51 protein-coding genes, 2 tRNA genes and 1 pseudogene are annotated in these 40400 nt (G+C 32.8%); 5 read left to right on the forward strand and 49 right to left on the reverse strand.

Features of this window, described 5'->3' with window-relative positions; translation table 11 throughout:
• The first annotated feature begins 17 nt into the window (after window positions 1–17).
• A pseudogene (locus tag KFW21_02975) lies at window positions 18–116 on the forward strand (PT domain-containing protein).
• A gap of 25 nt (window positions 117–141) precedes the next feature.
• Window positions 142–1593, forward strand: a complete 1452-nt coding sequence (locus KFW21_02980; GenBank protein MDK2818397.1) for a restriction endonuclease — start codon at window positions 142–144, stop codon at window positions 1591–1593.
• A gap of 60 nt (window positions 1594–1653) precedes the next feature.
• On the opposite strand, the gene rplQ is transcribed toward KFW21_02980, so the two are convergent.
• The 44 genes from rplQ to KFW21_03200 all read right to left on the reverse strand — a co-directional run bounded on the left by rplQ (window position 1654) and on the right by KFW21_03200 (window position 32573).
• A complete protein-coding gene (gene rplQ / locus KFW21_02985; protein ID MDK2818398.1) occupies window positions 1654–2013 on the reverse strand; it encodes a 50S ribosomal protein L17 in 360 nt (119 codons plus the stop codon).
• Between the two features lie 39 nt (window positions 2014–2052).
• The gene (locus tag KFW21_02990; GenBank protein ID MDK2818399.1) at window positions 2053–3018 is read right to left on the reverse strand and encodes a DNA-directed RNA polymerase subunit alpha; all 966 of its coding nucleotides are present in this window, start codon (window positions 3016–3018) and stop codon (window positions 2053–2055) included.
• A gap of 30 nt (window positions 3019–3048) precedes the next feature.
• Window positions 3049–3444, reverse strand: a complete 396-nt coding sequence (gene rpsK, locus KFW21_02995; protein ID MDK2818400.1) for a 30S ribosomal protein S11 — start codon at window positions 3442–3444, stop codon at window positions 3049–3051.
• A 13-nt stretch (window positions 3445–3457) separates the two neighbouring features.
• Window positions 3458–3823, reverse strand: a complete 366-nt coding sequence (gene rpsM, locus KFW21_03000; GenBank protein MDK2818401.1) for a 30S ribosomal protein S13 — start codon at window positions 3821–3823, stop codon at window positions 3458–3460.
• Between the two features lie 12 nt (window positions 3824–3835).
• Window positions 3836–3964: a 50S ribosomal protein L36 gene (gene rpmJ / locus KFW21_03005; GenBank protein MDK2818402.1), complete on the reverse strand. Its 129-nt coding sequence runs from the start codon at window positions 3962–3964 to the stop codon at window positions 3836–3838.
• 12 nt (window positions 3965–3976) lie between these two features.
• Window positions 3977–4195, reverse strand: coding sequence for a translation initiation factor IF-1 (gene infA / locus KFW21_03010; protein ID MDK2818403.1), 219 nt, complete (start codon window positions 4193–4195; stop codon window positions 3977–3979).
• A 2-nt stretch (window positions 4196–4197) separates the two neighbouring features.
• The gene (locus KFW21_03015) at window positions 4198–4830 is read right to left on the reverse strand and encodes a nucleoside monophosphate kinase (GenBank protein ID MDK2818404.1); all 633 of its coding nucleotides are present in this window, start codon (window positions 4828–4830) and stop codon (window positions 4198–4200) included.
• Between the two features lies 1 nt (window position 4831).
• The gene (secY, locus tag KFW21_03020; GenBank protein ID MDK2818405.1) at window positions 4832–6121 is read right to left on the reverse strand and encodes a preprotein translocase subunit SecY; all 1290 of its coding nucleotides are present in this window, start codon (window positions 6119–6121) and stop codon (window positions 4832–4834) included.
• Between the two features lie 19 nt (window positions 6122–6140).
• A complete protein-coding gene (rplO, locus tag KFW21_03025) occupies window positions 6141–6602 on the reverse strand; it encodes a 50S ribosomal protein L15 (protein ID MDK2818406.1) in 462 nt (153 codons plus the stop codon).
• A gap of 17 nt (window positions 6603–6619) precedes the next feature.
• Window positions 6620–7243 (reverse strand): 30S ribosomal protein S5, encoded by a 624-nt coding sequence (rpsE, locus tag KFW21_03030; GenBank protein ID MDK2818407.1) that lies wholly within the window; start codon window positions 7241–7243, stop codon window positions 6620–6622.
• 15 nt (window positions 7244–7258) lie between these two features.
• On the reverse strand, window positions 7259–7624 hold the full coding sequence (gene rplR, locus KFW21_03035) for a 50S ribosomal protein L18 (protein MDK2818408.1): 366 nt from the start codon (window positions 7622–7624) through the stop codon (window positions 7259–7261).
• Window positions 7625–7753: 129 nt separating this feature from the next.
• Complete coding sequence (gene rplF, locus KFW21_03040) at window positions 7754–8299, reverse strand: 50S ribosomal protein L6 (protein ID MDK2818409.1); 546 nt, start codon at window positions 8297–8299, stop codon at window positions 7754–7756.
• A gap of 9 nt (window positions 8300–8308) precedes the next feature.
• On the reverse strand, window positions 8309–8689 hold the full coding sequence (gene rpsH / locus KFW21_03045; GenBank protein ID MDK2818410.1) for a 30S ribosomal protein S8: 381 nt from the start codon (window positions 8687–8689) through the stop codon (window positions 8309–8311).
• 55 nt (window positions 8690–8744) lie between these two features.
• A complete protein-coding gene (locus KFW21_03050) occupies window positions 8745–8930 on the reverse strand; it encodes a type Z 30S ribosomal protein S14 (protein ID MDK2818411.1) in 186 nt (61 codons plus the stop codon).
• A gap of 14 nt (window positions 8931–8944) precedes the next feature.
• Window positions 8945–9769 (reverse strand): 50S ribosomal protein L5, encoded by an 825-nt coding sequence (gene rplE, locus KFW21_03055; GenBank protein MDK2818412.1) that lies wholly within the window; start codon window positions 9767–9769, stop codon window positions 8945–8947.
• A gap of 11 nt (window positions 9770–9780) precedes the next feature.
• A complete protein-coding gene (gene rplX, locus KFW21_03060; GenBank protein ID MDK2818413.1) occupies window positions 9781–10095 on the reverse strand; it encodes a 50S ribosomal protein L24 in 315 nt (104 codons plus the stop codon).
• Window positions 10096–10106: 11 nt separating this feature from the next.
• Entirely contained in the window at window positions 10107–10475 is a 369-nt protein-coding gene (rplN, locus tag KFW21_03065) for a 50S ribosomal protein L14 (GenBank protein MDK2818414.1), read from the reverse strand.
• A gap of 19 nt (window positions 10476–10494) precedes the next feature.
• Window positions 10495–10746, reverse strand: coding sequence for a 30S ribosomal protein S17 (gene rpsQ / locus KFW21_03070; GenBank protein ID MDK2818415.1), 252 nt, complete (start codon window positions 10744–10746; stop codon window positions 10495–10497).
• A gap of 11 nt (window positions 10747–10757) precedes the next feature.
• Window positions 10758–10961 (reverse strand): 50S ribosomal protein L29, encoded by a 204-nt coding sequence (gene rpmC, locus KFW21_03075; GenBank protein ID MDK2818416.1) that lies wholly within the window; start codon window positions 10959–10961, stop codon window positions 10758–10760.
• Window position 10962: 1 nt separating this feature from the next.
• Window positions 10963–11379 (reverse strand): 50S ribosomal protein L16, encoded by a 417-nt coding sequence (gene rplP, locus KFW21_03080; protein MDK2818417.1) that lies wholly within the window; start codon window positions 11377–11379, stop codon window positions 10963–10965.
• Between the two features lie 46 nt (window positions 11380–11425).
• A complete protein-coding gene (gene rpsC / locus KFW21_03085) occupies window positions 11426–12040 on the reverse strand; it encodes a 30S ribosomal protein S3 (GenBank protein MDK2818418.1) in 615 nt (204 codons plus the stop codon).
• A 3-nt stretch (window positions 12041–12043) separates the two neighbouring features.
• Window positions 12044–12391, reverse strand: coding sequence for a 50S ribosomal protein L22 (gene rplV, locus KFW21_03090; protein MDK2818419.1), 348 nt, complete (start codon window positions 12389–12391; stop codon window positions 12044–12046).
• A 14-nt stretch (window positions 12392–12405) separates the two neighbouring features.
• Entirely contained in the window at window positions 12406–12693 is a 288-nt protein-coding gene (gene rpsS, locus KFW21_03095; protein MDK2818420.1) for a 30S ribosomal protein S19, read from the reverse strand.
• Window positions 12694–12705: 12 nt separating this feature from the next.
• Window positions 12706–13539 (reverse strand): 50S ribosomal protein L2, encoded by an 834-nt coding sequence (gene rplB / locus KFW21_03100; protein ID MDK2818421.1) that lies wholly within the window; start codon window positions 13537–13539, stop codon window positions 12706–12708.
• Window positions 13540–13548: 9 nt separating this feature from the next.
• Complete coding sequence (gene rplW / locus KFW21_03105; GenBank protein MDK2818422.1) at window positions 13549–13836, reverse strand: 50S ribosomal protein L23; 288 nt, start codon at window positions 13834–13836, stop codon at window positions 13549–13551.
• 2 nt (window positions 13837–13838) lie between these two features.
• Window positions 13839–14480 carry a 50S ribosomal protein L4 gene (rplD, locus tag KFW21_03110; GenBank protein ID MDK2818423.1) on the reverse strand — a complete coding sequence of 214 codons (642 nt, stop codon included), beginning with the start codon at window positions 14478–14480 and terminating at the stop codon, window positions 13839–13841.
• A 2-nt stretch (window positions 14481–14482) separates the two neighbouring features.
• Window positions 14483–15088, reverse strand: coding sequence for a 50S ribosomal protein L3 (gene rplC, locus KFW21_03115; GenBank protein ID MDK2818424.1), 606 nt, complete (start codon window positions 15086–15088; stop codon window positions 14483–14485).
• Between the two features lie 19 nt (window positions 15089–15107).
• On the reverse strand, window positions 15108–15410 hold the full coding sequence (gene rpsJ / locus KFW21_03120; GenBank protein MDK2818425.1) for a 30S ribosomal protein S10: 303 nt from the start codon (window positions 15408–15410) through the stop codon (window positions 15108–15110).
• A 20-nt stretch (window positions 15411–15430) separates the two neighbouring features.
• Window positions 15431–16609 (reverse strand): elongation factor Tu, encoded by a 1179-nt coding sequence (gene tuf / locus KFW21_03125; GenBank protein MDK2818426.1) that lies wholly within the window; start codon window positions 16607–16609, stop codon window positions 15431–15433.
• A gap of 96 nt (window positions 16610–16705) precedes the next feature.
• Window positions 16706–18772 carry an elongation factor G gene (gene fusA / locus KFW21_03130; protein ID MDK2818427.1) on the reverse strand — a complete coding sequence of 689 codons (2067 nt, stop codon included), beginning with the start codon at window positions 18770–18772 and terminating at the stop codon, window positions 16706–16708.
• A gap of 15 nt (window positions 18773–18787) precedes the next feature.
• Window positions 18788–19261 carry a 30S ribosomal protein S7 gene (gene rpsG, locus KFW21_03135; protein MDK2818428.1) on the reverse strand — a complete coding sequence of 158 codons (474 nt, stop codon included), beginning with the start codon at window positions 19259–19261 and terminating at the stop codon, window positions 18788–18790.
• 161 nt (window positions 19262–19422) lie between these two features.
• Window positions 19423–19797 (reverse strand): 30S ribosomal protein S12, encoded by a 375-nt coding sequence (rpsL, locus tag KFW21_03140; GenBank protein ID MDK2818429.1) that lies wholly within the window; start codon window positions 19795–19797, stop codon window positions 19423–19425.
• Window positions 19798–20249: 452 nt separating this feature from the next.
• Complete coding sequence (locus KFW21_03145; protein MDK2818430.1) at window positions 20250–21143, reverse strand: acyltransferase; 894 nt, start codon at window positions 21141–21143, stop codon at window positions 20250–20252.
• Between the two features lie 212 nt (window positions 21144–21355).
• Window positions 21356–25471 carry a DNA-directed RNA polymerase subunit beta' gene (gene rpoC / locus KFW21_03150; protein MDK2818431.1) on the reverse strand — a complete coding sequence of 1372 codons (4116 nt, stop codon included), beginning with the start codon at window positions 25469–25471 and terminating at the stop codon, window positions 21356–21358.
• 66 nt (window positions 25472–25537) lie between these two features.
• On the reverse strand, window positions 25538–29071 hold the full coding sequence (gene rpoB, locus KFW21_03155) for a DNA-directed RNA polymerase subunit beta (protein ID MDK2818432.1): 3534 nt from the start codon (window positions 29069–29071) through the stop codon (window positions 25538–25540).
• Window positions 29072–29246: 175 nt separating this feature from the next.
• Window positions 29247–29618, reverse strand: a complete 372-nt coding sequence (gene rplL, locus KFW21_03160) for a 50S ribosomal protein L7/L12 (GenBank protein MDK2818433.1) — start codon at window positions 29616–29618, stop codon at window positions 29247–29249.
• Between the two features lie 89 nt (window positions 29619–29707).
• The gene (locus tag KFW21_03165; protein MDK2818434.1) at window positions 29708–30199 is read right to left on the reverse strand and encodes a 50S ribosomal protein L10; all 492 of its coding nucleotides are present in this window, start codon (window positions 30197–30199) and stop codon (window positions 29708–29710) included.
• Between the two features lie 10 nt (window positions 30200–30209).
• Complete coding sequence (gene rplA, locus KFW21_03170; GenBank protein MDK2818435.1) at window positions 30210–30923, reverse strand: 50S ribosomal protein L1; 714 nt, start codon at window positions 30921–30923, stop codon at window positions 30210–30212.
• Window position 30924: 1 nt separating this feature from the next.
• Complete coding sequence (gene rplK, locus KFW21_03175; GenBank protein ID MDK2818436.1) at window positions 30925–31359, reverse strand: 50S ribosomal protein L11; 435 nt, start codon at window positions 31357–31359, stop codon at window positions 30925–30927.
• 77 nt (window positions 31360–31436) lie between these two features.
• Window positions 31437–32006: a transcription termination/antitermination factor NusG gene (gene nusG / locus KFW21_03180; GenBank protein ID MDK2818437.1), complete on the reverse strand. Its 570-nt coding sequence runs from the start codon at window positions 32004–32006 to the stop codon at window positions 31437–31439.
• Entirely contained in the window at window positions 32006–32188 is a 183-nt protein-coding gene (secE, locus tag KFW21_03185; protein ID MDK2818438.1) for a preprotein translocase subunit SecE, read from the reverse strand. The genes nusG and secE overlap by 1 nt, the downstream gene beginning before the upstream one ends.
• A 48-nt stretch (window positions 32189–32236) precedes the next feature.
• Window positions 32237–32309 (reverse strand) — tRNA-Trp (locus KFW21_03190).
• A 12-nt stretch (window positions 32310–32321) separates the two neighbouring features.
• Window positions 32322–32477 carry a 50S ribosomal protein L33 gene (gene rpmG, locus KFW21_03195; protein MDK2818439.1) on the reverse strand — a complete coding sequence of 52 codons (156 nt, stop codon included), beginning with the start codon at window positions 32475–32477 and terminating at the stop codon, window positions 32322–32324.
• A gap of 23 nt (window positions 32478–32500) precedes the next feature.
• A tRNA-Thr gene (locus KFW21_03200) sits at window positions 32501–32573 on the reverse strand.
• Between the two features lie 190 nt (window positions 32574–32763).
• Between KFW21_03200 and KFW21_03205 the strand changes: the two genes are divergently transcribed.
• Window positions 32764–33369: a hypothetical protein gene (locus KFW21_03205; protein ID MDK2818440.1), complete on the forward strand. Its 606-nt coding sequence runs from the start codon at window positions 32764–32766 to the stop codon at window positions 33367–33369.
• Here KFW21_03205 and KFW21_03210 read toward each other — a convergent pair.
• The 5 genes from KFW21_03210 to KFW21_03230 form a co-directional block, all read right to left on the reverse strand.
• Window positions 33354–33899, reverse strand: a complete 546-nt coding sequence (locus KFW21_03210; GenBank protein ID MDK2818441.1) for a 5-formyltetrahydrofolate cyclo-ligase — start codon at window positions 33897–33899, stop codon at window positions 33354–33356. The two genes, KFW21_03205 and KFW21_03210, sit on opposite strands and share 16 nt — an antisense overlap.
• Complete coding sequence (locus KFW21_03215) at window positions 33850–34425, reverse strand: hypothetical protein (GenBank protein ID MDK2818442.1); 576 nt, start codon at window positions 34423–34425, stop codon at window positions 33850–33852. Before KFW21_03215 ends, KFW21_03210 begins: the two co-directional genes overlap by 50 nt.
• Before the next feature lie 115 nt (window positions 34426–34540).
• Window positions 34541–36244: a hypothetical protein gene (locus tag KFW21_03220; GenBank protein ID MDK2818443.1), complete on the reverse strand. Its 1704-nt coding sequence runs from the start codon at window positions 36242–36244 to the stop codon at window positions 34541–34543.
• A 42-nt stretch (window positions 36245–36286) separates the two neighbouring features.
• Window positions 36287–37627 carry a TldD/PmbA family protein gene (locus KFW21_03225; GenBank protein ID MDK2818444.1) on the reverse strand — a complete coding sequence of 447 codons (1341 nt, stop codon included), beginning with the start codon at window positions 37625–37627 and terminating at the stop codon, window positions 36287–36289.
• A gap of 44 nt (window positions 37628–37671) precedes the next feature.
• A complete protein-coding gene (locus tag KFW21_03230; GenBank protein ID MDK2818445.1) occupies window positions 37672–39006 on the reverse strand; it encodes a hypothetical protein in 1335 nt (444 codons plus the stop codon).
• A gap of 118 nt (window positions 39007–39124) precedes the next feature.
• Between KFW21_03230 and KFW21_03235 the strand changes: the two genes are divergently transcribed.
• On the forward strand, window positions 39125–39814 hold the full coding sequence (locus tag KFW21_03235) for a ComF family protein (GenBank protein MDK2818446.1): 690 nt from the start codon (window positions 39125–39127) through the stop codon (window positions 39812–39814).
• Between the two features lie 85 nt (window positions 39815–39899).
• Window positions 39900–40400 (forward strand): hypothetical protein (locus tag KFW21_03240; GenBank protein MDK2818447.1); only part of this gene is annotated, 501 nt, incomplete at its 3' end.

A 40400-nucleotide genomic window follows, 5' to 3' on the forward strand; every position in this document is an offset into this window, starting at 1 on the left:
AAAAAAAATAAAACAAAACAACAAACAAACCAACAAACCAACCAACAAACCAACCAACCAACCAACAAACCAACCAACCAACCAACCAACCAACCAACCAACCAACCATTAAATAAATTATTTTATGGTGATAATAAAGAAATTTTAGTTTCATCACACTTAATCACTAATGAATCGATAGATTTATGTTATATAGATCCTCCCTTCAACTCTAATAGAAATTATAATCAAATTTATAATAATGAAGGAATTGACAAGGCTCAAGCTCAAGCATTCTCTGATACATGGGAATGGAATGACACCACTATTACAGAATTTACAGAAATACTTAACAATGCTCATGGATACACCTCTCAAACCATAGAACTTATTTCAGGATTAAAAAAAGTCTTAGGAGATTCTTCCTTAATGGCTTATCTTGTAAGTATGACGGTGAGAATTAATTTGATTTGGCACAAACTAAAAAAAACAGGTAGTTTTTATCTCCATTGTGATCCAACTGCTAGTCATTATTTGAAAATAATTTGTGATTCTATTTTTTGTGGTAAAGAAAGAAATGGTAATTTTCTCAATGAGATTATTTGGCAATATTTTATGGGTGGAAAGCCTAAGAACGCGTTTGCTAGAAAACATGATGTTATTATGTTATTTACAAAATCAAATAGATATACTTTTAATTATTTTAAAATAAAAAGATACCTTGACTTTGTACCTAGTCTCAAAGATAATTCTAAAAATGCTAGTAGCGGAAAAGATGAAATAGGATATTGGAGTATGGTAGGATGTCCTGATGTTTGGCCAATAAAGAGTGTTTTTAATATGTCCAAAGAACGCTTAGGCTATCCTACACAAAAGCCAGAGGCATTATTAGAAAGGATTATACAGTCTTCAACTAATGAAGGTGATGTAGTTTTAGACGCCTTCTGTGGCTGTGGAACAACAGTATCCGTCGCTCAAAAACTTAATAGACAATGGATGGGGATAGATATTACCTACCAATCTATTTCATTAATATTAAAACGATTAGAAGATACCTATGGTAAGACAATAAGTGAAAATGTTATTCTTCATGGTGTTCCTAAAGATATGGATTCGGCAAGAGCCTTAGCCAATAAAAAAGATGACAGAGTAAGAAAACAATTTGAAATGTGGGCCATACTAAGCTACACCAATAATGCTGGGATCATCAATGACAAAAAAGGAGCTGACGGTGGTGTAGACGGGATTATATCTTTTGGGTTACCCAATGATAGAAAAAAAGCAATTATTTCTGTTAAATCGGGTAAAAATGTTGGTGATGATATGATTAATAGTTTAATCGGCGTTGTTCAAAAAAATAATGCTGAATGTGGTATTCTAATTTTATTAGAAGAACCAACAAAAGTTATGACAAAAACAGCTAATGTAATGGGGACATTTTCATTAGGCGAAGAGTTTCCTCAAAAATTTTCAAAAATTAAAATTGTAACCATAAAAGAAATTCTTGAAGGAAATGTGAGAGTAGATTTACCTCTTATAAGACTACCTCTAAAAGACGCTAAAAAAAATGCTGATACTACAAAAGATCTTTTTAATCCTGAAATTATAGATTAAAAATAAGTAAATAAATCTAAAAAACCTCTCGTTATGAGAGGTTTTTTAGTTATTTATTGTTTATTGAGCATCTACAAAATCGATGATAGCCATTTCAGCACCGTCAGTTTGACGCTGCCCTAATTTGGTGATTCTTAAATAACCACCATTACGAGTAGCAAAGCGAGGAGCAATATCATCAAATAATTTTACTACAACACTTTTTTCATACATCTTTGCTAAAAGTTGTCTTCTATTATGAAGATCATTAGTTTTAGCTTTTGTGATAATTTTTTCAGCATAAGGTCTGATTGCTTTCGCCTTAGTTAATGTTGTTTTTACACTTTCATATTTAAATAAGGATTGAGCAAGATTACGAAAAAGAGCCTTACGAGCACTTTTTGTACGACTAAGTTTTACAACTTTTTTTCCATGACGCATCATAAACTCCTTTAATTTTCTTTAAGATAAAAAAAACGATTAGTCTTCTTTAATTTTAAGATCATACATTGTTAATTTTTCACCAATTTCAACTAATGATTTTCTTCCAAAATTTTTAATTTTCATAAGATCATCTCTAGAATAGGATAATAATTGACCAATTGTAGCGATCTCTTCACTTTGCAAACAATTAAGAGATCTTACAGAAAGATCTAAACTTTCAACTGTTTTTAGAAAAACTTCTTCTTCTGGTGAAACAGCTTCTGCTAATCTTGGTATTTCTACTTCTGTAATAGCTTCAAAATTCATAAACATTGAGAAATAACTTTTTAAAATAAAAGAAGCATCTGCAATAGCATCAACAGGATCAATTGTACCACCTGTCCAAACTTCAAGAACAATTTTCTCACAGTCAGTTTTTTCACCAACACGATACTCTTCAATTAAAAAATTAACTCTATCTACTGGCGAAAATATAGCATCTATAGGAATGACAGAAATTTCATCAACTTGGGCAAGAGCATCTTCTGCAGAACGATACCCTCTACCAAATTCAATATCCAACTCCATTACTATTTTGGCTTTATCATCTAATGTAGCAATTATCAAATCTGGATTTGCAATTTCAATAGTTGGATCAACTATAAAATCTGCTGCAGTTAAAAATCCTGGACCTTTTTTTTCTATACGAATTCTCTTTTTATTTACTTGATCATTTAAAAAAAGAGAAACTTTTTTAAGAGCTAGCACAATATCCGTAATATCTTCTTTTACACCTTCAATAGCGTCAAACTCATGATTTACACCCTCGATTTTAACCGCTGTAAAAGCATAACCTAAAATTGCACTAAGAAGTGTTCTTCTTAGTGAATTAGCTATAGTTACGCCTACACCTTTATCAAAAGGATAAATATAAAACTTCCCATAAGTATTATTATACGTATTTTGTTCGTATTTTAATTCATAAGGAAGAATTAAATCTTTTAATAAATCTCTATGCGCCATAATCTACCTTCCTATAATAACAATGTATGATTAGACGCGTCGCTTTTTACGAGGACGACATCCATTATGTGGAATTGGTGTAACGTCACGAAGACTTTTCACACTAACTCCAGCTAAATCTACAGCTCTAATTGCAGATTCTCGTCCTGGACCAGGTCCTTTAACACGAATATGTGCACTTTGTAAACCATGGAAAACAGCGCCTTCCATAGCTTTTTCAGAAGCCAATTGCGCAGCAAACGGGGTACCTTTTTTAGTACCTTTAAATCCACCAACTCCAGAGCTAGCCCATGAAATAGTGTTACCATTCATATCTGTAACTGTAACAAGAGTATTATTAAAAGTTGCTTGAATATGAACTATACCTTCAACAATATTTTTTTTCTCTTTTTTTCTTTTATTAGAACTTTTTGCTTTGGCTGCCATTTAAATCACCCTCTTACTTCTTTTTGATCGCGTTAGCACGAGCACCTTTCCAAGAACGTGCATTTGTTCGAGTTCTTTGGCCTCGAACAGGTAGTCTCTTTTTATGACGCAATCCTCTGTAAGAACCAATATCAATAAGTCTTTTAATATTCATCGAGCGTTCTGTACGAAGATCACCTTCAACTTTAAAATTAGTATCAATTTCTTCACGAATACGGTTTAATTCTTCTTCAGACAATTCACCTATTTTTTTTGATTTTTCAATATTTACAGCACTTATTATTTTTAATGCGGAATGTCTTCCGATGCCATAAACATATGTTAAACCAATCCAAGATGCTTTGTTGTTTGGTACTTCTCTTCCAGCAATACGCGCCATGGATTACCTCCGTTAGGTTCTTTTTTTACCTTTTTGTCTTTGTTTGTGTTTTGGATTCTCACAAATAACTCTGAGAATACCGTGTCTTAAAATTGTTTGACACTTTTCACACATAGGTTTTACTGATGCTCTTACCTTCATGAAATAGCCTCTCTATTTATAACGATATACTATTCTCCCCTTAGTAAGATCATAAGGGGAAAGTTCTAAGCTGACTTTATCACCAGCAAGAATTTTGATATGATTAATCCGCATCTTACCAGAGATATGTGCTAGTATTTGTTGTTTGTTTTCTAATTCAACTTTGAAAACAGCTCCTGGCATTTGCTCTAAAACAATTCCATCGATTTTTATAACATCTTCTTTATCCATCATTAGAAACCTAAAACCTCCCGCAAATTACTATAAACTTCGTTGATAGATGAATTCCCAGCTATTTTCTTAAGAATCCCTTTATCTTGATAGAACTTGATAAGTGGCTCCGTTTCCATTCTATAAACAGTAAGACGTTTTTGAACTACTTCAGGCATATCATCATCTCTTTGAATGAGTTCTTCACCTGATTCATCACAAACTCCTTCCATTTTAGAGGGATTTAGAAACACATTATACATCTTTCCAGAACTTTTTGCAAGCCTTCTTCCAGTTAATCTTTGAAAAATAATTTTTTCATCAATATCAACAAGGATAACATCAGTCGGTGGAGAAAATTCATTAAGAATTTTAGCCTGATTTAAGTTACGCGGAAACCCATCAAGAATCCAAGATTTATCAATTGAAGGAAGATTTTTTTTTACAACTTCAAATGTTAATTCATCTGAAACTAATCTTCCTTCATTAATACAACTTTTAACTCGATCTGCAACTTCACCCTTGCCTTCTTGTATCATTTGACGAAAAGCATCTCCTGTAGAAAGTGAATAAATATTAAATTCTTTACTTAGCAAAGAGCTTTGTGTACCCTTTCCAGATCCAGGATAGCCTAAAAAAATTATTTTTTTATTCATATTAATATGTTCTCTTTTTAGGATTTAAAAATCCTTCTTTATGATTCATATTTAAAAATGCTTCTATTTGTCTTAATGTATTTAGAGAAACTCCTACCAAAATAATAAGAGATGTTCCTCCCATTAAATAAGCAATATCAGCCTGTACTTTTAATTTACTAACAACAAAAGTTGGCAATAAGGCTATAATACCCATAAAACCAGCTCCAGGTAGTGCAAGATTATACAATGTTTTTGAAATATATGCTTCTGTTTCGCTTCCAGGTCTTATTCCAGGAATAAATGCATTTTGTCTTCTTAAATTTTCTGAAATATCATGAGGATTTAATTCAATCTCAATATAGAAAAAAGCAAAAAATAAAATAAGTGTGAAATAAACAATGGAATACCATAGTTCTCCAGGTTGTAAAGCATTGGATATAGAATGTAACCAAGGTGCTCTAGGTCCAAACCATTGAGCTAATTGTACAGGAAATACTAAAACAGCTGATGCAAAAATAATAGGAATAACATTAGTTGGATTTACTTTAAATGGTAAAAATGAAGGTCCTGATGCGACTCCTCCACGAGAGTATTGCACAGGTATACGGCGTAATCCCATTTCTTCAAATACAACAGCCATAATAATACCTAAAAACATAACAACTAATAATAGAGTTAAAATAGGATCATTTGGTTTGTTGATAAAAGTATAGAAAGCTTGTGGAAAACGAGCTACTATACCACTTAAAATAATCATAGAAATACCATTACCCAATCCTCTTTCTGTGATTTGTTCTCCAAGCCACATCAATATATAAGTACCAGTAGCAACTGATAATGTGAACAATAAAACAAATTGAGTAGAAGATAGTATAATGAACGGTTGTGATGTTTGATTATTAAATTGAACTAAATAATTTCCGTAAATAACGCCTTGAATACCAGCGATAATCAAAGTACCAATACGTGAATACTGGTGAATTTTTTGACGACCTTCTGGACCTTCTTTTGCTATTTTTTCTAAAGTTGGAATAATAACTGTTAATAATTGCATAACAATACTTGCAGTAATATAAGGCATTACACCAAGAGCAAAAATAGATGCTCTTTCAAGAGCTCCACCACTAAGTAAATTAACAAAAGCAATAAAATTATTATTTTCTGTACCTATAGCAGATAAAAGATTATTTAATTGTACGCCAGGCACAGGAATCTGTGCACCAACGCGAACAATTACCATTATACACAGGGTGAAAAAAATACGTTTTCTCAATTCCGTAATACGAAACATGTTTATTAAAACAGACATAATGACCCTCTAAATTATTTTACTTTGTAAGAGGAACAATTGTTGAGCTAGATTTCTCTATGAGATCTTTAGCAGCAACGGATACTTTATGTGCATGAATCTTGATATTCTTTGCAGTAAATACAATCTCACCAAAACCTTTTGCAAGAATTTTAATAGGATTTCCGTTGTTTTTAATCAATCCAGCTTGACATAATAATTCAGGAGTTATTTCCGAACCGTCAGGAAAAACATTTAAATCCTCTAGGTTAATAATATTATTAAAAATTTTAAAGATGTTTTTAAAACCACGTTTAGGAGCTCGACGATAGAGTGGCATTTGACCACCTTCAAAATATAAAGGTACTCCTCCACCAGATCTAGCATTTTGTCCTTTATGTCCTCTTCCGCAGGTTTTACCAGTTCCATTACCAGTACCACGACCTACTCGCTTACGCTTTTTTGTAGCGCCTATATTTGGTTTGAGTTCAATATGACCCATATTGTGCGCTCCTTTAATTATTTAGAAAATAATTCAGATACTGTTTTTCCACGTTTTGCAGCAATATCTTCAATATTATACAATCTTGTTAATCCATTAAATGTCGCTTTAATAAGATTGATTGGATTAGGAGATCTCAAAGATTTTGTTAAAATATCATGAACACCTAATAATTCGAGAACTGGACGTACTGCACCACCGGCAATAACTCCTGTTCCTTTTGTAGCAGGTTTCATAAGAATACGACAAGCTTTATATTCTCCTAAAATTTCATGAGGAATAGTTGTTCCCTTTAAACGGATAAGCATTGCATTTGAAATAGCTTTATCTTTTGCTTTTTTAATAGCATCCGCAAGCTCATTTGCTTTACCATATCCGAGACCAACTTTTCCTTTTTTATTTCCAACAACAACCATAGCGTTAAAACGAAAACGACGTCCACCAGCAATAACTTTTGTTGCTCGTCTAAGACTTACTACTTTTTCTTCCCATTCAGATGGGATAGCTTCAGGTCTATCACGACGATCTCGTCTGTTATTGTTACTTTTATTGTTGTTATTTCTTCTATTATCTCCACGTGGAGCTCTTTCTTGAGGAGTGTTTTCCTGTTGCCCTGTTTGTGGTGCTTGATTCTCAGCCATAGTATATCCTCAGCTTTAGAATTCGATTCCTGCAGCACGACAAGCTTCAGCAAGAGCTTTTACTTTTCCGTGATACAAGTAACCGTTACGGTCGAATGCGACCTTTGTTATTTTAAGTACTTTAAGCTTTTCACCAATTTTAGTACCAATGATAGTAGCAGCTTCTATATTATTAGTAAGTTTACTTTTACCTAATTCATTTGATACTGATGAAAAAGATGCTAATACTACATTAGTAGTATCGATCACTTGAGCATACAAATATTTATTTGATCTGAAAACAGTCAATCTAGGACGGTCAGCAGAAATACGAAGATGTTTTTTACTTCGTAATTTACGTTTTTTATGACGTTTAACTTTATTAGTTATGATATCAATCATATGTTACCCCTTTGCTTAATACTAGAAGTGATAAATTTTCACTATCCCTCTATCCACAAAAAAAATATAATAAGTTAGAACAAGATATAGGAAGTAATAGTCACTTCCTACAAAATGTCTTAATTATTGCTATTTTTTACCAGCGCTTTTACCCTCTTTGAGACGAATTACTTCACCAGCATAGCGAATACCTTTACCTTTATAAGGTTCTGGTTTTTTAATAAAACGAATATTAGCAGCCACTTGACCAACTAATTGTCTATCTATACCTTTAACAGAAACCGAATTTGGTGCAAGTTGCTCTAGTTTTGCTCCTTCTGGAGCTACAAAAGTAACAGGATGAGAGAAACCAACAGTACAATTAAGAGTTTGCCCCTTAACTTCCCAACGATAACCAACCCCTTGAATCTCAAGTTTTTTCTCAAAGCCTGTAGAAACACCAGTTAGATGATTTCTAAACAATGCCCAATAAAGACCTTGTTTTGCTTTAGCTTCTTTAGTATCATTTAAACGATTTACTAAGATACTACTAGTATCAACAACTGGACTGATTAATACAGTATCAAATTCTTGAGTAATAGTACCAAGAGTACCTTTAAAGATTAAATTCCCATTTTCTACCGTAATGGTTACACCATTAGGAATGAGCAGGGGTTTTTTTGCCAAACGTGACATATTTTGCTCCTACCAAATATAACAAAGAACTTCGCCACCAATTCCTAGTGAACGAGCTGCCTTGTCTGTTATCACACCTTTCGATGTAGTAAGTATCGCTATTCCATAATTATTATAAACTCTAGGAATAGAATCCTTACCAACATACACACGACGTGAAAGTTTACTGATCCGTTTAAGATCATCAATTACTGATTTACCATTAATATATTTTAAAGTAACATCTATCATGTAAGGTTGAGCACTATCTTTGTAGTTTTCAATATACCCTTCATGTTTCATTATTTTTAGAAGTTCTTCCATAAGCTTTGTCTTCTTGACACTCGTTCTAGGAAGACTACGCATAGTAGCATTTCTTATTTTTGTTAAGCTATCTGCGATAATATCCATAGGATTCCTCGCCTTATTTTTTTTTGATGAGAAAAAATTCTCTATAAATCAAATCTTACCAAGAAGATTTGACAACACCCGGAATATGTCCTTGTAAAGCCAGTTTACGGAAACACAAACGACAGACACCAAAATCTCTCATGTAAGAACGTGGACGACCGCAAATATTACAGCGGTTGTAAGCTCTTGCACTAAATTTAGGTTTCTTTTTCCAGCGTTGGATCAATGATTGTTTTGCCATGATATAGCCCTCGCTTACTTGTTACGGAAAGGAAAACCAAAATGAGTTAATAAACTTTTTGCTTCCTGATCCGTTTTAGCTGTAGTAACAATAGTAATATCCATTCCACGAACTTTATCAATTTTATCATAATTGATTTCAGGGAAGATAATTTGCTCAGATACTCCGAAAGAGAAATTTCCTCTTCCATCAAAACCTGTAGCTTTAACACCACGGAAATCTCTTACACGTGGAATCGCAACAGAAATCAACTTATCAAGAAAATCAAACATACGATTTTTACGTAATGTTACCTTTGCACCGATAGCCATTCCTTCACGCAACTTAAAATTAGATACAGATTTACGCGCAATGGTTTTCATTGCTTTTTGAGCAGCTAATAAAGTAAGATCATTTGTTGCAGCATCTGCCACTTTTTTATCAGATACAGCAGCACCTACACCCATATTGATAACAATTTTTTCAATACGAGGAATAGCCATAACTGATTTATAGTTAAACTCTTTATGTAAATTTGATTTAATCTCATTTTCAAAAAGTATTTTAAAACGAGGTTGATAACCAGATTTAACAAGAGCTTTCCCTTTAGTTTTTAGAGCTATTTTTTTAGTAGGAGATTTTATTTCACTTTTTGGAGTAACTTCTACACCTTCAGTTTTTGAAGCAACTTTTTTAGTAGGAGCTTTCGCTTCAACTTTTGAAACAACTTCTACCCCTTCAGTTTTTGGAGTAATTACTTCTTTTTCAGTTTTTTCTACTTTTTTAACAGTAGTTTTTTTAGCAGTTACTTTTTTTTCTACAGTTTCTGCCGCAGCAGTTGTTTCTTTTTTCTCAGCCATTATGAAGCCTCTTAATTGTCGAAAAAGTGATCAACACCTTTCGCCTTACGTCTTTTATTTCCCTTATCATCGATAACATATTCTATACGAACACCTTTATCATTTTTAGGACAATATAACATCACGTTAGACACATGAATAGGTGCTTCTTTTTCAAGAATCGTTCCGTTAGGATGTTCTTTATTTTTCTTTACTGTCTTTTTTACGAAGTTGACTCCGCGGACAAGAAGAGTTTTATCGGAAGGGGATACATAGAAAACTTCTCCTCTACGCCCCTTTTCTCTACCGGAAACTACGATAATTTCATCATTTTTCTTAATTTTCACGGTATATCCTCCTAAAACACTTCAGGAGCAAGTGATACGATTTTCATAAAATCTTTTTCTCTTAACTCCCGTCCTACGGGTCCAAAAATACGAGTCCCGCTGGGTTCGTTTTTTTTATTCACAATGACTGCAGAGTTGCGGTCAAAACGAATAGCTGAACCATCAGTACGGTTAATTTCTTTTTTGGTTCGAACTACAACGGCTCTCACCACATCACCCTTTTTAATAGGGGCATTTGGTGAGACACTTTTTACAGCTGCCACTATAATATCACCAACAGATGCATACCGACGGCGTGTACTACCGACGACATGAATACATTCAATTACTTTTGCGCCACTATTATCAGCAACATCCAAGCGTGTTCCAAGCATTATCATATAATAATTCCTCCCGTCTTTAGTCCTGGTGCTTATCTAGGACTTCAAGAAGAACCCAACTTTTACGCTTACTAATAGGTTTTGTTTCTCCGATTAGCACTTTATCACCAAGAGCAGAAGCATTTTGTTCATCATGAACCATCAATTTTTTACGTTTTGGAACATACTTTTTATATAAAGGATGTTTTTCATGTGTTATGATGACAATAGTTCTAGATTTATCCATCTTATCACTAGCAACCACTCCGGTAAAGGTCTTTTGCTTTGTCATTCTGCTGTCCTTTACTTTTGTTCTTTGAGTTCCGTTTGACGGATCAAAGTATTAATTCTTGCAATAGTTCTTTTCATATGACGAATTTCCATAATATTTGTGGAAGGTTCGAATTTTGAACGAAAACGAATATGCATGATTTTATTTTGCAACTCTATTTTCATTGAAAGAAGTTCTGCTTCTGACAAGGAACGGAGCTCTTGAATTTTAGTCATATTATCCCTCGATTCTCTTGACAAACTTTACCTTAATAGGTAACTTATGTCCAGCTAGTCTAAAGGCTTCCTTCGCTTTAATTTCGTCAATACCTGTTATTTCAAACATGACTTTACCTGGGCGAATCGGAGCAATCCAACCATCTGGAGCTCCTTTACCTTTACCCATACGAACCCCTTCACCTTTTCTGGTGTAAGGATGATCTGGGAAAATTCTGATCCAAACTTTCGCTCCTCTTTTGAGGTAACGATTTATGGCAATACGAGCAGATTCTATTTGTCTATTCGTAAGCCATGCTGCTTCTAAAGCAATCAGTCCATAGTCACCAAAAGAGACCATTTCACCATCATGTACAGGTGAGTGATTAATTTTAGCTCTATGTTGTTTTCTATATTTAACCTTAGATGGCATCAACATGGAGATTTCTCCTCAGCTTATTTTTGATAATACAATTATCTAAGACTTATTTCGCTAACCACACTTTAATACCTATGATTCCCATTTGAGTTAATGCTTCTGTTAAACGGTAATCAATATCGGCATTTAATGTGTTAAGAGACATACGTCCTTCTTTAAATTCTTCACTACGAGCGATCTCAGCATTATTGAGACGACCAGAAATACGAATTTTAATCCCTTGTGCTCCTGCACGAATTGCATTACGGATAGCTTGTTTAATAGCTCTTTTGTAAGCAACACGACGCTCTATCTGGGAAGCAATATCTGCTCCAACAATAGCTGCATCAAGTTCTATTTGTTTTACTTCTTTAACTGAAAGGGAAACTTTTTTAGCTCCAATTAGTTTTGAAAGTTTGTTAGCAATTACATCGATTTCAGAACCTTTACGACCAATCAAAATACCTGGTTTACCAGAATGAACAGTCACGTTAACAAGTCCTGGAAAACGTGCGATTTCTATTTTTGATAAAAATGCTCTTTTATATTCTTTATTAAGAAGTGTACGAATTTTGTAATCTTCTAATACAAATAAAGCAACATTTTTTTCAGTAAACCAAGTTGATTCCCAAGATTTACTTACACCAACACGATATCCTACAGGATGTACTTTTTGTCCCATGAATTACTCCTTATTGCCCAAATATAAAGTTAAGTGAGCAGTTCCACGATACATACGATCAGCTCTACCTCTAGCTCGAGGCTTGAAACGAGCAAACGCAGTACCTTCATTCACAAAAATTGTTGATACACTCAAAGGAGTGGTATCACCATTTGGATTTTTATGAAGGAAATTAGCTTTAGCAGCAAACAATACTTTATAAACCATTTTAGCACCCTTTTGAGGCATATGGTTTAACATTGCAAGAGCATTCTCAACTTTCATATCTTTGATAAGACGTGCTATACGTCGAAGTTTCATGGAAGAAATTCTTAAGGATTTTGCTTTAGCAACAGCAACAGCATCATTCATGAATTACTCCTTACTTATTTCTTGCCAGCTTTTTTAGAACCTGCATGTCCGCGAAATACGCGAGTTGGTGAAAATTCACCTAATTTATGTCCAACCATGTTTTCATTTACATAAACTGGTATAAACATTTTACCATTATGTACTTGAAATGTCAAGCCTATCATTTCAGGAAGAACAGTTGATCGACGTGACCAAGTTTTAATTGGTTTAGAATTGCCTGAAGCAATAGTATCTTGAACCGCAGACACTTTCTTATATAAAGAAGCATCAATATACGGCCCTTTTTTAATTGAACGTGCCATATTTCCTCCGGCCTATCTCTTTCTCTTAGAAACAATATAACGATTAGACGTTTTAGTTTTCTGACGAGTACGATACCCTTTAGAAGGAACACCAGTAGGAGAAGTTGGTCTTTTATAACCTTTCTGTTTACCACGTCCACCACCATGAGGGTGATCATGTGCGTTCATGGCTACACCACGAACTGTTGGACGCCAACCTAGATGACGTTTTGCTCCAGCACTACCGTAAACAATATTCAATCTTTCTGCATTTCCAACTTCACCAATTGTCGCCATACAGCGAAGAAGAACCATTCTTATTTCTCCTGATGGAAGACTTAAGAACGCATAGCCATTTTCTTTACCGTCTAGTTTCGCACTAGTTCCAGCTGAACGAGCTAATTGTCCACCTTTACCAGGTTTCATTTCGATGTTATGAAGGACTGTACCTACAGGAATGTTCTCAAGAAGCATTGCGTTTCCGACTTTGACTTCTGTTTGAGCGCCTGCTATAATCCGTTCCCCAACTTTCAAACCATTAGGTGCTATGATATAAGCTTTCTCTCCATCTTGATAATGAAGAAGAGCAATACGAGAACTACGATTTGGATCGTATTCTATAGAAAACACTTTTGCTTCTATATCCCATTTTTTACGCTTAAAATCAATAGCGCGGTACAATTGCTTACTACCACCACCACGATGACGAACAGTGATACGACCTTGACTATTACGTCCATTACCTTTACCACGAAGGGTCATTGTAATAAGGCTTTTCTCAGGTTCTGTTTTCGTGATTTCTGAATAATCAAAAGACACTCTATGGCGAAGTCCTGGGGTAGTTGGTTTAAATCGTTTGATACCCATTATTTGCCTCTATTTTAAAAAATCAATCGTACCTTTTTTAACACTTACAACAGCTTTTTTATAGCGTTTTGTAAATCCGGGACGTGATATTTTTTTTGTACGGAAATTTTTGTGACGTGGTTTAACAATTAATGTGTTAACCTTATCGACTTCAACTCCATAATAACTTTCTATAGCTTTTTTAATTTCAATTTTATTTGTACTCATTGAAACTTCAAATACATATTTATTGAGATTAGAAAGCTTTGAACTTTTTTCTGTTAGGATGGGTCTGATCAAGATTTCACTTACTATCATTATTAACCTCTCTCTAGTTTGATCATACCAGTGTATCTTTCGTCAAACTTACGAAGTGCAGCTTCTGTCATAATCACTTGTTTTGCATAAAACAGTGGTAGAATGTCAATAAAATCAACACCATAATACGCTGTTTTTGGCAAATTAGCACAAGCTTTTAACATTTCTGCATTGTAATTAACATCAACTACAACAGTACGACCTTCTACAGATTCAAGATTGTATTCTAACAAAGCTTTAAAGCTTTTAGTTTTTGAATCTTTTAAATCTAAAGAATCCACAATTTTCAATCCACCTTTACGATAGAGTTCTGCGATAACATAAACATAAGCATTAGCTTTTTGTTTTTTGTTAATATGCTGTGTATAGTCTCTAGGTTTTGGACCAAAAGTAACACCACCACCTCTTATAAGAGGAGAGTAGTAAGAACCACGACGAGCTCTACCAAGTCCTTTTTGACGGAAAGGTTTTGCACCTGTTCCTTTGACTTCAGCACGTGTTTTTGTAGATGCTGTACCCTGTCTTTCATTTGCAAGACGAGCTACAATAACTTGGTGAACACATTTACTAGAAGCACTTTCCCACATATTTGATAATTCTATTTCTCTAACTTTTTTCTGCGCGTTATATACATCAAACTTCATAATTACCCCTTTATTGCGTCTCGAACAGTAACATAACTTTGTTTACTGCCGGGCACAGATCCTTCGATAAATAGAAGCTTTCTTTCTGTATCAATACGTAGAAGTCTTTGACTTAAAACAGTGACTCTCTCATCTCCCATATGTCCAGGCATTTTTTTACCTTTAATAACACGAGCTGGAAAAGTACATTGTCCAATAGAACCAACACGACGGTGAGTTTTGGAACCATGACTGGCAGGTCCTCCACCGAAATTCCAACGCTTCATAGCTCCTTGAAATCCTTTACCTTTTGAAATAGAACTAACATCAACTTTTCCTAAAGATCCTAGAACTTCTTCATAAGCTTTACCTTGATAAGGAGTTACATCTTCAACACGAATTTCAGAAACAAATTTAGGTTTACCTAAAATATCACTCCCTTTTTTCGATGTTTTAAAATCACATCCTAAGATAACTGCATTATAACCATCTTTTTCGACAGTACGAAATCCTAAAACATCTGTATCAGAAAAATCAACAACAGTTGCACCACAAAGAGCTCCTTTGTCATCATATAACTGAGTCATACCGAGTTTTTTCCCGATAATTCCGACGGTCTTAGCCTTCATTGTATATCCTCTAAATTACTTATTGCTTTATTTCTACTTCAACACCTGCTGGTAATTGAAGTTCAGATAAAGCATTTATGAGATCCGTAGTAGGTTCAAAAATATCAATCAATCTTTTGTGCGTACGCACTTCAAATTGCTCTCTAGCATTTTTGTCTACATGAGGAGAACTCAATACAGTATATTTTTTAATGTGAGTTGGAAGATGGATAGGACCAGCGATCCTACCACCTTTACTTTTCACAGATTCAACTATAGAAGCAGCAGATTGTTCAATCAACGCTGTTTCGTAAGCTTTTAATCTCACTCTGATTCTGTTCACGATGTGAAACCTCTTTTTTATTATTCCACGATCTCAGTTACAACACCAGCTCCAACAGTACGCCCACCTTCACGAATAGCAAAACGCATTCCGTTTTCAACAGCTATTGGAACGATAAGTTCTATTGTCATCTGAATATTATCACCAGGCATAACCATGTCAGCACCTTTGATGTCTACAATATTACCTGTAACATCAGCAGTTCTAATATAAAATTGTGGTCTATATCCTTTATGGAAAGGAGTTTTTCTCCCACCCTCTTCTGCTTTAAGCACATAGACTTCAGCATTAAAAGTTTTATGAGGTGTAATTGATTTAGGTTTAGCAAGAACCATTCCACGACGAACAGCTTCTTTGTCAACACCACGTAATAATATACCTGCGTTATCTCCAGCTTCTCCTCTATCGAGTTGTTTACGAAACATCTCTACACCAGTACATACTGATTTTTTTGTATCTTCGTAACCAATAATTTCAATTTCGTCTTGCACTTTAACTATACCACGTTCGATACGCCCAGTTACAACAGTACCGCGACCAGAAATTGAGAATACATCTTCAACAGGCATCAAGAAAGGTTTGTCCAATTCACGAACAGGATCTTCAAAGAATGTATCCATTGCATTTACTAGTTCTTCAATACATTCTGTTTTTCCACTTTCTAAAGCTCCACGAGCAGATCCACGAATAACAGGAACATCATCTCCAGGAAATTTGTAAGCACTTAATAACTCACGAACATCCATTTCAACAAGATCAATAAGTTCTGCATCTTCAGCATCGATCATATCAACTTTATTGATAAAAACCATAATTGCAGGAACATTAACCTGGCGAGCCAAAAGTACATGTTCACGAGTCTGAGCCATCACACCATCTGTAGCTGCAATAACTAAAACCGCTCCGTCCATTTGAGCAGCACCTGTGATCATATTTTTAATATAATCCGCGTGTCCAGGACAGTCAACGTGAGCATAGTGACGTTTTGTAGAAGAATACTCAACATGAGCTGTATTAATCGTGATACCACGAGCTTTCTCTTCTGGAGCTCCATCGATATCTTCATATTTTTTTGCGTCAGCTTGACCTTTTGATGCAAGGTAAGTTGTGATAGCAGAGGTAAGAGTTGTCTTACCATGGTCAACGTGACCAAGTGTCCCCACATTTAAATGTGGTAAAGAACGATCAAATGTAGCCATTCAAATCCTCCAGCCTATTGGCGTGTATTTTATTTTTATGCTATTTATTAATAATATTTTTAAGAAAATAGCTTTAATTATTCATTTGTTTAGGTATTATTTTTTAATATCGTCCCAAAATCCTTTAGGAAGTGGTTCATAATGAGCAAATTCCATTGAATATGTTCCACGACCTTGAGTCATAGAACGAATATCTGTTGCATAACCAAACATTTCTCCAAGAGGAACAAAACATTCTATTTCTTTTGCTCCATGTTTTGATTCAGTACCTGTTATCTTAGCACGACGACCTGAAAGGTCTCCCATCACAGATCCTTCATATCCATCTGGAGCAACAGCAATAACTTTCATCATTGGTTCAAGAATAATAGGTTTAGCTTTATTCATTGCTGCTTTTATAGCCATAGACCCAGCAAGTTTAAATGCTAGTTCTGAAGAGTCAACATCATGATATGAACCCTCATACAAACGAACTTTGATATCCACTACTGGAAAACCAGCCAATACACCACTTGCTAATGCTTCACGACAACCTTTTTCAACAGCAGGAATATACTCTTTTGGAATTTTTCCACCTTTGATATCATCAACGAATACAAAACCAGCTCCAAGTTCAGAAGGTTCAACCTCAATCACAACGTGACCATATTGTCCCTTACCACCAGATTGTTTTGCATATTTAAAATCTTCAATAGCACTACCTGTGATTGTTTCTCTGTAAGCAACTTGAGGTTTACCAATATTAACTTCAACCTTATGTTCTCTTTTAAGTCTATCACAAACAATTTCTAAATGAAGCTCTCCCATACCAGAGATAATAGTTTGACCCGTCTCTTCATTAGAAGAAACTCGGAATGTTGGATCTTCGTCTTGTAATTTACGAAGACTTTCACCAAGTTTGTCCATATCCTCTTTAGTTTTTGGTTCTACAGCAACAGCAATAACTGGTTCTGGAAAATCAATCGCTTCTAAAAATAATGGAGCATCCAATGCTGTGATACTATCACCTGTACTAGTATCTTTCATACCAGCAATACCAATAATATCTCCAGCACTTGCAAAATCCACTTCTTCTCTTTTATTAGCATGCATACGCATGATACGAGAGATTCTTTCTTTGTTATCTTTGTTTACATTATAAACATAAGAACCCTTTTCAAGAACTCCAGAATAAATACGAGCAAAAACTAATTTTCCAATATAAGGATCAACCATAACTTTAAAGGCAAGCATTGATAAAGGTTCTTTATCTTCAGGTTTTCTGATTTGTTCAGTACCTTCAGGGGTAATTCCAATCATAGGAGGGATATCAGTTGGTGCAGGAAGATAGTCACGAACACCATCTAATAAAGGTTGGATTCCTTTATTTTTAAGTGCCGCTCCACAAAATATTGGATACATCTTCCCATCGATAGTCATAGATCTAATACCAGCTTTAATTTCTTCTGCAGAAAAATCCTCACCTTCGAGAAATTTATTCATTGTATTATCATTTGAATCAGCAATAACTTCCACAAGATTATGATGCCAAATTTCAGCATCTTCTTTCATGTTTTCAGGAATCTCAGCGATTGTATACTCAAGATTATCTTCCTTATCTTCCCAAAGTAAAGCCCTCATTTCTACAAGATCTACAACACCTTGGAAATTGTCCTCAGACCCAATAGGTAATTGAACAGGAGTCCCCTTGACACCTAATTTTTGTTGCATTGAATCAATCGACATCATAAAATCTGCACCCATTTTGTCCATTTTATTCATGAACGCCACACGTGGAACATTATATTTATTCGCCTGTCTCCAAACTGTTTCTGATTGAGGCTCAACTCCAGCAGATACATCAAATACAGCTACAGCTCCATCTAACACACGCAAAGAACGCTCAACTTCAGCAGTAAAATCAACGTGACCTGGTGTATCAATGATATTTATCTTAATATCATCCCAATAACAAGTTGTTGCAGCAGAGGTTATTGTAATTCCCCTCTCTTTTTCCTGCTCCATCCAATCCATCTCAGAAGCACCCTCATGAGTTTCCCCAATCTTATGTGTTTTACCTGTAAAAAATAAAATTCTTTCTGTAATAGTTGTTTTACCAGCATCAATATGAGCTGCAATACCTATGTTTCTTAATTTGTCTTTGGCAAACTTTTTCTCAGCCATTTTTATAACCTCTTACTACCACTTATAATGAGCAAAAGCACGGTTAGCTTCAGCCATTTTAAGTGTATCAGTACGTTTTTTAATAGTAGAACCACTATTATTAAACGCGTCCACTAATTCTTTACCCAATTTTTCACTCATAGAGTGTTCCCGCCGTTTTCTTGCATAATCTACAAGCCATCTAAGCGCTAACGCTAATTGACGCTCAGCACGAACATCTATAGGTACTTGATAAGTAGCCCCACCAACACGCCTTGATTTAACCTCTACTGGGGGTTTAATATTATTTAATACCGTTTCAAAAGCTTCTAATGCTGGAACTTCTGTTTTTTCAGCTAAAAAATCCATTGCAGAATATACAATAGCAGTAGCCAAACTTTTTTTACCATCTAACATGACACGATTGACAAGTTTGGTAACCAAAACACTATTGTGTTTTGCATCTGGAGACAAAGGACGAAAATGACCCTTAGCTTTTTTTCTTGGCATATAAAGACCCCTTCTGTTATTCGCTAACTAGCAAACTGCTTCAACAGCGTTCATTATTTTAAGTAACACAAACACCATTTACTCAGAGTTATAATTAACATAGTTATGTTCTAGCTTTTCACTAGACTGTTAGACCTAAATCTAATATTGAATTAAAAATCCTAATTCTTAGGACGCTTAGATCCATATTTTGAACGACCTTGCTTACGATTATCAACACCCATTGAATCAAGTGTACCACGAATGATATGATAACGCACACCCGGTAAGTCTTTTACACGACCACCACGGATAAGAACAACTGAGTGTTCTTGCAAGTTGTGTCCAATACCTGGAATATAAGCAGTTACCTCAACACCTGTTGTAAGACGCACACGAGCAATCTTACGAAGAGCGGAGTTAGGCTTTTTTGGTGTCATCGTTGTTACACGAGTACAAACACCTCTTCTCTGAGGATTGGACTTAAGAGCAGGAGATTTTGTTTTTTTCTCAACTGTCTTACGACCAAATCTTACTAACTGGTTAATAGTAGGCATCGAGCAAACCTCTTTCTTAAATTAAGCTATTACACTTTTTATATAAATTAACAATGATCTATTCAATAGATCCTAATATTGTAGCATAAAAAAATACTTTTGTCAAGCTATCTCCAAGAAATAACACGCCAAAAAATATCTTATTGCAATAATCTCTCTAACAAGTAAGTCACACTTTTCTGGTATTTAGTTTTTATTTTCAAGAATTAAATCTTAAAATTACTTTCAATAGACAGTGCCAGAATATATCTTTGAAAGATTTTCATAAGGTCTTCCCACCATTATGAAAATTATATTGATCTATCAAAATAGATTGATTCACTACTTAAAAAAGCAGCTCATGTTATTATAGATTAAATCTAATGAGATTGTCAATCCTTTAATAAAGTTTTAAATTGATGAAAATGAAATTACTTGAAATAAAAAAGATTTTATAGGAATCTAAGCAATTTTTATTTGTTTTGATCTTTCGCTAATTTTTGTCGTATTATTTCAATAGGACTAGTAATAATATTCAAAACAGATGCAGCCATCATTGAAACCACAACTACTAATCCAAAATAAGATCCACTTGATAAATTCAAAAAAGATAATTTCGATATTATCAGTGGGTGAATTAAATAGATACCATAGGATAAATCTCCTATTTTTCTATCTATAACATTATTTTTGAAAAGTTTGAATAAAAAAGGAATAGCTATGGTTAATGAAATGAAATATATTAATTTTAAAACACGAAAATCAATAGGGATTTTTCTTATAAAGAATGCTAATATAATAACATTTGTTAATGCAATCCAACCAAATTTTAAAAATTGTTCAGCATAATAATAGGAAAACATACCCAAAATAAAGAAAACTAATTCTGTTGGAAAAAATCGATAGGTATAGGGATCATAAATAAATCCTAATGGGTATAAAAACAAAAATCGTAAAGATAATGATAATATTATTAATAATACTAATATTTTTTTAGGATATTTGATTAAAAATGGTGCTATAGTATAAAAATAAATTTCTAGGCTTATAGTCCAAGCTACCATCAGTAACGAATGCTTCAGATATATAGAATGTAACGAATCTCGAAAATTCATAACAAAATCCAAAGTTTTTTCAGGAGTGATTTCTAACCATAAACTCCAATCTGAACCTATCATAAATATATTATATATAAATACATATAAGCGAGTTAACACACTATAACTACTATCTAAAAAAATTTTTCCAAAATTGTTTGGATCTATTAATAATATTAAACATATTATTAATAGATAAATAGGATATAAGCGTAATATTCTATTTATCCAAAAAGATCTCATACTACTATACTTCGTTTTTAAAATCATTGATGTATAAAACCCTGAAACTATAAAAAAGATTGTACTGACATTATTGAATTCATCATACCATCCATAAAACTAAAAGAAGCCATATGAGATCGAACCACTACTAAACTTAAAAACAATCTAAATATTCCCATATGATTATCCTGTATTTATATTTATCTCTATAAAAACACCCTCAGATTTCTCTAAGGGTGTTTTTTTATATCATTGATTTATTTAGCAGATTCATCTACTTGTAATACTGGTTTTCTCTTACCTATGATTTTTAAGGAATCATAATGTTTGATACCAGTACCAGCAGGGATCAATTGTCCAATAACAAGATTTTCTTTTAATCCTTGCAAGGTATCTACAGCACCTCTTAAAGCAGCTCCAGAAAGAACTTTTGGTGTTTCTTGGAATGAAGCAGCTGATAAGAAACTTTCTGTAACAAGAGCAGCTTTTGTTAGTCCCATTAGGATAGGTCTAGCTTTTGAAGCCTGTCCACCTTGAGCACACACATTATTGTTTTCTTTTTCAAAAAGATGTCTATCTACAATTTGACCTGTAATAAACTCTGTATCACCAGGATCAGTAATTTCAACTTTACGAAGCATTTGACGAATAATAATAGAAATATGCTTTTCGTTGATTTCCACCCCTTGTAATCCATAAACATCTTGTATTTCTTCAAGAAGGAATTGCTCAACAGCATTTTGCCCTAATACTCTTAAAATATCATGCGGACTTACAATACCATCACACAATGGCTCTCCAGCTTCTACTCTATCTCCAATACGAACATAAATATTTTTACCAGCAACTACAAAATGACTAAATATTCTTCCATTAAAAGCCTGAACATTAATAGTATATTTACCTTTTTTCTGAACAATACTTTCAACGATACCTTCACAAAGAGCAATAACAGCAACATTTTTAGGTTGACGAGATTCAAATAGTTCAGTAACCCTTGGAAGCCCACCAATAATATCCTTTGTTCTACGCTTTGCCATAGGACGACGAGCAACAGTAGCACCAGGTTTTACACGACTACCTTCTTCAACAGCTAATGAAACTCCAGAAATAATCATAAATCTTTCTAATTCATTATCTTCATCATCAACAACTAATAGAATAGATTTGTCTTTTTCTATAACACCATCTGTTTCTTTTTCAAAATATTTAATAATACCTTCAAATTCACAAATATAAAGTTCGTTATAAGGATCAAATTCTACAATAGAAGTTCCTCTAGCTATCATAATACCAGCTTTTACTAATAAAGTAGAACCAACACGAATTGGATAAGCATATCGTTGTGATTCAAGAGCTAATAATGAATCATTAACCTTTTTAATAACAACACGCCGTCCAAAACGAATTTCTTCACCAGTTTTACGAATAGCTACCGTATGTTCTGCTGCAATTTCTTTGTTGTTCAATTTGTCAACATCTGCTGGATTTTGTAATTCATCAATAGAGATTTGTAAAAGTACTTTTTGAACTTCTACGACACCTTTACGAGAAATAATGTTTTCAATTCCATTTTCTGTTTGTTTTTGAACAACACTTTCAGGAACAGATAGTAAAAAAGCATCATAAGAAAGTGCTAGTTTATTATCTTCTGATGTAGCTTGTGCTGTACCACCAATATGGAAAGTACGCATTGTTAATTGTGTTCCAGGTTGTCCAATAGATTCTGCTGCAATAATACCAACAGCTTCTCCGATATTAACACTTTTTAATTGAGAAAGATCCCAACCATAACATTTTCCACAAACACCTTGAGGAGCTTCACAAGTAAGTACAGAACGAATACGAAGTTTGTCAATATCAGCTTCATCGATCATTCTTACTGCGTCTTCATCAATAATTTCATTTGCTTCAACAATCAAATTACCATTACGAGGATCAAATACATCAACAGCAGATACACGACCTAAACAACGATCTGCTAAAGTTTTTTTAATTTCTTCTCCGTTTCTAACTGTTTCCAATTCCATATAACGAAGTGTTTCACAATCATGTGTTGTAATAACAACATCTTGAGAAATATCAACTAGTTTCCGAGTCAAATAACCTGCATCGGCTGTTTTAAGTGCTGTATCAGCAAGACCCTTACGAGCACCATGACTTGAGATAAAATATTCAAGTACAGAAAGCCCTTCTTTAAAGTTGGAACGAATAGCCATTTCTAGAATTTCTCCAGAAGGTTTAGCCATCAATCCACGCATACCTGAAAGTTGACGGATTTGTTCTCTACTACCACGAGCACCAGAGTCCATCATAACATAAAGAGCATTGAATCCATCTTCATCTTCATGCAAACGAGATTCCACAAGCTTTTTAATTCTATCGTTGGCTTGTGCCCAAATATCTAATACTTGGTTATATTTCTCAGCATAAGTAATCAAACCACGACGCGCGTTGTCTTCAATTTTTTGCACTTCTTTTTCAGCTTTTTCAACAATACCATATTTTTCTTGTGGTATTTTAATATCAGTAAGAGAAATAGTTACCCCTAATTTGGTAGCATGTCCATACCCTAAAGTTTTCAAATCATCTGCTAAATAAGCAGTTTCTTTAATACCATAGATACGATAACAAGCTGCAAGTAATTTTTCTACACGCTTAGAAGTAAGTGTTTCATTGATAAATCCTAATTTTTTAGGAATAACTTCATTAAATATTACACGACCAGGAGTAGTTTCTACCCATTCACCTTCAATTTTGAATTGTATCCAATCTTCATAAGCAAATATTTTCGAATCTACAGCAAATAACAATTCTGAGTAAGAATCAAATTTTTTGATTCTTTCAGGTTTGTGTAGTTTTGGTTTTGTTAAATGATAAATTCCTAATACCATATCCTGTGTTGGATATACTACAGGGTGACCATTCGCAGGGTTGAGTAAATTTCTACTAGAGAGCATTAACAACCATGCTTCAATTTGAGCTTCTGGAGAAATCGGTACATGTACCGCCATTTGGTCTCCATCAAAGTCAGCATTATAAGCATGACACACAAGAGGATGTAATTGTATTGCTTTTTCTTCAACAAGAATAGGTTCAAATGCTTGAATTCCTAGACGATGGAGTGTAGGTGCACGATTAAGAAGAACAGGATGATGACTAGCTACATTTTCAAGAATTTCCCAAACTTTTTCATGTTCAATTTCTATTAAATGTTTAGCTGCTTTAATATTTGACACAAATTCTTTTTCGACAAGCTCTCTCATCACAAATGGTTTAAATAATTCAAGAGCCATTTGTTTTGGAAGTCCACATTGATGTAATTTCAAACTAGGTCCAACAATAATTACAGAACGCCCAGAATAGTCAACACGCTTTCCTAGTAAATTTTGTCTAAAACGACCTTGCTTACCTTTGAGAATATCAGATAGAGATTTTAATGGTCTATCACCACCACCTGTAACAGGATGTGCACGGCGTGAATTATCAAATAAAGAGTCTGCTGCATCTTGTACCATTCTCATTTCATTTTTGATAATAATATCTGGTGCATTAACTGATTTTAGTTTTTTAAGTCTATTATTTCTATTAATCAAACGACGATAAAGATCATTAATATCAGAAGTTGCAAAACGACCACCATCTAGTGGAACCATAGGACGCAAATCCGGTGGTAACACAGGAATAGCATCTAAAATAATCCATTCAGGTTTGTTTTTTGATTTTCTAAGATCTTCAATAAGTTCCAATCTTTTAATAATTTTTTTGTCACTTTTATTTTGATATTCATTAGTAGAACGAAGTTCATCAGCTAATCCATCCAAATCAATATTTCTAAGGATTTGACGAACTGAACCTGCTCCTGAACCTGCAGTGAAAGCTTCTTTATAACGATCACGATATTCATCATATTCTTCATCGGTCAACACTTGGTTAGGTTTTAGATCTGTTTCACCGGGATCAATCACAATATATTTTTCAAAATATAAAATGCTTTGAATATGACTAGGCGCAACATCTAATAGAATAGCAATTTTTGAAGGAATAATTCTATAATACCAAATATGAGCGATAGGAGCAACAAGTTCTATATGACCTGTTCTATAACGACGAACTTTAGCCTCTGTAACTTCTACACCACAACGATCACACACGATTCCTTTGTAACGAATAGATCTGAATTTGCCACAAGAACATTCATAATCTTTTGTTGGCCCAAAAATACGCTCACAAAAGAGTCCATCTTTTTCAGCTCTTAATGTTCTATAATTTATTGTTTCTGGTTTTAATACTTCACCATGAGATAAAGATCTCACTAGTTCAGAACTTGCTAGATTAACGGAAATAGCACCGAAGCCTTGCTTTTCTTTCATACTTCGTATCCTCTCTAAGAGTTTGAAACTCTTTATATTTAATAGTCTTGTCGTTTCATAACAACACTAAATGAGATGTACTCTCATATCGAGCATTTCTTTTTCTTTTTCGTTTAATGGAACACATTTACCCGATTTATCATACACTTGAATATCAAGCGCAAGTCCTCTAAGTTCTTGTATAAGAACATTAAAAGATTCTGGAATACTTGGTGAAGAAACTCTTTTACCTTTGATAATTCCTTCATAAACACGAATCCGTCCATCAGTATCATCTGATTTCACTGTCATCATCTCTTGAAGTAAATTAGCAACACCATAAGCTTCTAATGCCCAAACTTCCATTTCTCCTAAACGCTGACCACCAAAGTTAGCTTTACCACGAAGTGGTTGCTGGGTAACAAGTGAGTATGGGCCAACAGAACGAGCATGTAATTTATCATCAACCATGTGATTGAGTTTGAGAACATACATAACACCAACAAACACTTGTTTTTGGAAGTATTCCCCAGTGCGTCCATCACGAAGTTTGTATTTTCCAGTTTTGGTCAGTTTTACTTCTTCCCAATATTTTTCAATTTCTTCTTTTGTTTCTCCGTATTTGGTACGCTCTTCAATCAGATCTTCTAATATTTTATTATTAGCAAAATCTGTTTGTTCATCAATTTGATCTAAAGAAGCACCTTGAAAAGCAGCACATTGATATTTGACACCAAGTTTCAATCCAGCCATACCAAGATATGTTTCGAACAATTGTCCAAGGTTCATACGAGATGGAACACCTAGAGGATTTAAAACAACATCTACTGGAGTACCATCTGGAAGAAATGGCATATCTTCTTCACGCATAACTCTAGAGACAACCCCTTTGTTTCCATGACGACCTGCAATTTTATCACCAGGTTTGATTTTTCGTTTTTTAGCAAGATAAACTTTGATAAGCTTCAAGACACCAGGAGATAATTCATCTCCGTTTTTGATAGTAAATATTTTAACATCAACTACTACACCGTCTTCACCATGAGGTACACGCTGAGATGTATCACGAACATCTTTAGCTTTTTCACCAAAGATCGCATGTAACAATCTAAATTCAGGAGTTTCTGTAGGCTCTCCTTTTGGAGTTACTTTACCAACAAGAATATCCCCAGGTTTGACATAAGCACCAACACGGATAATACCATCTTCATCTAAATTACGAAGTGCTTCTTCACCGATATTTGGGATTTCTCTAGTAATTTCTTCTGGACCTTGTTTTGTTTCAAGAGCAGGGCATTCGAATACGGTAGTGTAAATAGAAGTGAAATCATCCTCTTTGATGAGTCTTTCAGACATCAGAACCGCATCTTCATAGTTATATCCATTCCAAGGCATAAAAGCAACAACAGCATTTTTACCTAACGCTAATTCACCTTGGTCTGTACCAAATCCATCTGCAATAACTTGCCCTTTAATAACTTTTTCCCCAACATTAACAATAGGTTTTTGGTTAAAACTTGTATCTTGATTGGTTCTTCTAAATTTAGAAAGTTTATAAGCCTTAGTACCTGATTTGGTTTTAAGTTCTATATTTTTAGAATCAACTTTTATGATTTCCCCATCTTCTTTAGCAAGGATAGCGGCACGAGAATCTCTCGCTACCAAATATTCCATACCAGTTCCAACAATAGGAGAATTCCCTCTAAGAAGAGGCATCGCTTGGCGTTGCATATTCGATCCCATAAGAGCACGGTTGGCATCATCATTTTCAACAAATGGAATTAAAGCAGCAGATACAGATAATAATTGTAATGCAGATACATCCATCAATTGAATTTTACTAGCAGGAACTAACTCATATTCACCTTTGTAACGCACCCGAGGAAATTCCTCAGTGATTTTGAAAGTTTTACTCATTTCCACATTCACAGGAGCAATATACATATTTTCTTCTTCATTAGCAGAAAGATATACAATTTCTTTGGTAACTTGACTATCTTTTACAACTAAATAAGGTGTTTCAAGAAATCCATAATGATTTACTTTTGCAAAAATAGAAAGTGATACAATAAGTCCAATATTTGGACCTTCGGGAGTTTCGATAGGACATACTCGACCATAATGAGTATAGTGAACATCACGAACTTCAAAACCAGCTCTATCTCTCGAAAGACCACCAGGGCCTAAAGCTGAAAGACGGCGTTTGTGAGTAAGTTCTGAAATAGGATTGATTTGATCCATAAACTGAGATAATTGACTCATTCCAAAGAAATCATTAATAGAAGACATAATTGGTTTGACATTAATAATATTTTGAGGAGACAAATCTTCTATATCTCTTGTAGATAATTTTTCATAAATAGATTTTTCAACAGTGATAAAAGCAACACTAATAGCATCAACAATAAGTTCACTAACACTACGAACACGACGATTACCCAAATGATCCACATCATCAATTGGAGCTTCCTCATTAGAAACAGCAATCAAATGATTAAGAGTTGCAGAAATATCTTCAAAAGAAAGAGTAAATGATTCTAGAAGAGCATCTCTATCTTGCTTGTCAAGTTCTTGATATAATTTCATCACTAATTTGTATCGACCAACTTCACCAAGATCATAATAACGATTATTAAAGAACATATTATTAAGATCACGAACAATCACATCAAAAGGAGCTGCTTCACCTGGATGCAAAATACTATAGATTTTTTTCACTGCTTTTTGGATATTATCTTTTGTGTCATCTTTTTCAAGCGTATTTACAAGAGCTCTATTTTTGAGTAAAGAATCACTGTTAATAATTTTAAGAGACGCAATCCCTTTTTGAAATAGTTGATTGACTGTATTAGGAAAAAGTTTGTCCATCGCTGAAACAATAGGTTTATTTTCATCATCAAGAATTGTTTCACCAACATATTGTCCAACTAACTTGGAAATAGCTTCAGAATCAGAGTTAAGAGAAACATCTGTCATTTCAAAGAAGCGTGCTACGATATCTTCTACAGTCATACCCAAAGAAAGAAGTAATGTAGTTACAAGAACTTTACGACGAGAATCTATACGAACATACATAAGATCTTTTTTACTATCAACTAAAAATTCTAACCAAGAACCTTTTTCAGGAACAATTTTAGCAGCAAACTCTTTGTTTTTAGCACTGAATAAAACACCTGGAGATTTGTAAATTTGATTCACAACAACACGCTCAGCTCCATTAATAATAAAAGTGCCCCGATCTGTCATAATAGGAAAATCACCTATGTAGATATCTTTTTCTTTGATCTCTCCAGTTTTACGATCTATGAGACGAAAAATAACTTTGATAGGTGCACTATATGTGAGATTTTTATCAAAAGCTTCATCTTGAGAATATTTGAGTTCACCAATATCATAGTGAACATATTCAATAACTATATTTCCATCTGTACTTTCAATAGGAAAAACAGATCTAAAAACACCTTCAAGACCTTTTAGTTCCCTTTTATTAGATGCAACACCCTCTTGTAAAAATTCCGCAAAAGATTCTAGCTGTATTGCTAATAAATCGGGAGCTTCCGTTTGAGTTTGAAATTCAGCAAAGGAAACACGCTTGATGATTGGCGCCATAACATTCTCCATATAATTTTAATATTACCAAAAGACTTTAATCATCTTTAGGTTGTGAATCACTCACAAATTTTATAAATAAAAACGTATACATACCCCCATCAAATGATAGGGGTATGTATATAATATGATAATTTAGTATCAATAATAAAGTAAATAGTATGCTATTAGAAAAAATAAAACAATATTATTTAATTTCTACTACAGCACCTGCAGCTTTAAGTTTTTCTGCAATTTGATCAGCTTCAGCTTGTTCAATATCAGCTTTAAGAGGAGTAGCTCCTTTACTTTCAGCCATTTCTTTAGCTTCTTTAAGTCCAAGACCTGTGAGTTCACGGATAGCTTTTATAACTTCGATCTTGCTTGTGCCAGGATCTGTAACAAATACAGATACAGTTGTAGATGCTGCATCTCCAGCATCTCCAGCTCCAGCTGCTGGTGCAGCTGCTACAGTTGCTTGCACATCAAATTCAACTTCAATTTTTTTACGAAGGTCATTTAATTCAAGAACAGTTAGATCTTTAATTAAATCAAATACTTTAGTTACGTTATCAGCCATTTTTTTCTCCTATGATGTAGAAAGTTTCAACTTTCTATGGGGTATTACACTAAAATCACATCTTTTAGTTAAAAGGTAATTTATTATTATTAAGCCTGTTCTTTTTTATTCGCAAGAGCTTCTAAAGTTCCATTGAACATTGAAATCACAGAATTCATTCCACCAGCGATCATAGCGATAATCTCAATACGACCTGGTAGTTTTGAAAGTTCAATGATTTCCGCTTGAGCATATTCAGTTTTTGCTACGACACCAGCTTTAAATCCAAAAAATTGATTTTCTTTTGCAAAATTACCTAATACTCTAAGAGTAGCCATTGCATCTTCTTTTCCAAGGACAATCATAGTTGATTCTTTAAGATGATCATCCATACTTGTGATTTTATTTTCATGCAAAGCATGTTTTAGAAGACGATTTTTTATAACTTGAGCTTTTGAATTGACTGCAAATAATTTTCTACGAAGATCATTCATATTAGCTACAGACAATCCCTGAAAAGAACAAACCGCAAAACCATCAGCTTCAGCAATATCTTTAACAAGAACTTTTGTTAATTCAATTTTATCTGCTTTTTTTAACATTATTTTTCTCCTACACTGTCACTTTTTTATAATCAATACTTATAGAAGGACCCATTGTAGAAGTGAGTGATAATGACTTAATGTATTCACCTTTCAAATCACTTGGTTTATTTCTTATAATCAATTGATGAACAGCTAAGATATTTTCAGTCAATTCTTGCTCTGTTTTAGAACCTTTACCAACAACAATATGAAAGTTACCAGTTTTATCTCCACGAATTTCGATTTTACCAGCTTTAAATTCTTTAACAACACGATCGATTTCTAGCGTTACATTTCCTGTTTTAGGAGAAGGCATTAATTTGCGTCTACCTAAACCAGATGCAACAACTGCCAAACGAGGCATCATATCAGGTGTTGCTACAACAGCATCAAAATCAAACCAACCACCTTTGATTTTTTGAATAAGATCATCTGAACCAATAAAATCTGCTCCAGCAGTTTTCGCACTTGTAGCATGCTCACCTTCAGCAAAAACAAGAACTTTTACTTCTTTACCAACATTATGAGGCATTACTAAAGTATCGCGAATACTATGTTTTTGCTTAATATTAAGATTGTAATGTAATTCAATAGTCTCATCAAATTTTGCATTAGCAAGTTCTTTTATCATTTTTGTCGCATCTTCCAAATTATAAGTTTGAAGTAAATCAAACTTTGTAATATTTTCTAATTGACGTTTTGTTCCTTTATAACGGACACCGTTATGAATAAGTGTACCCATATTAAGCCTCCGTCTCAACGCCCATATTTCTTGCAGTTCCTTCAATAACACGCATTGCTGCTTCTATTGTGAATGCATTCAAATCAGGCATTTTAAGTTCAGCAATCTTACGTACTTGTTCTTTTGTAAGAGTGCCAACTTTGTTTTTATTAGGCTCAGAAGACCCTTTCGGAATTCCAAGCTCTTTAAGGATAAGATTTGACGCTGGGGGGGTTTTTAATACGAATGAAAAAGTTCTATCTGCATAGATAGTAACTTCAACAGGTATTACAAACCCACCTTTATCCTTTGTAGCATTATTAAACTGAGTACAAAAATCCATCAACTTAATTCCCTTTGGTCCTAAAGCGGTACCAACAGGAGGAGCAGGATTTGCCTGCCCAGCTGGAATTTGAAGTTTAACAACACTAGTGACTTTAGCATTAGGGGCTGCCATATATAAAACTCCCAGATTTATCTCATTTTTTTATAATTAGATAATAGTAGAAGCTCCTATACTAATTACAAAAAAATTTAGTTTATTTTTGTTACTTGTTTATATTCTAATTCAACAGGTGTCATACGACCAAACATCTCTACAGAGATCACAAGTGTGCCTTTTTCACCATAAATTTCACCAACAACACCATCAAAATCTTTGAAAGCACCATCATTAATACGAACTTTTTCACCAATTTCCCAAATACTATTAATATTAGATTCATAACCTTTATTAGCTATGTCGCCTGTTTTTTCAAAAATATTTCTAACTTCTTCAAAACTAAGTGGCGCAGGTTTTCTATTTCCACCACCAGCTGTCAAAAACATCCCCACACCACCAATATTTCTAATATCGGCATAAACAGATTTCCAAGCCATTTCATCTTCAGGAAGATCTAATTCTGCTAACACATAACCTGGATACATTTTTTGTTTCTGAATAACTTTTTTATTTCTTTTTTCAACAATAATATCTTCTTCTGGAACACGCACATCAATAAGCACATCTCTAAGCGTGCCTCCATTCTTTTTTTCAAGCAAACGAGAATGAACTTTATTTTCAAATCCTGTTTGAACCTGAATTACAAACCAACCTCTCGCCATTACTTCATCAACTCTTGAAGCCCTAAACGTGATATCACGTCAACTCCAAATAAAATTCCTGAGAAAATCACCACAAAAATACATGTGGCAATAGTAGCACGCACAACTTCATCTTTTGTTGGCCAAGTAACCTTGCGTAGTTCTTCGAAAGAACCTTTAATCATCTCTACAATGTTTGCCATATTACACCTTACATCTATTTTTATCGCACATTAACTCAAGTGAAAACTCAGGGTAGGGGGGACTCGAACCCACAACACACGGTTTTGGAGACCGTTGCTCTACCATTGGAGCTACTACCCTAGATATATAAAATTACTTTATTTCTTTGTGAATTGTATGCTTACGTTCACGAGAACAATACTTTTTGAGTTCAAGTTTTGTTCTCTCTTGAACCATTTTTTTCGTTTTAGTTGTTGTATAATTACGCTCTGCGCAACTTTCACATTCTAATGTAACAATTAATGACATAATAAGCTCCTTTATTAAGTACTAGCCCACAATCGGAATTGAACCGATGACCCCTTCCTTACCATGGAAGTGCTCTACCGACTGAGCTATGTGGGCATTCTTAAAATTAATCTACAAGAATAGACTTTGGTAAAAATTATACATGATTTTCACTAAAATGTCAATCATTTTAAAAAAAAATTCACAGTACTGCACTTGCATTACAATACTTGTGTTTAGATATTTTTTATTATATAATTAAAATAAAAAATATATTATTATTATATATATTTATAAAGAGTGTTCCATGATTAGAAGTTTTACCCCACAAGATATACCTGATTTTCCTAATATAAAAATATTATCTCACACTAAAAACAAAATATCCAAAGATTATTTATTAATAGAAAGACCACCTTTCATCTCTGTATTTATCAACATTGACAATCAATACGGTATTTTTATAGAACAATATAGACCTATTATTGATAAGATTACGCTAGAAATACCTATGGGGAAAATAGAAAAATTCGATTTATCTATAGAAAGTGCATTAATTAGAGAATTACAAGAAGAGTGTAATTTGTTTTTAGGAGAAGAATCTTCATTTTTATTAGTAAAAAATATCAACACAAAAGCTATAGAAAAACTAAGCTTTACGAATTGTGTCATAACAGCAGAAACCCCGAACTATCTTAGTCCAGGGTTTTCAACATCTCAACAGTATCCTTTTTTGATATCTCTATCAAGCTCATCCAAGAATATTTCTCATATTTTTGACGATTATATACTTTTTTCTCAAGAAACAGATCTAAAAGTACATCTAAAAAAATTAAATCAAGGATTATTCTATCAATTAGATGGTCTAAGTCGTTATTATTTGATCAGTTTTTTGTATCAACAAAGCTTATAAATTTTTTTGTTTGTTAGTATTACATCCATAGAAATATCATACTTATCTTTAGGTAATACATCCAACATATCTTCTTCATAACATACTCCTATTTTTAAGATAGGTGATGTTTTACAGAAAAATCTATCATAAAAACCCATTCCATAACCCAATCGAACACCTTGTTTATCAAAAGCCAAACCAGGTACAAAAATAACATCTATTACTCCCCTATATTCTAAAGTCATAGGTTCTAAAATATCAAATTTTCCCTGTTTGAGATCATCATAAGTATTAAAAAAACAAAAAATCATTTTTGTAGAAGAAATTACTTTGGGTAATAATACTTGAATATTGTTAGCCCAAGCATATTCCCACAAAAGTGTTAAATCCAATTCATTTTTGATAGGATAATAAAACGCTACTACAGAATTTGTTACTAAAAAATTCCTAGATAACAAAGAAATTTGCTGTTTGGCATCAATAATAGTATTATTATTTTTAGATATACGTTGATTGAGAAATGTTGATCTTAGTTGATTTTTGTTCATTAGTCAATCCATTAACATTATATTCATCCGTATGACATTCAAATTTTTCTTTGAGTACTGCAGCATCTTCATATCTTTCTTCATCCACAGCTAAAATCATATCTTGAATAACATTTTTAATCTGAATAGATTTTTGAAATTGCTCAGCTTGATCAATTAACTCCGATACTAATAACTCATGCTCTGTATCTACAGCGTAATCAAGTATTAATAATGATTTATCCAAAAAGATTGGTATATTATTTTTCAATGCATAGAGTAAACCTTCTTCCCATGTATCATAATCATTTGATTCTAAAGTGTGTAATATAGCTTTCATCTGTCTATTATCTTTAGATAAAATACAAAAATTTTGATTTGTATCTTCATTATAATTGTAAATACTATATTCATTTTTTAATTCATTACATAGCTCTTGTACAAATTTGTTTGTTATTTTTTGATAAAAAGCACCTTCTGAAGTTTGAAAACACACGATAAAGTTAGAATCTTCAGAGATGATATTCATATATTCTATAAGAATCATATTTTCCTCTTAAATATTATTTAGAATTTTTAGGTATAATATTAACAATTTTAATAAAATTCTTAATATTCCTTAATACTGATAATATATTAGAGCCCCTTTAATTGATTTTATATTATTTATTCATTATTATATTTGGTAAAACTTGCATTTCTGTCACTTTTCCATTTAAGCCTGATAAATCAGAATGTTTTAGTAACCACACAACAGCAGCAATATATTCCTGTGCAGATTTGAATATTTCTTTTACAGTTTTTCTGTACAATATTTTAGATTCTGCACTTATAGCATCCAAAAGTATTTCATTCCAATTACCAACCATTTCTTTAGAGGTGCCTTCAGAAGTAATAATTTGTGTTAACAAAATATCAAATTGTTCAAATACCGATAAAAGATTCTGTCTTACCATAAATGAATTACGAGATAATTCTTTTTCTTGTTTGTCACTATATTTTTTTTCACCTTTAACATTCTCTACTATTACTATCGTTCGTAATAAACGTAAATAATCATTTACTAACTCATAAAATTTATGTAATTGATTAGTTAACATTTTGATTTCTTTTTTAGCATCAAAGCGTCCTGTTTTACCACCAGGAACAACATAAAAATTCATCTCATTCCATAGGTTATACTCTTTATCAAAATAATCCACCAATACATAAGCATAAAACAACTGATCTGTTGGAGAAAAGAGAGAGCGTAGATCTTTTGTATCTTCAAAAGATGTTAAATACTGCTTAAAATCAATTCTTTCTGCAATAAACATTGACCCGTTTTTAACAATTTCTGATGGAAATATTCCCAATTCATTACTCTCATCCTCTTCAGGTACATCTAGAAAACCTTTCTGTTCATAAAATATTTTTAACTCAGTACTCAATTGACCTATTTTTACAATAGAATTTGAAGTAAGATTCAAAAATTCTTCCAATGTTTGTGGTGTTTTCTTATTGTTGTATCTTACTAAATAGTAATTAACTAATTCTTCAAGCCAAATATACCACTCTATCCATATTAAGAAAAAAACATCATCTATTTTTTTTCTTGTATAACTAAGGTTAATTTTTTGCTTGAAAAAAATTTCATATTGTTCTGCTATCAAATGAACTGCCATTTGCATATATTTGTAATAAGTATAAAAAGTATATAAGCGACTATATATTAATTTCAAATATGTTTCAGATTTATTTACAGATGCAGGCATCGTGTTTTTTAAATCTTCAAACCATTGATCATCAAGCATATGATAAGTATGATACGCTAATTCATATTCATAAAGTAACTGTTGTTGAGCTATATACTCTCGGAAATCTAAAGATTCTTTTGTTGTTGTTTTAAAAACAGGGTCTAATATAACTTTTAAAACAGATACATCTACATAAACTTTTTTTAAAGTCATATCTGTAAATTTTTGAGAAAAAATTGTTGCTCTAAAATTAAAAATATTTGCAAATGTGCATGTCAAACGCACTAAGAAAACATGAAAATTGGAAACTTGCTTCTTTCCTTTTTGAGATTTTTTTTGTGTTGTACCTTTAGACATACTAACTTGAGCTTGTGTACTACTAAAAGGATTTGAACTTTCTCTATTAGGTCTTATATTATGTTCTTCAATTTTCACAATATCCTGCAATTTATTTGGTTTACTAGAATTCAGATTTGGATTTTGATTTGAATTAAAAGTATTATGATCCATTGAAACAACTTTTCCACCAACAGATTGGAATTTTTTAAATAGGTCTTTTTTTACATCACCATCCATATCTGTAATATTTAATCTTGATTTGATCTTATCTGATTTATTTTGTTCTTTCATTTTTTTCCCATAATATTAGTATATTTATACTTTTATTTTCTTTTATATGTTTTTTGAGATCATAACACCATCTAATAAAATATGTGGTGTGAATAATGAATTTTCTTTATGGATTTTATTTTCTAACATAGGAATATTTTTTAATAATTCAAAAACATTCCCTGAAAGCATAATATCTTTCACTTTACCTTTGAGTTGACCATTCTCAATTAAATATGCTGTTTCAGCTAATACAGAAAAATCTCCTGCCATCATATTAGATTGCCCCTCACCTAAAGACATAATCAACATCAATCCATAATCAACAGAAGCGATCATCTCTTCTAAAGACGAGTCACCTATTCCTAAAATTCTATTGGATAATGCTGGAGTAGGCAATGCTAAAGAACTTCTAGAAGCATGACCAGTTGTTTTGGTATTCATTTTTTTTGCAATTGTACAATCATAAATAAAATTTTTAAATATACCCTTTTCAATAATATTTAATTTTGCTCCTATCGTTCCTTCATCATCAAAAGGTGCTGATGCACCTCCATGATGATAATACGGATCATCAATAAAAGTAAACTTTTTATCAAACATCTGCTCATCGACTCTATTGGCAAATAAAGATAATTCTTTGTATAGTGTCTTCCCATTTATAGCTATTTCTATAGGAGATAATAACATATCGACAGAGGATGGTGCGAAAATAACGGGCATTTTTCCTGTTTTTTTCAAAATAGATGCTTGTCTTGATCTTTCCAATCGTTGTTTTAATTCTGTCAAAATAAAAGTAAAATCATAATTATCATCATAAAAAGTTTGAGATTCATACATTTCCAAAAAAGACTCATCATCAGCTAATTCAAACAATCCACCATAAATTGATAACGAAGAAGTTTCGTATTCTCCCACAAAACCGCTAGTATTATTTAAAAATAATTGAGAACAATTATTTTGTGCTCCTGTAGAGACTTTGGCTTGTGGTGCAAATTTTTTAATTTCACTTAATAATTCACCAGAAATATCTTTTAATTCACTTTTATTATACTGTATATTTTTATCACTGTAAAGCCAATTTATGGTATTATAATTATTATTATCAGGAAGCTCTATATCCAGAGATTCTCCAAAAATCGCTGATTCTTTGGCATTTTTTATCATTATATCTGTATGATCAGGATTGTTAACACAAGCATTCCCGACTTTACCATCATCAAAAAGTCGACAATACACAGCAGAATAGGAAACATCATCTATAGAATGTAATTTATCAAAATCAAATGCCAAGGACTGTGAATAGGAAACTTGACCAACAACATCACCCTTGTGTATTTTTTGTACAGAATCTTGAACTGCTTTTTTCACTGTATTTTCATGTTTGTATATACGATTGATCACTACTCCTCCCTGGAAATTAATGAATATGTTAGCATTATTTTTTATTATTGAAACAAGTATATTCCTATTCCACCTGCTAATGTTCCAAACCATATATGATCATTTTCTCTTGTAATTGTTGTAATATCCAATCCTGGAAGTCCATCACTTAATCCAAAATAAGTCCATTTTTTCTTTTTCATATCAAAAATGCTTACCCCAGAACTTAATGTTCCTACCCAAAGTTTGTCATCCATTAATAATAGACTTTCTATATAATCAGATTTTATTTCTGTTTTTCTATATTCTTTGAGTATTTTCCCTGTTGTTTTATGAATCTTCAACAAGCCTTGTCCATAAGTACCTATCCATAAAATATCAGGATCTGTATCTCTAATAATAGTTTTAGCTGATATTTTTGGTAAAAAAGATTCTGTTTTTCCATTTCTGTATACCAACACTCCCTGCTCTGGTGTTGCTATATATAAATCTCCATCAACATGTAATATATCTAAAACACTATGATAAGGAATAATATTTTCCCAACTAATACCATCTTTACTACGAAATACCCCTTTAAATAAAGTTGATACATAGTAATAAAAACCATCATGAGAAATTGTTTTTAATTTGTTATTTTTCATTGCTGGAACACTATGCCATTGAGAATCTGATTTATCATAATACCCTAAGCCAGAATGTGTCGCTATCCATACTTTGTTATTTTGTACTAAGATATCTCTTACATAATTAGAAGGTAGTTTGGTATTACGAGCATTAAAAATATCTAGTTGAAACATCGATCTACTAAAACGAGCCACAGCTCCTGACCACATTCCTATCCACACGTCATCACCATCAAACTCTAAAGCACTAATAGCATTATCTGGCAAGAATTCTAATCGAGAAAAATAACGCCACACTACTCTTCTTTTGAGATAAAATATATCTTTAGAAAGAATATGATTTCCCTTAAGTTTGGCTAATTCTTCTATTGATCTATTGATATAAAATAAAGCTTCAGAGCGTTTTTTCTGAGCATATAAAAAAAATGAAGCTTTGTAAGCTGCTTCGACTTTAATAGCTGTTTCTTTGTCTATAGATTGATAAGATTTAATATATAACACTAACGATTGATTTGTAAGATTTCGTATCATTATTCTATTAGCAGCATCTAAATAAGCTTTAGAAAAATTTAGCTTATGAAAAGATTTCGGGCTTAATTCTATCCATGTAGTTAATAAGTCAATATTTTGTTGCTCTGATAAATCTAACATAATATCTACTAATTCAAATTGTACTATCTGTCGATTTTTGATTTGTTCAAAAGTTACTGTTGCATAATTCACACTATGAAATACAAAAAATATTCCAAATACGACTATATGGCGTGTATTCATCTATTTCTCCTAAAACATAATATTATATTATCGGTATATATTGTATTTAATTAATATAAAAGAAATGGCTTATTTTTAGACTATAAAGAAAATATATTGTATAATATCAGTATATTTGATGTTAGCAGGGCAATTTATGATTAATTATATCAAAAAAATCATTATTAATCAACATTGTATTTCTTGTAAATCCAAAGATACAGAGCCATACTACCATATCTGTCCAAAGTGTATTGATTCATTGACAGTAATGAAAACGTTGAAAAATATTTGTCCTTTGTGTCATAGCACTTGGATAGAAAAAGATATTTGTCAAAATTGTTTTAACAAATCACCGCTTTGGCAGAATATACATACTATATATTCTTATAAAAACAATCATATCAAACAATTATTGCATCTATACAAATTCAAAGATTCATCTTTAGCAGAACATGATCTTGTTGCATTAATAAAACCACATATATCGCTTTTTAAAGATTATCATTTTATTATCACTCCTTGTAGTATTCCAACATACAAACGATTAGGCTATAATCCTGTAACAAGAATTATACAAAAATTAGATCTTGAATTTTCAGAATCATTATCTAAAAACCAAACATTTACAACCAAACATTTAAAAAGACAAGAAAGATTGCAACCAACAGCTGCAATGATATTTCAAGCTGAAAAAATAAATACTGCTAAAAAAATTGTAATTGTAGATGATGTGTTCACTACAGGTTCTACGATTACTCAGGCGTCACTAGCTTTACAATACCATAATCTTATGTATTTTGACATTTTATGTTTTTTTAGAAGCTAAATAAAATTATTGTTATATATATATTATTTTTCAAAAATACCGAAAATATATATTAAAAGAATTATTTGTAGGTAACATAGACCTTATGGATTTTAACAAAATATTTGATACTTATTCTAACGATATTGATACTCCCAAGCGCTCTAATGAATTTGCAGAAATTCCTCCTATGCCTGCAAATATTTTACAAAAAGTAAAAACATTTATTCAAAATTTTGATAGTAACAAAGAGCCCGATAATTCTGTAGATGATATTACAACAAATACTGACCCTATCACAGAAGAAACCTCTGCTTCAAGTGTTCCAGATAATATTTTGGATGTTCTTACTCAACTAGACAAACCTCTTGATCTTTCCTTTGATAATCCTCCTGAGGATATCAATACAGAAAATTCTATTGACGATGACTCTGACTTCGATAATCCTCTTGACAATGATAACTCTGACTTCGATAATCCTCTCGATAATGATGACACCGACTTCGATAATCCTCTCGATAATGATGACACCGACTTCGATAATCCTCTTGACAATGATAACTCTGACTTCGATAATCCTCTCGATAATGATGACACCGACTTCGAT

The organism is Spirochaetota bacterium (genome assembly GCA_030154445.1).
Taxonomy (GTDB): domain Bacteria; phylum Spirochaetota; class Brevinematia; order Brevinematales; family Brevinemataceae; genus Brevinema_A.

Excerpts from the sequence above, each read along its gene's own strand:
- rplQ (MDK2818398.1), bottom strand. The coding sequence starts at position 2,013 with ATGCGTCATGGAAAAAAAGTTGTAAAACTTAGTCGTACAAAAAGTGCT.
- KFW21_02990 (MDK2818399.1), bottom strand. The coding sequence starts at position 3,018 with ATGGCGCATAGAGATTTATTAAAAGATTTAATTCTTCCTTATGAATTA.
- rpsK (MDK2818400.1), bottom strand. The coding sequence starts at position 3,444 with ATGGCAGCCAAAGCAAAAAGTTCTAATAAAAGAAAAAAAGAGAAAAAA.
- rpsM (MDK2818401.1), bottom strand. The coding sequence starts at position 3,823 with ATGGCGCGTATTGCTGGAAGAGAAGTACCAAACAACAAAGCATCTTGG.
- rpmJ (MDK2818402.1), bottom strand. The coding sequence starts at position 3,964 with ATGAAGGTAAGAGCATCAGTAAAACCTATGTGTGAAAAGTGTCAAACA.
- infA (MDK2818403.1), bottom strand. The coding sequence starts at position 4,195 with ATGGATAAAGAAGATGTTATAAAAATCGATGGAATTGTTTTAGAGCAA.
- KFW21_03015 (MDK2818404.1), bottom strand. The coding sequence starts at position 4,830 with ATGAATAAAAAAATAATTTTTTTAGGCTATCCTGGATCTGGAAAGGGT.
- secY (MDK2818405.1), bottom strand. The coding sequence starts at position 6,121 with ATGTCTGTTTTAATAAACATGTTTCGTATTACGGAATTGAGAAAACGT.
- rplO (MDK2818406.1), bottom strand. The coding sequence starts at position 6,602 with ATGGGTCATATTGAACTCAAACCAAATATAGGCGCTACAAAAAAGCGT.
- rpsE (MDK2818407.1), bottom strand. The coding sequence starts at position 7,243 with ATGGCTGAGAATCAAGCACCACAAACAGGGCAACAGGAAAACACTCCT.
- rplR (MDK2818408.1), bottom strand. The coding sequence starts at position 7,624 with ATGATTGATATCATAACTAATAAAGTTAAACGTCATAAAAAACGTAAA.
- rplF (MDK2818409.1), bottom strand. The coding sequence starts at position 8,299 with ATGTCACGTTTGGCAAAAAAACCCCTGCTCATTCCTAATGGTGTAACC.
- rpsH (MDK2818410.1), bottom strand. The coding sequence starts at position 8,689 with ATGGATATTATCGCAGATAGCTTAACAAAAATAAGAAATGCTACTATG.
- KFW21_03050 (MDK2818411.1), bottom strand. The coding sequence starts at position 8,930 with ATGGCAAAACAATCATTGATCCAACGCTGGAAAAAGAAACCTAAATTT.
- rplE (MDK2818412.1), bottom strand. The coding sequence starts at position 9,769 with ATGGCTGAGAAAAAAGAAACAACTGCTGCGGCAGAAACTGTAGAAAAA.
- rplN (MDK2818414.1), bottom strand. The coding sequence starts at position 10,475 with ATGATAATGCTTGGAACACGCTTGGATGTTGCTGATAATAGTGGCGCA.
- rpsQ (MDK2818415.1), bottom strand. The coding sequence starts at position 10,746 with ATGACAAAGCAAAAGACCTTTACCGGAGTGGTTGCTAGTGATAAGATG.
- rpmC (MDK2818416.1), bottom strand. The coding sequence starts at position 10,961 with ATGACTAAAATTCAAGAGCTCCGTTCCTTGTCAGAAGCAGAACTTCTT.
- rplP (MDK2818417.1), bottom strand. The coding sequence starts at position 11,379 with ATGTTGATGCCATCTAAGGTTAAATATAGAAAACAACATAGAGCTAAA.
- rpsC (MDK2818418.1), bottom strand. The coding sequence starts at position 12,040 with ATGGGACAAAAAGTACATCCTGTAGGATATCGTGTTGGTGTAAGTAAA.
- rplV (MDK2818419.1), bottom strand. The coding sequence starts at position 12,391 with ATGAATGATGCTGTTGCTGTTGCTAAAGCAAAATCCTTAAGAATTTCT.
- rpsS (MDK2818420.1), bottom strand. The coding sequence starts at position 12,693 with ATGGCACGTTCAATTAAAAAAGGGCCGTATATTGATGCTTCTTTATAT.
- rplB (MDK2818421.1), bottom strand. The coding sequence starts at position 13,539 with ATGGGTATCAAACGATTTAAACCAACTACCCCAGGACTTCGCCATAGA.
- rplW (MDK2818422.1), bottom strand. The coding sequence starts at position 13,836 with ATGATAGTAAGTGAAATCTTGATCAGACCCATCCTAACAGAAAAAAGT.
- rplD (MDK2818423.1), bottom strand. The coding sequence starts at position 14,480 with ATGAAGTTTGATGTATATAACGCGCAGAAAAAAGTTAGAGAAATAGAA.
- rplC (MDK2818424.1), bottom strand. The coding sequence starts at position 15,088 with ATGAAGGCTAAGACCGTCGGAATTATCGGGAAAAAACTCGGTATGACT.
- tuf (MDK2818426.1), bottom strand. The coding sequence starts at position 16,609 with ATGGCTACATTTGATCGTTCTTTACCACATTTAAATGTGGGGACACTT.
- fusA (MDK2818427.1), bottom strand. The coding sequence starts at position 18,772 with ATGGCTGAGAAAAAGTTTGCCAAAGACAAATTAAGAAACATAGGTATT.
- rpsG (MDK2818428.1), bottom strand. The coding sequence starts at position 19,261 with ATGCCAAGAAAAAAAGCTAAGGGTCATTTTCGTCCTTTGTCTCCAGAT.
- rpsL (MDK2818429.1), bottom strand. The coding sequence starts at position 19,797 with ATGCCTACTATTAACCAGTTAGTAAGATTTGGTCGTAAGACAGTTGAG.
- KFW21_03145 (MDK2818430.1), bottom strand. The coding sequence starts at position 21,143 with ATGATTTTAAAAACGAAGTATAGTAGTATGAGATCTTTTTGGATAAAT.
- rpoC (MDK2818431.1), bottom strand. The coding sequence starts at position 25,471 with ATGAAAGAAAAGCAAGGCTTCGGTGCTATTTCCGTTAATCTAGCAAGT.
- rpoB (MDK2818432.1), bottom strand. The coding sequence starts at position 29,071 with ATGGAGAATGTTATGGCGCCAATCATCAAGCGTGTTTCCTTTGCTGAA.
- rplL (MDK2818433.1), bottom strand. The coding sequence starts at position 29,618 with ATGGCTGATAACGTAACTAAAGTATTTGATTTAATTAAAGATCTAACT.
- KFW21_03165 (MDK2818434.1), bottom strand. The coding sequence starts at position 30,199 with ATGTTAAAAAAAGCAGATAAAATTGAATTAACAAAAGTTCTTGTTAAA.
- rplA (MDK2818435.1), bottom strand. The coding sequence starts at position 30,923 with ATGGGTACACTTATTCATAACGGTGTCCGTTATAAAGGAACAAAACGT.
- rplK (MDK2818436.1), bottom strand. The coding sequence starts at position 31,359 with ATGGCAGCCCCTAATGCTAAAGTCACTAGTGTTGTTAAACTTCAAATT.
- nusG (MDK2818437.1), bottom strand. The coding sequence starts at position 32,006 with ATGGCGAGAGGTTGGTTTGTAATTCAGGTTCAAACAGGATTTGAAAAT.
- secE (MDK2818438.1), bottom strand. The coding sequence starts at position 32,188 with ATGGCAAACATTGTAGAGATGATTAAAGGTTCTTTCGAAGAACTACGC.
- rpmG (MDK2818439.1), bottom strand. The coding sequence starts at position 32,477 with ATGTCATTAATTGTTACATTAGAATGTGAAAGTTGCGCAGAGCGTAAT.
- KFW21_03205 (MDK2818440.1), top strand. The coding sequence starts at position 32,764 with ATGATTAGAAGTTTTACCCCACAAGATATACCTGATTTTCCTAATATA.
- KFW21_03210 (MDK2818441.1), bottom strand. The coding sequence starts at position 33,899 with ATGAACAAAAATCAACTAAGATCAACATTTCTCAATCAACGTATATCT.
- KFW21_03215 (MDK2818442.1), bottom strand. The coding sequence starts at position 34,425 with ATGATTCTTATAGAATATATGAATATCATCTCTGAAGATTCTAACTTT.
- KFW21_03220 (MDK2818443.1), bottom strand. The coding sequence starts at position 36,244 with ATGAAAGAACAAAATAAATCAGATAAGATCAAATCAAGATTAAATATT.
- KFW21_03230 (MDK2818445.1), bottom strand. The coding sequence starts at position 39,006 with ATGAATACACGCCATATAGTCGTATTTGGAATATTTTTTGTATTTCAT.
- KFW21_03235 (MDK2818446.1), top strand. The coding sequence starts at position 39,125 with ATGTTAGCAGGGCAATTTATGATTAATTATATCAAAAAAATCATTATT.